We start from the raw sequence: 57,671 nt of genomic DNA, 5'->3' as shown, positions 1-57,671 counted from the left end.
CTTCTAACCCATTTACGATGCAGTATGCCAAAGAAACCACACCCCAAGCAGTATGGAATCATCCGTTGTTTCTCTCGATTAACCAGCTGCTTACCGGAATATGGACAGGATTGTTTTTAATGGCGGCGTTGTTTGCCACACTCACAGCAGTGGGCATCCTGCCGCTTGTTACAGGTATTATAGCGGCAAATATCTGGAACGTGTTTGGGGTTGTGGCGAATATTCTTCTGCCTGTACATATGCAGCGGAAATATGCGGAGAGGATGCAGCACAGAGAGGAGCCGGAAGTAGCGTGGTCCCCTGTCATTGCTTCCACACCTCCTGCTGCACCCAATGAGTATGATGTGATTGTAGTCGGCTCCGGCATTGGAGGATTAACGGCAGCCATTGAGCTGGCGCAGCGTGGGGTTAAGGTGCTTGTACTTGAGCAGCATTATCTAATTGGAGGTGCTTGCACGACCTATACTCGGCGCGGCGGGTATAAATTCGAAGCTGGCGTGGAATCAATTAGCGGCTTGGGAGCAGAAGGACCGCTTCGTCACCTGCTTGGGCGCCATGGGCTAGAAGATGAACTGGTATGGCTTAGAAATACGTATGAATTTCGGAATGGGGAAGAAACATATACAATTCCGCATGACTTTATGGAATGGCGCGATCAGATGATGGAACAATTTCCAGAAGAAAAAGAGTCCATTCATGCATTATTTGCTGAGCTTAAGGCTTGTTATGAAGAGATGTATACTGTATTTGCACCTGATCGGGTTGCTCCGTACATTCCGCAGACAATGGAAGAGATGAACGCATATGCTGAGCAGAATCCGCATTACTTACGTTGGAAGGATACTGAATGGCATGAACTGTTGGATGCGTTTGTGAGTCATCCGGTCGTATGTAAGCAATTGTCGATTCTTACCGGATATGTTGGGGATAAGGGAAGGCGTACCCCGACAAGCAGTATGATTGCACTCATGGGCTATTTTATTGTCGGAGGATATCGTCCATCAGGTGGTTCCGGTGAGCTGGCGAAGAGGCTTGCCGATAAGCTGCGGCAATATGGCAGTGATATCAAAATATCTACAGATGTGAAATCCATTATAATAGAAGAGGGAGAAGTGAAGGGGGTTCAGACCGATAAGGCAAGTTATTATGCTTCGGTCGTCATCTCCAATGCTGACCCGCGTATAACGTATGAACAGTTAGTCGGCCTTCCCAACTTGCCTCAAGCATACAGAGAAAAAGTGAAAAGGCTTGAGGCGTCTATGTCCTTATTCGTATGGAATGCAGCCATAGATCGGCCATTTTGCACGGATCGGCTGATCCATTATACGTTGCCTAAGCCGATGCGCCTCTCGGAGATAGATATCACCTTTACTGGAGCGGGCATTCACTCACCATCTTCACGCGATGCTTCTCTTGCGCCTCAGCAGAAGAGTACGGTAACGATCAATCTGATTACAAAAGCACAGGCCAGCTTATATGCATCCATGTCAGAAGAACAATACCAGGCGGTAAAGAAAGAGATCGATCAGATATGTAGTGAAATTCTGGCACAGATTGATGAAGCAGCCGCGGCTTCTATTCTATTCTCGGAAGTCGCCACACCTAAAACCGTAGCGAAGTATATGCGTACCCATGAGGGCTCGGTTTATAATGTGAAACGGCAAATAGTAGAAGGCGAAAGTATATTTCCGTATGTGAAATCCCCGGTAAAGGGATTGTATCTGGTTGGAGCCGGGGTTGGGTACGGACCGGGCATTGAAGCGGTTGTGATTAGCGGGGGAGAAGCGGCCAACCTGCTTGCACCTTACTTCGAAGCAAGAAATGAGGTACAACACACCGCATAAAGTGTCAGTCAAGAAATCGTTTGCGGAGCTCGGGTGTTGGTATCATGCACTGTTCCTTTTTGCCAAACCAGCGGTAACGGTTGCGGGCGATCCAGTTATAGACAATGTCACGCACCGGACGCGGCACCGCTATGAAAACGTAGAGCAGGGGCCAGGGACGCTGCAGCCTGCGTGCCACTTTTAGAGCGGCGCTTGATTTTGTGTACGCTTTGTTCGCTTCGATCAGCACAATGCTTTTCAGTCCATGAGAGAGAAGCCCATGCTGCTTTACGAGCGCTTGTCCAATGTCCGATTGCAGGGAGGCAAAGCGAATCGTCTCCTTCGGGTCATGCTTGATAATGAATAATACAGCATGGTTGCAGAGATTGCATACACCGTCAAACAGCAAGATGGGGTTTTCGTGTATATGTTCTTGCATCGTAAGCACCTCCCACTCTGATATATAAAGTATACCTGATTTAGCAAATAAAAAAAGCAGCAGGGAGTCCGTTACTCTCTGCTGCTTTTTGCGTTATTCGATAATTTGCAGGATATCTTCTACTGGCTTACGTTGAAGACGTGCCGGTGTCTCGGCGGGATGACCAAGCGCGATCACCATATTGATCTGCTTTTCAGAAGGAATATCGAGATATTCACGGATGCGGTGCTGGGCAAGCAGTACGGGACCTGTCATCGCACAGGTTGCTAACCCTTTGGCGTGTGCAGCCAGCATGAGATTCTGAATGGCAAGACAACTGCTCTTGATACCTTCTTCGCTCCAGAAGGAAGGCTCACTAATTGTAATCGGGTCGAAAATCCGCTCGCGGAATTTGGAATTGTAAGGTGTGGCAAGGCAGACGATAAGAGCCGGCGCTCCAGTAAAGGCGGTAGCATACGGGCCGAAGGAGCGTGCCAGCAGCCGTGCTTCTTTTTCAAGACCACGATCTTTGGCTTCATCTGCGATTTTATGCAGCTCTTCCCACGTCATGTCGGAGATTTCTTTAATTTTTCCTGTATTTAAAATTGCGATGAATTCCCATGTTTGCGAATTGGTATCGCTTGGCGCATAACGTGCGCAGTCGATGATTTCTTTTACATCTTCTACACTCACCGCTTCATTGGTGAATTTTCTCACGCTGCGGCGTCCTAACACAATCTCTTTGAACTCGGTATATTGCATATAGAATGTCACCTGCTTTTCGGATACTGTACAATCAGCCCTATTATAACACAAAGTATTAGCACCTAGTACTAAAAATAAAATTCATTTTTTCACGGTATTTTCAGATAGCCCGGATATAGTAGGGTCATACACATATTTGCCTGAAAGCGAAAAGCTGGGCGGTAGGATAGGAGGAAAAAATGAAAAGAAATGTATGGTTTAAATGGACAGTCGGTATATCGAGTGTAGCAACTTTTATAGGGCTGGTAGGAGCAACCAAGGCGATGGATGAGGGCAAACAGGCGCTGCCTGTAATTGATTCGGGATCGCAGAAGAATACAGTACAAGGGACAGAAACAGTGCAGGATACCCGTGTGATAGATGAATTTCTTGATGAGTGGAAGGAGTACAAAGAATATGACCATGATGATGACGAGGACGACGATGAGCATGAGAGAGAGGAGCATAAAAACGAAAAGAAGCGGCATTCTCGGGAAAAACTACCTGCGGCTGATCAGGTAGAGAGAAGAGGCAATGAAGCAAGGACGGTAACTTCTCATGCTTCCTAATCGAGCACATACTTTTCGAGCGATGAATACAGAGTGTTCTACAGCAGGGCTCTCATCGTCTGCTCAGCGCAGAGTAGAAGCGTGGTTTACGTATGTGGAACAGAAGGCAAGCAGATTTCGGCCGGATAGCGAGCTTATGCAGATTAATCAGTCGCAAGCTCCGCTATATTTTGTGTCTCTTCTTATTTATCAACTGCTGCAGGAAGCAGAGACATACTTTCGCCGGACAGATGGTGTCTTTTCTCCGTATCTTGGCAGGTGTATACACGCGTTGGGATATACAAAAAGCTTTGAGAATATTCCACAGGTTACGTCGGCTACGATTGTAGACCTGAATCTAAATGAAGAGAAAACGTATTGTCATACGAAACAAATTTATACGCGCAGAAACAGCAGATCTTATCCGCCCATTCAAATTGACGGAGATGCATGGATTGATCTAGGCGGTATTGCTAAAGGATGGAGTGTGCAGACAATGGGCGAGTGGCTTCAAAAAGAAGGGCAAGCAGAAGGGGTACTGAATGCAGGCGGAGATTTACTGGCATGGAGAAGCGAGGAGAGCAGGGAGCCATGGACCGTGCACCTTCTTGCCCCACATACAGGGGATAGAGCGATCGCCCGACTTGAAATGCGGAGTGGACGGACGGCTCTGGCGACCAGCAGCACACAGAAGAGGCGCTGGCGGAAAGCAACCGGTGAAGTCGTCCATCATATCATCGATCCGCGGATACATCAGTCATCCGCATCCGACATCGTGCAGGCCAGCGTACTTCTGCCGGACTTGACAGCGGCAGAAGTGTATGCGAAATGCCTGATTATTCTCGGTATGCAAAGAGGTATAACATGGCTTCGGAAGGAAAAGCCGGAGGCGGCATATATTCTCGTCAAAAAGGATGGAACCGTAGAACGCAGTGCGAATCTTGATACGTATTGTACAGAATATGAGGTGAGTAAGCATGTGGAGTGTTTTTGAATTTCTTTCTCCAATGTTATCAACATGGCATATGATTCGGGCATCCGGACTTGTGGCGTATGGATTGGTTTCAATTGCCGTTATAAGCGGGATGCTGCAAAGTCTCCGTATGGCTCCATCCGCCATAAGAGCGGACCTGGTTACGCTCCACAATACAGCAAGCTGGTTCGGTTTGCTTTTTGCAGGTGTACACGGATGGCTGCTGCTGTATGATCAGTATGTCGGATACACGGTCGTAGAGATTGCGATACCATTTATATCAGATCATGAGACGATAAAAGAAGCGATAGGGATTCTTTCATTTTATTTATTTTTCATATTGGTTCTTTCCTCAGATATCCGCAGTAAAATAGGCCAGAAAGCATGGCGTGTGGTCCACTATACTGCATTCCTAGCCTATGTGCTTTCTCTTGTACACAGTATAGCAATGGGAACGGATACAGCTATTCCATGGGTACTGGGTATCTATCTTAGTACGGCATGTATCATTTTTTGTTTGCTTGTGATGCGGATAACAAGGGGAATTGCACGGTGAATGTACTGCCTACTCCAACTTCGCTTTGGATATGAATCACGCCCTCGTGCATACGAACAATCCAGTCGGCAATGGATAAGCCCAGTCCAGTGCTTCCGTCTTCTCTTGAACGTGCTTTGTCTATACGGTAGAAGCGGTCAAAAATCCGCTTTTGTTCCTCAGGTGGAATGCCGATGCCTGTATCCCGTATGCGAATGCAAGCCATGCGTTCTTTTCCGCTACCTGCTTCGTATAATTCAAGAGAAATCTGTCCCCCTACCGGCGTATATTTACTTGCATTGTCCAGTAAAATGCAGAGAAGTTGCATGATGCGTTCTTTATCAGCATGTACTGTGAAGGTCTCCGGTGCTCTCCATTCGAAAGTTTGTTGCTTTTTTGCAAAAAGCGGTTGAAAGGAACGGACAAGCTGCTCAACCGGCAGCCGCAGGTCAAACGTTTCACGGATCAGGGATAGCGAGCCGGAATCTGCTCGGGCCAGTGTCAATAAATCACTGACCAAAGAACGCATTCGCTTGACTTCTTCTTTCATATCATCCATAACCTGCTTCGAGAAGGATGAGATGTGTTCTCGTTCTTCGCTGTCTAGCACTTCAAGTGAAGAGTGGAGAATGGTAAGCGGTGTACGGAGTTCGTGGGAAGCATCAGCCACGAATTCCCGCTGTCGGGCGAATGAACGGATGATTGGCCGCATGGCCCGTCCAGCCATGTAATACCCTAAAACAGCAGAAATAATAGCAAATAAAACGGCAGCTATACCTAGTGTAATCATCATTTGCTGCAGCGCATTTCGCAGTTGTGTTACATCTTCCCCCGCATAGACGACACCGATGAGTTGCTCGTCTCTATACAGGCTTTTGCCGGTGATGATCATATGTGTCTTGTGCCGGCCTTCTGTATGAAATTCTTCCATTCGCATGTTTTCTAAGACGGGATACCAACCGGATAAGCGGCGAAGCATCTCCTCTCTTATGGCTGGGTTGCTTTCATCTCCATCGATCAAAGCGCCTTTGCTGTTTATTACATAATAGAAAGAGCGATTCTCTGGATGATAGTCGATGGACTCGCTCTTTCTATTAGGGCGCAGAAGATCGTGCCGGTGCTCTGCTGCCTCTTTCTCTGCAAGCTGTACGATTTGGTGCTTGGCATCACGATACAGCAGGAAGGAGAACGAGAAGTAGCTTACGATGGTAAAGGCTGTCAAAAATACAAGTAACAAACCGGTGAATGATACGGTCAGGCGGGTACGCGTACGTGTAAACAAGGCTATACCTCCAGCTTGTAGCCGATACCGCGCACATTGCGAATAAGCGTGGGGCAGTTCGGACAATCAATCTTTTTACGTAGAAGACGCACGAAAGCATCGAGTGTGTTGCTTGTTACTTCTGCATCATATCCCCACACCCGGTCAAGAATCGTATCACGCGGGACCGTATATCCGTGATTGCGTGCTAATAGTTCTAACAATTGAAATTCACGGGGCGTTAGCTGAATCGTCTCCATGCCGCGCTGTATGATCCGCTGCCGACAGTCTAATGATAGCTCGCCTATCTGAATTATATCTTCGGCGATAGGAAGCTGCCTGCGTCGAAGAAGGGAACGAATGCGAGCAAAAAGCTCGGCGAAATCAAAAGGTTTTACGAGATAATCATCAGCACCGGCATCAAGTCCACATACCCGGTCATCAATCGCATCGCGTGCAGTTAAGAGAAGGATGGCACCTTGATAACCGCTTGCCCTAAGGCTGCGGCAAATCGCGACCCCATCCTTTCCCGGCATCATCCAATCCAAGATGAGCAGTTCATAGGATTCGTCCTGTGCCTGAATATAGGCTTCTTCTCCATCAGTAGCCCAATCAACGCTATATTTTTCTTTCGTAAGCATATGAGCTATTAATTTCCCTAATTTTTTATCATCTTCTGCTAATAGAATTCGCATTGCTAACTCCCCCCTACGTTTAGCATTATGTATTATTTCTACTTTAACCATCTAGGCTGAAAAAAGAATGAAGAAGACGTGTACATTCTCGCTTTTTTATCAAGGGGGCAGATAGCAGGAATAGGACAAACCCAGGCGGTCAAAGTTAGACGCCTATGCTTGCCCTATATTGATAAGGATGTTTTCTTTTACGAGGCCTTCCATGTAAAATATTGTGTCAGCAAGCGAATGGCCACTTCGATGGCCTCCTCACTCGGCTCAATCTTTGCATGATGCAGGCCGTATGGTGTGCTGACTCCAAGCCAGAAGAGGAAGCCGGGAATCTTTTCTAGAAAATAGCCAAAGTCCTCACCGGTCATGGCTGTCTTGCATTCAATCAGTTGAGCAACTTCGCTTTCCCGTACCCAATCCATAAATTCGCGGGTAAGGGTCTCCTCGTTATATACTTGACAATAATTCGAGCCATAATCAATTGCCGCTGTGCATTCAAAACCAGCTTCGGTTCCGCGAACGAGCGCTTCGATGCGCGATTTTATTTTTTCCATTGATTCCATTGACAGCGTGCGGATCGTACCTTCAAGCCGTGCGTTCTCTGCGATAATATTCTGCTTGGTGCCGCCTTCAATTTTACCGATGGTAATGACAGCGGAGTCGAGCGGATCAATATTGCGGGAGACGATACTCTGTAGCTGTGTCGCCAGATGGGCTGCCGCGATAACCATATCGTTGGCCGTATGTGGGAATGCGGCATGGCCGCCTTTTCCCTTCAAATCGATAAATAGCTCCGACGTATTGGCGAAGAGAATGCCGGGCTTTAAGGCAATGGTGCCGACCGGATATTCGGGAGCGATATGGAGGGCGAACATCGCGTCAGGCTGCCAGTCTTTGAATTCCTCGCTGGCCAGCATCGGCTGAGCACCACCAGGGCCTTCTTCTGCCGGTTGGAAAATAAAAATAAGATCATCTGTAATTTGGTGCTCCACAAAATGCGTCAAGACACCGAGCGCAATCGCCATATGCATATCGTGGCCGCACGCATGCATGAAGCCGGGGTGTGTAGAGCGGAATTCGTAGGAAGTTTCTTCTGTAATTGGAAGCCCATCCATATCTGTTCGGTATCCCCAGCGTTTCGTTGGATGAGTGCCTTTCACCTTTACGAGAATGCCGGTGCGCCATGTCCTGCTCTCAATTCTCTCCTGCGGCAATGACGCCAAGTAATCCAGCAGAAAGCGTTGGGTTTTGAATTCAGCGAATCCGGGTTCTGGGATTTTGTGCAGTTCCCGTCGGATTGCAACAAATGGCTGTGTTTGTATGCTCATATGTACTCACCTCTTCATATAAGAAAAACCGGCGCCAAAGACGGTCCATGCTTGTCCTGGCCGAGCGCCGGTTTTTCCTGTCTTCTATTATTATAGCTGACGAAGTTCTTGTTTGATTTCTGTTTTCGATTTTGTTTTCTCATCAATGGTTTTGATGACACGTGCAGGTGTACCCGCCACTACGCTATTGGCTGGCACATCTTCAATCACGACAGCACCTGCTGCGACAACGGACCCTTGTCCTACGCGCACGCCTTCGAGAATGACTGCGTTAGCGCCAACAACCACATCGTCTTCAATTACAACCGGTTGTGCGGAAGGCGGCTCGATTACGCCTGCGATGACTGCACCTGCCCCAATGTGACAATTCTTGCCGATCGTGCCCCGTCCACCTACGACTACGTTCATATCAATCATTGTACCTTCGCCGATAACTGCACCGATATTAATCGCTGCACCCATCATGATTACCGCGTTATTGCCGATCTCAACCTGATCGCGGATAATAGCACCTGGCTCGATACGTGCTTGGATATTCTTCATGTCCAGCAGAGGAATCGCAGAGTTACGTCGGTCGTTCTCTACCACATAGTCTTCGATCTTGGCCTGATTAGCTTCAAGGATTGGCTGGATTTCTTTCCAATCGCCGAACAGGACGCCGACAGTGCCGGTAATGAAGGATTGTGTATTAGCACCAAAATCGATGCCCTCGATATCACCTTTAATATGTACTTTAACCGGAGTTTTCTTTTCGCTTTTTTGGATAAATTCGATAATTTGTTGTGCGTTCATTTCATTCATAATGCTTGTCTCCTTTCCTACCCGTGTTCATACATAAAAATGCAGGGAAGTCATTCTTACTGCATTTCATTATACCATCTTGTTTTAGGTTATTAAACGGCTGTTTTGTTAGTTTTTCCTGCTTTATCTACTGTATGCTTTTATCGTTTTCTCTAATACTAAGGAAAAGGGATGCGAGGTGAGAAGTATGTATCAGCCATTTGATGTAAATTTGGCGCACCGGCTTGCTGATCAAATGATCGAATGTGCCACTAGCATGAAGGAGAAAGCACAATCACCGATTCAGATACAGCAGCATCTTGTCCGCCTGAATTCGTTAGTAAACAGTCTGTACTCCTTAACGAATGAACCGATTGTAAACGGTATGAACCCGATTAATGATGATGGAGACATCAGATAGCGTGCGCATGTAAATTTTGCAAACGTGCTGTCGGGGGTTTCCTTTTTCCTGATATTACGGTTAAAATAAACAATTGTACTGTGTTCATTAATTTGTAACTTTTGCGTGTGTCGGGAAAAAGGAGGAAAACATGAAGCCATTTACATCTTTGGGAACGAGTATTATTCTACGTCTTGAATTAGATGTACGACAAGTGAATTTTGTAGATATTGCAACTGCGGTAAGCAATGCAAACGGGGATATCGTAGCGATGGACGTAGTAGAATCGTCCAATGAAGTTGCGGTTCGTGACTATACAATTAACACGAAAAGCAAAGAAAAAGTCGAGGAAGTTATTAAAAATATTGAAGCGATTCCGAATGTGGAAATCATTACAGTATCTGACCGGACTTTTCTAAGCCATATTGGCGGTAAAATTGAAATGCGTGCGAAGCGTCCCATTCAAAACCGCGAAGATTTATCGCGTGTTTATACACCAGGCGTAGCAAATGTATGTGAAGCGATTGCAAATGATCCATACAAAGCATATAAGCTAACCATTAAACGCAATACGGTTGCTATCGTCAGTGACGGAACGGCGGTGCTTGGTTTGGGTGATATCGGACCGTATGCGGCAATGCCTGTTATGGAAGGGAAAGCGATGCTTTTCAAACAGTTTGCAAATGTCGATGGTTTCCCGATCTGCCTCGATACGAAAGATACGGATGAAATCATTGAAACAATTGTGCGCATGGCGCCTGCGTTCGGTGGAATCAACTTGGAGGATATCTCTGCACCGCGTTGCTTTGAAATTGAAAGGGCATTGCGTGAGCGTCTAGATATTCCTGTCTTTCATGATGATCAGCACGGTACAGCCGTTGTTATTCTTGCTGGGATGCTGAATTCATTAAAGATTGTCGGCAAGGATATCAAGGACTGCAAAATTGTCGTAACCGGTATGGGGGCGGCAGGCGTAGCATGCACAAAAATTCTGTTGAGCGCAGGAGCGAGGGAAGTTATCGGCGTGGACCGCGATGGTATTCTGTCTCGTTCTGTTACATATGAGAACCCGGTATGGGAAGAGATCTCTAACATAACAAATCCGGATGATGTGCAGGGACAGTTGGCTGATGCGCTCGTAGGCGCTGATATATTCGTGGGAGTATCGCGGGGGAATATCCTGACAAAAGAAATGGTGCAGACGATGGCGAAGGACCCGATTGTATTCGCAATGGCAAATCCGCAGCCGGAGATTGATCCAGAAGATGCGGCTGGTATTGTACGGGTGCTTGCAACTGGACGTTCTGACTATCCGAATCAGATTAATAACGTGCTGTGCTTCCCTGGTATTTTCCGTGGTGCATTTGATTGCCGCGCTACAGATATTAATGAAGAAATGAAGGTTGCAGCAGCGCATGCGATTGCTTCTATTATCAGTGACGAAGAGCTCAATGAGCAGTATATCATTCCGAGTGTATTCAATGATAAGATTGTAAAAAGAGTGCGGGATGCTGTCGTAGAGGCCGCAGTTGAGACAGGTGTCGCGCGTAAAGTACCGCGTGACAAACGCAAATAAAAAAACTAGGCAACATAAGCGCTTCGTTCTGCATGGAACGAAGCGCTTTATTATGGTATTTTACGTTCATCTGCTGCATATAGAGGACAGTTCTCATTCGTACAGAAGCGGCAGCCAGGAACGAATGAAATTTTTTTGAGCCAGACACTCATATCATTGTATAGCTTTGTGAACAGTGTCTGCGAAAAATCATCGTGAAGTAGTTCAACACCGTATTCGTATACGCCGGGCTTAAGCGGGTTAGAGGTACGCCAGACTATTTTACCTGTCAATGTAATGAGCTGATCCATCATCCGCGTTTGAAACTTGAGCAGTAGATTATCTGTAATGGGGAAGCGCAGAGAGGAGACGAAGCGCAGTCCATGAATGGAGACATCTTTAACACATACTTCCATCCTGCCGCTTGAGATGGGCTGGTTATTGATGACTCCGATTGAGACCTCAGAGCACAGAGGTATCACAAGAATTTTGCGTTCTTCTTTACGGCGATTAACAGCCTTCAAAAGCATCACCATCATTTATCATATTTCCTGCGCTAACAGGACTTTTATCTTATACTATTATAAACGCAAATTTGTGTTTTGGAAGAAAAAGAGGGGAGGATATGACATCGGTTATTACTTACTGTATAAGAATATGGGTCTTTATGCATATGAGGTATGGATTCTCCCTTCCTGGAGTGGGAAGGGAGGAGGGGGCTAATCCTCAATCTGTAGAATGATTTTTCCTGTATTTTGGTTGTTTTCCATATACGTATGTGCTTCTTGTACTTGTTCAAGCTCCCATACGGAATCAATAACAGGTCGTAGCCTTCCGTCAGCAAATCGTGGCATGGCAAAATCGACAAATTCTTTTGTAAGCTTAATTTTATCCTCAACAGAACGAGAGCGAAGTGCTGTGCCAATAACTTGCAGACGGCGGCTTAGAATAAGACCTAAATTGATATCTTCTGCTTTGCTGCCTCCCATTGTGCCGATAAGAATGAGTCTGCCGTCCATAGCCAGACAGGAGATATTCTGCTTCCAGTATGAGGCTCCGATAAAATCGAGAATAATATTTACACCGCGGTTCTCTGTTGCTTTCTTAACTTCTGGCTCGAACGGCCCCGCTTTATAATCAATCGCTATATCGGCACCAAGCTCGAGACAGGCTTGGCGCTTTGCTTCGCTTCCTGCCGTAATAATGGATCTGCCGCCTGCTTCACGAATCAATTGAATCGCGGCTGTACCTACACCGCTGGCTCCTGCGTGGACAAGTACGGTATGCCCTTGCTTGAAACCCCCGAGCCAGAATAAGTTCAAGTACGCAGTCAGAAATACTTCAGGAATTGCTGCCGCTTCTGTAAAAGAAAAGTGCTCTGGAATTGGCATGGCCATGTCGGCAGGAATGGTTACCTTTTCTGCATATCCACCCCCAGGCAACAGAGCGCATACGCGGTCACCAGGTTTGTATCCGGTGACATTGCATCCGACCTTCTCGACGATTCCTGCCATTTCGAGCCCCATAATTTCAGTCGCGCCTTTAGGCGGTGGATATAAGCCGCGCTTTTGAAGAAGATCGGCACGGTTTAGTGCGGTCGCTTTTACGCTAATGAGCAATTCATTTTCTTTCATCAGCGGCTCGTCTGCTTCACCGATATAGAGACGATGTGAGTCTTTTTCTACACGTACAGCTTTCATAATAACCCTCCTCAAATTAAAGTGCATTCGGCATTACATGTCTTCTATGTCTTATGGTATCTTATTTTATAAGGTAAATGAAAGGACGGAGAGGTAATGAATACATCACTAAAAGATAAACAACTGATTCATCATGAAGAAATATTGAGCCGGTTAGAAGAGGTAAGAGAGTTACGCGAGAGTGAATATGAACAGTATACGCTTGTAAAGGACAAAACAACCGGTGAGCATTATGTCCGCTATTTTCAACGCCATATAAACCTGATGGAAGGTGGAGTGGAGGAGAAGTTTGATCATTTGCTGCCGGTTGATACGGACGAGGTGCTTGCTGTTATTTTTGATGAACAGGATTACACATATCCTGAACAGTGGAAAGTAACGTATCTGCGCGGAAGCGATCAAGATCCGTATGTGTGGTTCGATCCATCGGGCTTGTCCGAGGATCTCGATGAGGATGGGAAGGGACAGGAGCTCTCTGAGATGCTGGATGCATTCAAACAGGATAAAAAATTTGACGATGATTCGATTCGAAAGCTATTTAAGGATATTGACCATATGTTTGGCGATGAATAAAAGAAGGTTCCCGCTCAGGGAACCTTCTTTTATTATTATACGTTTGCTTTTGCTTCTGCCGCCATTTGACGCAGAACTGTTTGCAGAATACCACCGTTGCGGAAGTATTTAATGTCGACAGCGCTGTCCAGACGTACGCATACATCGAATTCGAATGTAGTACCATCTTGACGAGTTGCTGTTACTTTAATTTTTTGTCCTGGTTTGATATCGTCATTCAGCTCAGGAATGTCGAATGTTTCATTACCAGTGATACCTAGCGTATCAGCGCCTGTACCATCTTCAAATTGCAGCGGAAGTACGCCCATACCTACTAAGTTGCTACGGTGAATGCGCTCGAAGCTTTCAGCAATAACAGCTTTCACGCCGAGCAGGAAGGTTCCTTTTGCTGCCCAGTCACGGGAGCTTCCGGTACCGTATTCTTTACCAGCAATGACAACAAGCGGTGTGCCGGCTTCTTGATATTTCATAGATGCATCATAAATCGGCATAACTTCACCAGTTGGCAGGTAGGTTGTTACGCCACCTTCTGTTCCTGGAGCCATTTTGTTACGAATGCGGATATTTGCGAACGTTCCGCGCATCATAACTTCATGGTTACCACGGCGAGAACCATAAGAGTTGAAGTCTTTGCGTTCTACGCCATGCTCAGACAGATAGATACCAGCAGGGCTTGTTGGAGCAATATTACCAGCAGGCGAGATATGGTCTGTTGTTACAGAGTCGCCCAATACTGCCAAGGCTTTTGCACCCATGATTTCTTCGATTTGGCCGCCTTCAGCGCCAAGGCCGGAGAAGAACGGTGGATGTGCAATGTACGTAGAAGACTCATCCCATTGATACAGTTGTCCTTCTGGGAATTCAATTTCGTTCCAGCGAGGATTTGCTGTAAATACGTTGCCGTATTCTTCTTCGAACATTTCTGGACGTACAGCAGCACTGATCGCTTCGCGAATTTCTTCGTTTGTTGGCCAGATATCTTTTAAGAATACAGGTTGGCCATCTTTATCTGTTCCGATTGGCTCTGTTGTCAGGTCAATATCTACTGTACCTGCCAGTGCATACGCAACAACAAGCGGAGGAGAAGCAAGGTAGTTTGCTTTTACCTGCGCATGTACGCGGCCTTCGAAGTTACGGTTACCGGACAGTACGGATGCTACAGTCAGATCATTATCAGCAATTGCGTTGCTTACTTCATCTGGAAGCGGACCGCTGTTACCGATACAAGTTGCACAACCATAACCAGCGATGTAGAAGCCAAGCTTCTCAAGCGGCTTTAATAGGTCTGCTTTTTCCAAGTATTGTGTAACAACACGAGAACCCGGAGTTAAGCTGGATTTTACGTAGCCAGGTTTTACAAGGCCTTTTTCTACGGCTTTTTTCGCTACAAGACCCGCACCGAGCATTACGCTTGGGTTAGATGTGTTTGTACAGCTCGTGATCGCTGCGATAACAACAGCACCTGTGCCGAATTCGGATGCAGTGCCGTTTTTATGTGTAACGGATACTTTCTTAGCGATTTGGTCATCATCAAGTCCGAATCCGCCTTTGTCAACTGGCGTACGCAGTGCATCGTTGAAAGCTTCTTTCATTGCAGTTAACTCGATGCGGTCCTGCGGACGTTTTGGACCTGCCAGTGTCGGAACAACAGAACCCAGGTCAAGCTCTAGTGTTTCGGAGAATTCAGGGTCCGGTGTAGCATCCGTACGGAAGATCCCTTGTTCTTTATAGTACGCTTCAACCAGTGCCACTTGCTCTTCGCTGCGTCCTGTGGAACGAAGGAAGGTAAGAGTTTCATCGTCAACTGGGAAGAAGCCCATTGTTGCACCATACTCAGGCGCCATATTCGCAACCGTTGCACGGTCTGCTAAGCTGATGTTGCTCAGGCCAGGGCCGAAGAACTCAACGAATTTGCCGACAACGCCTTTTTTACGCAGAATGTTTACAATAGTAAGCGCAAGGTCAGTTGCTGTCGCGCCTTCTGGAAGTGTACCAGTCAGCTTAAATCCGACAACTTCAGGTGTAACGAAGTACAGCGGTTGGCCAAGCATGCCCGCTTCTGCTTCGATACCGCCAACGCCCCAACCAACAACGCCAAGACCATTGATCATTGTTGTATGAGAATCCGTACCTACGAGAGAATCTGGGAATACTTCTATTTCCCCGTCAACTTCTTTAGTCGCTGCAACAGATGCTAAGTACTCAAGGTTTACCTGGTGAACGATACCAGTTGCCGGAGGAACAGCGCGGAAGTTGTTGAAGGCCGACTGTGCCCAGCGCAGGAAGCGGTAGCGCTCTGCGTTGCGTTCGAATTCGAGCTTCATATTATTTTCAAGTGCTTCTGGGTTACCGAAGTCATCAACCATAACAGAGTGGTCAATAACAAGGTCAACCGGAACAAGCGGATTGATACGTTCAGGGTTTCCGCCCATGTCTTTCATTGCCAGACGCATAGCTGCAAGGTCAACAACAGCAGGTACACCTGTGAAGTCTTGCAGTACGATACGAGCCGGCGTGAACGGAATTTCTTGATTTGGATCGCGCTCTTCTGTCCATGTAGCAATTTTTTTCACATGATCTTCCGTAATGGCTACACCATCGAATTGGCGTACGGCCGCTTCAAGAAGAACTTTAATAGAAAAAGGAAGTTTGGAGATTGGACCAAGTCCTTTGTCTTCTAATGCTTTAAGAGAATAGTAAGCGAATTTCTTGTCGCCTACTTGCAAAGACGAACGAACAGCAAAATTATCTTTCTTTGCCAAAGTAATGACCTCCTTCATATTTCGTGACGGTTTCGTCAGGTGAAACTGTGTTTCTCTTTCCGATAATATTATACTGGTTTTTCAGCAGAACGTACATACATTTTTAAACTTTTTTTCAAAATTAGATGATAGTTTACGAGACAAACATCAATAAGGTATAATGTCAAATATTGCAACAGGGTTTCGTTGAATGAAACTACCGTAAACAGGAAGGTGAACGGATACGATGGACGCTTCCGATAATAAAATGACCGTACGTGCGGTGGACCGGGCGCTTGATGTGCTGCTGTGTTATATTGATGAAAAAGAACTGACGCTAACGGAGATCTCCCATAAAGTCGGATTGAATAAAAGCACGGTATATCGCCTGTTAGGCTCACTCGAAAGCAAAGGATTTCTAACGCGTAATCCTGATACGGAGAAGTACCAATTGGGATTTCGGGTGTGGCAGCTCTCTGCCAATCTTCCCCAGGGGGACGACCCGGCAACCATTCTGCTGCCGGAGATGACGCGGTTAAGAGACCAGGTGGGAGAGACGATCAGTTTATATGTGCGCAATGAAAATGAACGGATTCGGGTGCAGGCGGTAGAGAGCAATGAAACGATTCGCAGAGTGGCACCGATTGGAGCGCATCTCCCGCTATCCGTAGGCGCTTCTAGCAAAGTATTGGTTGCCTATGCGCCGCATGATATACAAAAGCAGATCTTATCTGATCCGACATGGCCTTCTTCTATCGATAAAAATGCGTATATAGAGCAGTTGGAAGAAATCAGGCAGAGCGGCTATGCAACAAGTTCGGAAGAGCGTGAACAGGGAGCGGCAGCTGTATCTGTTCCGCTGTTTAACCGAAGGGGACAGCTAGTCGCGGCATTGTCCGTATCAGGCCCATCCAACCGTCTGACTTTAGAGAGGATGAAGGACAATCTGCCATATGTCATTGTGGCGGCAAAAAGAATGGGGAGCATGTTAAAATAGACAGGGCAGTCATCTGGCATGTAGTCTATATGCTTCTCAACCCTGGATGTACACTTTTTAAACAAGGAGGATCGGGATGGAACAAACATATGAATTGACTCTTACCCCTCTGCAGATGGAAGTGCTAATAGAATCAGTACGTGGATTTGTTGACAACAAGAAGCTTTTGCATGTACCTACGGCAACAGGAGAAGTCGTAGGTCTTCCGCTTACGGAAGAGGCGCTGACATGGCTGATTGAAGCATGCGGCCAGACAGAGGAGAAGCAGCATGTGATCATCCGGCTCGCGGAGGCGGCCGATGATAAGACGGAAGTGACGGTTCAGCGCGTATGTGCTGAACAGGTATATACATATGAAGTACAGCTTTCGCAGTTTGACGAACAATAGTAGGACCGGCAGAGTAAGACAAAATTTTGAAGGCAAAGAAGGTATAGGAGTATGTGGCTTTTTGCAGCCTTGATTACTGCGGTGTGTTTTGGCGTCAACAATACGATTATAAAGTGGAGCACCTCTCGCGGTTTTTCCAAGGTTAACATTCAATTTTTCTTTTATTTCATTGCATTTTTAATCATTTTAAGTGCGGGTTTACTTTCGCACACGCTGCACCCGAATCTTACCTCCATTCTGCTTGGAAGTCTGATCGGGGTCTTGAACGCGAACGGCAATATTCAGATGGCAAGAGCGTTTGAAAAAGGGCCAGCTAGCCTCACGTCACCTTTGATTGCAGCCAATGCAATCTTCCCGGTACTTGCAGCGGGCGTCATTTTTCATGAACAAATTCCTTTTCTTCACTGGATTGGTATTCTATGCATGATGGGATCGGCAATGGTCATTCAATATACGCCCGGTTCCAAAAGCAATACAAATTACTTGCCATGGCTTGGACGTGTTGCCTTCGCATTCTTTTCTTTTGGCATACTTGGAATACTAATGAAGCAGTCCTCGCAGCTACATATTAGTTCGATGGATATGCTTTTAGCCATGTATGGAGGGGGCAGCTTGTATTTGGCGATAGGATTAGGCCGGGAGCCAATTCGCCTAAAAGAAGCGAAGATCGGAAGTCTGGTAGGCGTATTGAGCGTAGTCGGCTTCAGCTGCTACTTTTATGCGCTGCAGACCGGTATTGCAAGCATCGTCTTTCCGGTAGTGAGCCTGAATTGCTTGGTCGTTATCCTGATGGGATACTACCTGTTTAAAGAAAAACTAAGACCCTATCAGGTATATGGAATATGTACGGCCCTGCTTGGGCTCGTCCTGACTAAGATATAGCATGGTAGAAGACCATCCTTTATTCATAGGGATGGTTTTTTTTGTTATAAGTTTTTGGTAATAAACCTAAATACCTGTGCTACAATTTGATAGGGTAGAAAGTTTCAGACAGAAAAGTTCAGGAAAGTAGGGTTTGCTACGTGAAAAAATTACATATTAGCTCCGTAAAACCAGGAGATAAGATAGCGAAAACGATCCTCTCAGAGACGGGTCATGTCCTGCTCGGTACAGGCCTTGAGCTTAGTCAGCGATACATTGAGCGCTTAAAAGACATGGGAATTGATACCGTATATATTGAAGATAAGCATACGGACGATATCATACCAGAGGACGTGATTGACGATACAACACGGCGCAAAGCGGTCGAAACCGTCTACAAGACAATGACAGGACTAATGGATCAACCGAAAGTAAAGGGAAGAACCTCTATACCGGATATGGGAAAGACATTCCGCGATGTATTCGGTAATATTCTAGGCGATTTGAGCGGACGAAAAGAAGTGCTGGTGAATCTGGTAAATCTACATTCACTTGATGGATATTTGTTTCATCACTCTGTAAATGTAGCGGTGCTTGCAGGAATTATCGGGCTTGCTAAGGGATATAATCGTGATCAATTGGTTGATTTGGGAGTAGGGGCTCTGCTGTTTGATATTGGAATGACGATGCTTCCCAAAGAATTATGGAACAAAAAGACCGCGCTGAATCCAGAAGAGAAGATGCGGGTGGAGAAGCATACGGAAGAAGGGTTCAACCTGTTGCGCTATCAGTATGACATCTCATTATTATCCGCACATTGTGCGCTTCAGCATCATGAGCGATATGATGGATCAGGATATCCGCGAAAATTGCAGAATAATCAAATTCATGAATATGCGCAGATAGTTGGCATGGCAGATGTGTATGATGCACTCACATCACACCGTTCGTATCGCCAGCATTATACGCCGAATGAAGCGACAGAATACTTATTTGCCGCTGGGAATTCGTTATTTAATCTTGAATTGGTGCGGTTGTTCGTCAAGCACATTGCCGTGTATCCGGTTTCATCTACTGTAGTCTTGAATACGGGACAGGTGGGTGTTGTCTCTTCTGTTGATCCAAAAGCTGTTCACAGGCCGATCGTACGCATTGTTGAAGAGAAAGATGGTACACCTGTATCTTCTCCGTATGAAGTAAATTTACAGCAGCGGACAAATATTGTAATTGTACGAACAATATAATTATCTATTGACTCTTTTCATTCATTGATCAATAATAAGAAAAATGAAAACTTATATCGTTTCTTATCAAGAGTAGGCTGAGGGACTGGCCCGATGAAGCCCGGCAACCGGTATGTACGTGTACACGGTGCCAATTCCAGCAGGATTTTTTCCTGGGAGATAAGGAGTGCGCTGATTTTTATTGAACTCAGAGACCTTCCTTCTTTCAGGGGGTCTTTTTTTATTATATATAGAAAATTGGAGTCGGAAGGGATGATAAGAATGAATGAAACAGCACTGAAGAAACTGCCAATAGAGACACAGTTAAAGCAGAAAATTCTGGTAATTGATGGAGCGATGGGTACAATGCTGCAGCAGGCGAACCTTGGCCCGGAAGATTTCGGCGGAGAGCATTATGAAGGCTGTAATGAGATACTTAATCTTACACGCCCGGATCTTATCCGCAGCATTCATGACACGTACCTGGAAGCAGGTGCAGATATTATCGAAACGAATACCTTCGGCGCTACCTCGATCGTACTTGCGGAATATGATGTGCAGGACCGTTCAAGAGAGATTAATCTAGCCGCTGCCAAGTTAGCGCGTGAAGCGGTCGATGCGTATTCAACACTTGACTGGCCTCGCTATGCGGCTGGCTCAATCGGCCCGACGACCAAGACATTATCGGTGACAGGCGGCGTAACGTTTGAAGAATTAATCGAGACGTACTATGAACAGGCACTTGCGCTGATTGAGGGCGGTGTCGATGTTCTTCTCTTAGAGACGGCACAGGATACGCTTAATGTGAAGGCTGGTGGGATTGGAATTCAGCATGCATTCGAAGCGGCCGGACGCAAGGTACCGGTGATGATCTCCGGTACGATTGAGCCGATGGGTACGACGCTTGCTGGTCAGAATATCGAAGCATTCTATATTTCATTAGAGCATCTTCAACCGGTTTCAGTCGGATTAAACTGTGCGACAGGACCCGAGTTCATGCGCGATCATATTCGTACACTGTCCGGCATGGCGAGCTGTGCAGTTAGCTGTTATCCGAATGCCGGTCTGCCGGATGAAGACGGACACTATCATGAATCGCCGCAGGCACTGGCGGCCAAACTGGCCGGATTCGCCGAACAAGGCTGGATTAATGTGGCGGGCGGCTGCTGCGGTACAACGCCGGACCATATCCGCGCCATTGCCGAAGCGCTTCAAGCGTATAAACCGCGTGTTGCACAGGGTCTGCACACTCATGCCGTATCCGGCATCGAACCGGTCTATCTTGAGGAGGATAACCGCCCATTGATGGTCGGAGAGCGTACGAACGTTATCGGCTCAAAGAAATTCCGTGATTTGATTAAGGAAGGCAAGTATGAAGAGGCCTCAGAGGTTGCGCGTGCTCAGGTAAAGAAGGGCGCCCATGTGATTGATATTTGTCTTGCAGACCCGGATCGGGATGAAGTGGAGGATATGGAATCCTTTCTGAAGTTTGTTGTACGCAAAGTAAAAGTACCGCTGATGATTGACTCTACCGATCCGAATGTCATCGCGTTAGCATTGAAGTATTCACAAGGTAAAGCGATCATTAATTCCATTAATCTAGAGGACGGAGAAGAACGCTTCGCTGAGGTAGCACCGCTTTTGCGGAAGTTCGGCGGGGCCGTAGTTGTTGGCACGATTGATGAGAAGGGGATGGCGGTAACGAAAGAGAGAAAGCTTGAGGTGGCGGCACGTTCTTATGATCTGCTGGTAGGGAAGTACGGTCTTTCTCCACGTGACCTGATTTTTGATCCGCTGGTATTTCCCGTAGGAACAGGGGATGAGGCGTATATTGGTTCAGCCAAAGAGACGGTAGAGGGCATTCGCCTGATCAAAGAAAAGCTGCCGGAGTGCCAGACCATTCTAGGTGTGAGTAACGTATCGTTCGGATTGCCCCCGGCAGGACGGGAGGTGCTGAATGCTGTGTACTTATATCACTGCACCAAAGCCGGCCTCGATTATGCGATTGTAAATACGGAGAAGCTGCAGCGCTTCGCTTCGATTTCAGATGAAGAGCGAAGGCTTTCCGAAACGCTGTTGTTTGAGACAACGGATGAGGCGTTGGCGACATTTACCGCCTTTTACCGGGAGAAAAAAATAGAGAAAAACGAAGAAGTATCGAACCTCACACTAGAAGAAAGGCTTGCCCGTTATGTTGTTGAAGGAACGAAGGAAGGGTTACTTCCAGATCTTGAAGAGGCACTTGGTATATATGCGCCGCTTGACATTATCAATGGGCCGCTGATGAATGGTATGGATGAGGTAGGACGCTTGTTCAATGATAATCAATTGATCGTTGCCGAAGTATTGCAGAGCGCTGAAGTCATGAAAGCATCCGTTGCCTACCTAGAACCGCATATGGAGAAGACAGAATCATCGGCTAAAGGAGTGGTGATGCTTGCCACCGTAAAAGGTGATGTGCATGACATCGGGAAAAACCTGGTCGAAATTATTCTGGGCAACAACGGCTATAAGATCATTAATCTCGGCATCAAAGTTCCGCCAGAGCAGTTGATTGAGGCCTGTCGCAAGGAAATGCCGGACATTATTGGTCTATCCGGCTTACTCGTTAAATCGGCGCAGCAGATGATCACAACGGCGCAGGATTTGAAAGTAGCCGGTATTGAAGTTCCGATTCTTGTTGGCGGTGCTGCATTGACCCGTAAGTTTACCGAGAATCGAATTGCGCCCGAATATGAAGGGCTCGTGCTGTATTCCAAAGATGCGATGAACGGTCTTGAGATGGCTAACAAGCTGGTTAATCCGGAAAAACGGGCGGAAATAGAAGAAGAGTTGAAGAAAGCAAAAGAAGTGAAGCAGGTTGCTGTTGCCGTTGAAGTAGTCAAAGCTACTGAAGAGACAGGTGTTCTTCCGCGCTCATCGGTTAGCACAGATGTTCCGGTCTTTTTGCCGCCGGATCTAGAGCGGCACGTGCTGCGTGATTATCCGCTGGCTCATCTGCAGCCATATGTAAACCTGCGTATGCTTCTCGGCAAGCACCTTGGTATACGCGGCAATGTCGATGCATTGCTTGCACAGCAAGATAAGAAGACGACAGAGCTAAAAGAAGTTGTGGATGAGCTGCTGGCAGAGGCGAAGGACACGGGTCTGTTGACTGCACATGGCATATACCGCTTCTTCCCGGCTCAGTCCAGAGGAAATGATATTTATATCTATGATCCAAAAGATCACAGCAAGATTCGTCAGACATTTTCGTTTCCGCGACAGAAAGAAGCGCCGTATCTTTGTCTGGCCGACTTTGTCAAACCGGTGGAGAGCGGTGTAATGGATTATGTTGCCTTTCTTGTCGTTACCGCAGGTCATGGGGTACGTGAGAAGGCGGAGGAGTGGAAGGAAGCAGGAGACTATCTTCGTTCCCATGTACTGCAAGCGCTGGCGCTGGAGTTGGCCGAAGCGTTTGCGGAGCGTGTCCACCATATCTTGCGTGATACATGGGGATTCCCGGACCCGGCAGAGATGACGATGCTTGAACGTTTTGGGGCTCGTTATCAAGGGATACGGGTATCATTTGGCTACCCCGCCTGCCCGAATCTTGAAGATCAGGAATTGTTGTTTGATCTGTTGAAGCCGGATGACATCGGCGTGCAGCTGACCGAGGGCTGCATGATGGAACCGGAAGCTTCCGTCTCAGCTATGGTATTCTCCCATCCGGAAGCGAGATATTTCAATGTCGGCCAATAGAGGAAGGGAGGAGTAGCCATGCCAAAGGAAAATTTGAAGACATACCTTAACGACCACCTGTTGATTGGAGACGGTGCCATGGCAACATGGCTGTATCAGCTTGGTGTGCCGATCGGTGTCTGTTATGAGGAGCTGAATTTGTCGAATCCAGAGATCATAGGCACGGTACATCGTGCTTATTATGATGCCGGTGCTCGCTTCATTCAGACGAATACGTACGGGGCGCATCGCGATGCGCTCTCCCGCCATGGGCTGCAGGAAAAAGTAGCAAGAATCAATCAAGCTGCGGTACGTGTCGCCAGGGAAGCGGTCGGCGATGATGCCTATGTGGTCGGCGGCATCGGTTCGATTAATGGAGGAAGAGTACGGAATAGCGAAGAGATCGGCACATATGGAGAGCAATATGAGGAGCAGGCTTCTGCCCTGCTTGCAGGCGGAGTGGATGCGATTCTTTTGGAAACCTTTCTTGATGTGGATGAACTGCTGCTGGCGCTTGATGCGATCCGCCCCTTAACAGATCTTCCCATCATTACGCAATTGGCAACGATTGAAGTCGGGCGTACCAGGGATGGCCATACGCTGACCCGGGCGTTTGCTGCGCTTACGAAAGCGGGAGCCGATGTGGTTGGATTGAACTGCCGAATGGGTCCGGCCGAGGTTCTGCGCTCGATTGAGAATGCAGTAATTCCGACTGATACTCCGCTGTCCGTATTCCCAAATGCAGGCCGGCTTGCGATGTCGGATGGGGAATATTCTTATGCTTCGGTTCCTCAATATTTTGGTGAGAGCGCGCTTCGGTTCCGCGCACAGGGCGCACGATTGATCGGCGGCTGCTGTGGTACGACCCCGGAACATATTCGCATGATGGCACAAGTGCTTGCGGAGCGCGAGCCGCTTCCACGCATCAACCCTGTAATTACAGTGGAACAAGAAGAGATGACACCGATTCGTGTCGCTTCACCTGCCCCTCCGGTAGGAATTGTGGATACCGTAAGACAGCGGCATACTGTTATCGTAGAATTAGATCCACCACGCGATCTTGATACGGACAAATTCCTAAAAGGTACAGAAGCGTTGCGGGATGCCGGTGCGGACGCGATTACTCTCGCTGATAATTCTCTCGCTACGACACGTATGAGCAATATGGCGCTCGGCTCGCTCATGAAAGCCAAATTCGGTGCCGAGCCGCTGCTTCATATCGCTTGTCGTGACCGCAACCTAATCGGGCAGCAGTCGCATCTTATGGGTCTGCATGCGCTAGGCATTAATCAAGTGCTTGTCATTACGGGCGACCCGGCGCGATTTGGCGACTTGCCCGGTTCAAGCTCGGTATTTGATGTCTCTTCATTTGACCTGATCCGGATGGTGAAACAGTTGAATGCAGGCTATTCCTTTTCTGGTAAGCCGCTTAAGCAGCAGGCGAATTTTGTTGTCGGCGCTGCGTTCAATCCGCATGTACGACAATTCGACGCTGCGGTGCGCCGTCTAGAGAAGAAGGTGGAAGCAGGCGCGGACTATATTATGACACAGCCGGTATATGATCGAGAGATGATTGAGCGTATTCATGAAGGTACGAAGCATCTTGATATACCGATTTTCATAGGGATTATGCCGCTGACGAGTTCGAGAAATGCGGAATTCCTTCATAATGAGGTGCCTGGCATCAAGTTATCGGATGAAGCGCGTGAGAGAATGCGTCAGCATGAGCCGGGCGTAGAAGCGCGTAGGGAAGGGGTTGCACTCGCCAAGGAATTGGTGGACATGGCAATGGAATACTTCAACGGGATATATTTGATTACACCTTTTTTCTATTATGAGATGACAGCAGAGTTGACCCGGCATATCCATCAGCGTTCATCTGTTATGTCCTAGACTGCGAAGAAGAATAAAAATCCGGCTTCAGTGCGAAGTCGGATTTTTTATGTGCCTCATGAGCTTACCAAAAGGATACGGCCGCTCTTTCGGATGGGATTTCATGCTGCTGAGTGTCACCCCCGCCAGTATGATAGCTCCACCTAGCAACGAGAAGAACGTCGGTGTTTCATTGAGCCATATCCATGCGATCAGAAAAGCAAAAAAAGGTGTGAGATAGAGAGAACTGGTCGCCTCGGATGCTCCGGTCTGCGATGTTACAAAGGCCAAGGCCAAATACGCAAGTACTGTAGGGAAAATCCCTAAATATACGACGCTGAATGTAACTTCTGCCGGTGCCTGCATAATAGCAGAGCCGAGTCCAGGCAGGAAAAAAAGCATAAAAAGTGTACCGGCCCAGATCGTATAGGTCGTAAAAGCAAAGACACCGTATTTTTCTAAATAAGGTTTTTGGAATACGAAATACACACTCTCTGCAAGCGCTGCCAAAAGAATGAATGCCGTACCGTATCCTGCGTTCCAAGCCGCCTTGCTGCCCAAAGAAATACAGACCACTCCTGCAAAGCTTATAAAGCCGCCCGCCCAACCTCTAGCTCCGAATCGCTCTCGAAAGAATAGCATAGCAAGAAGGGCTGCAAAAATGGGTGTCGTCGAGACGAAGAGGCTGGCTGCCCCTGCGCTCACTGTCTGCTCTCCGTAGTTAAGAGCTGTATGGTATACGGCAAAGCCCAGCCCCCCTAATACCAGGATAGCAGGAACATCCCTTACTTCCGGCAAGCGTATACGTAAGAGTAAAGACAGCAGAATAAGCAAAGCAGAACCGATAAGCAATCGTAGAAGAGAGAGATGTTCTGGAGTATACGATTCAAGCCCGATTCGAATGCCGGGAAAAGCGGAAGCCCAAAAAAAGATGCAGAGACCGTGTGCAAAAACGATGCGAACCTTCAGTGAACTGCCCATAGCGCCCCTTCCTTTCTCATTTGAAAACCAACCAGTAAGCCAACGATGCTGTCCTTCTTTTCATAGTAGACAATGCTTGGTAAAATGTCCTCAACCAGTTAGATAAAGAATAACCCAACCAATTTCAGCTATAGAGAAGGGAAGAGGGCGGCGTGGACAAATCTGATCATCATGCAGGGAGTGTGCCTAAATACCGGCAAATCGTAGAGTACAGCAAGAAAAAAATCAGCAATGGAGAATGGCCTGTCGGGAGCAAAATACCGAGTCAGCGTACGCTGGCCAAAATATTCGGAGTAAATCGAAGTACGGTAATTACAGCATTGGACGAATTAATGGCTGACGGGTTAGTCGAAGGAAGGATCGGAGTAGGAACGATTGTGGTAAACAATACATGGACGCTTCTCGCTACCAATCCTCCACCGGATTGGGATAGGTACGTACGATCCGGTGTGCATAAGCCAAGTCAGGCGACAGTTCAGGAAATCAACAAAGACGAATCCAATCCAAATCTGATTCAGCTTAGCAAAGGCGAGTTATCCCCAGAGATTTTTCCATTGGAGACAATGAAGCACATTGTGCGGCAAGTGTCAGAGAAACTTGATGCATTCGGTTATGAAGAGCCGAAGGGATATTTGCCGCTGCGTCAAGCGGTAAGCGAGTACATAAAAACATTTGGTATCCAAGCTTCGTCTTCTTCCATCTTGATTGTATCAGGAGCGCTGCAGGCCTTGCAGTTAATCTCTGTGGGTCTTTTGCACAGAGGCTCTGCCGTGCTGCTTGAGAAGCCGTCCTATCTTTACTCACTGCATGTTTTTCAGTCAGCAGGCATGCATTTTACAGGTCTGGCGATGGATGGGGAGGGGCTTTTGCCACAAGCCGTTTCGGAGTGGGGAAGACAGGATAGCGGTGCCATTCTGTATACCATTCCTACCTTTCACAATCCTACCGGCATGATGATGTCAAAAAGGAGGCGCGAAGAGCTTCTTGCTGTATGTGAAGAAGAGAGGCTTCCAATTATTGAAGATGATATTTATCGTGAACTGTGGATTGATGAACCGGCGCCCCCACCGCTCAAAGCCTTCGATCGGCACGGACATGTACTGTATGTCGGGAGCTTATCGAAAACACTAAGTCCGGGTCTGCGGATTGGTTGGATTGTTGGACCTGAGCCTGTTATCGAGCGATTATCTGATATAAAGATGCAGACCGATTACGGTTCAGCTTCATTATCGCAGCGGGTGGCAACCGAGTGGATGGCAAGCGGGATGTACGGGCGGCATGTGGCGTTTGTAAGAGATCAGCTTGCCATTCGGCGTCGAACGGCGCTTCATGCGCTTGAGATTCATATGAAAGACATAGCGGAATGGGAGAATCCGCGAGGGGGTTTTTTGATTTGGCTTAGAATAAAGCCGAAGCTTTCTATGAAAGAATTGTTTACTAAATCGCTGCGTGAAGGCGTGCTGCTTAACCCGGGCAGCATTTACGCACAGGATACAGAACAATATGTTCGCCTCTCCTATGCGTATGCCTCGCCGATAGAGTTTGAACAAGGTGTCGTAAGAGTAAGTCGGATCATTCGGCAACTATCAGCCTGTCATTAAGATAATAATGCAGCAAGATGCTTGGCGTTCGGTATGCCGACACCCTCTTTCGTATTATTAAAGTAAATATATGCCCTCTCTACACCGGACTCCGTAATCAGAGCCGCCAGTGTCTCGATATCTTCTTCTGGATAGCGGGTTGCATAGTTCTCCCCGTGGAGGCGGCAGTATATAAAATCTCCTGTTCTGATCAGCTTCGTATTCACCCGGCGTTCAGATACGTGACACATGGCAACATGATGTGCGCGCAGCAGATTAATCGTTTCTTCATTTTCCCAACTGGTATGGCGAAATTCGATGACGTTGTCTTTCTCTTTTGGAAGTGACAGAACGAATGCTTTAAGTATGCCATAGGTTTTGGCGCTGCAACGAAATGAAGGTGGCAGTTGAAATAAGTGCGCCCCGGCTTTCTCGTGCAGTCCGTTGGAGGCCTGATAGAATCTTGTCAGGTCTTCCTGTACGTTCTGCAGTCGGGCATCATGGGTAATCGCTTGTGGCGCTTTTAATGTAAACGTAAAGTCTTCAGGCGATGTCTCATACCATTTTTGGATCGTGGACGCTTTCGGAAGATAGTAAAAAGACGTATTAACTTCGACAGAAGAAAACTGGGAGGAGTAATACGAAAAAAAGTCAGTTTGCGGAAGCCCTTCAGGATAGAATACTTCCTTCCATTCTTTGTAGCTCCAACCGGACATACCGATAACATAGCGCATATGCATATCCTCTCTCCTTTCTTGCTAACAAGCTACCCCTCTTCTCATTTGTCTAATCGTAATAAGTAGAAAGACGGTTCGCTGGCTGCGGACCGTCTTTCGTATGCGTTTATTTAATGGACGTTTGGGCAAGTTCCTTCCAATATTCACAAATGGTAATAAGGCCCTTATCGAAGTTTTCAAGATGGAAGTGCTCATTCGGTGCATGGAAATTCTCACCTGGCAGGCCAAATCCCATCAGTACGATCGGCAGCTGCAACAGCCGGCCGAAGCCTTCGACGATAGGAATCGAGCCGCCCATACGAGTCAGCGCTGGTGTCGCTTCGTACGCCTTCTCATAAGCGCGCATCGCTACTTGAATCACAGGATGATCGTACGGTGTCTCGAACGGACGACCTGTATCCATGCGGGTGAACTGCACCTGAACTCCTGCCGGTGTATGTTTGTGGACATGTGCCTCGATCAAATCTTGAATTTCTTTCGGGTCCTGTTCACCAACCAGGCGGCAGGATAGCTTGGCGTGTGCCTCAGATGGTAGTACGGTTTTAATGCCTTCACCTTGAAATCCACCGTATATTCCATTGATTTCAAGCGTTGGACGCGACCATGTGCGCTCTAAGAAGCTGTACCCTTCCTCGCCGTACAGCTCGCCTACATTCAACTCTTTTTTCAACGCTTCCTCATCATAATTCAGATCATGAAACGCCTGCCGCTCTTCATCAGCCAGCGGCTTTACTTTATCGTAGAAGCCGTCCACAGCTACTTTGCCACTTTCGTCATGCATAGAAGCGATGATAGAGGCGAGAGCATGCAGCGGATTGGCAACGCCTCCGCCATAAATGCCAGAGTGCAGGTCTCCGTTTGCTGCCTTCACGTCAATTTGCATGGCAGCAAGTCCGCGCAACCCATAGCAAATGGCTGGTTTTCCTTTCTCAAGCATCGGAGTATCGGAGATGACAAGGACATCGGCCGCAAGCAATTCTTTGTTTTTTTCTACGAATGGCTCAAGCGTCGGACTGCCGATTTCCTCTTCACCTTCAATGCAGAATTTCACATTGACCGGAAGTTTTCCTTCCGTTTGCAGCAATGCTTGGAGCGCCTTAATATGCATGAAGACTTGTCCTTTATCATCGGTTGCTCCGCGCGCATAAATCTTACCGTCGCGAATGTCTGCTTCAAAGGGCGGTGTCTGCCATAGCTCAAGCGGATCGACAGGCTGTACATCATAATGGCCGTAAATAAGCACGGTTGTATCGTTGTCCGCGTGAAGCCAATCAGCATAAACGATTGGATTTCCTTCTGTCGGCATCATTTTGACATTTTCAAGCCCAGCCGCTTGAAGTGCATCGACAAGCCACTCTGCCGCTCGTTGTATATCTGTCTTATGGGCAGAAAGAGCGCTTATGCTTGGGATTCCAAGAAAGTCCTTCATCTCTTGTAAATGGGTGTCGCGGTGTGTAGTGAGGTAGGTCCTGTAGGCTGTATCCATACCGATTCATCCTTTCCTGTATAAAAATTACTTTTCGTATCCTTCTTTAATCAGCTTAGTACATAAAAGCGAATTTTTCAAAGCATGTAAGCGGATCGGAAGAGGAATCCTATAGGTACCATTATGATGACAAAACGACTGCAAGCTGTAGTGTGTAAAGTCCGAAAATAGGAGGTTCTGACAATGAACGTACGTCTCGGTTATGTTGCTATGAGTGTGCATGTGGTTAATGCGTCCCCGTCCCAGACCATGACAGCCAAACAATTTGCACTGATTTCTGACAGGGAGGCGGGCTTGCGTAAGCTTGAGCGGATTGCAGAAGAAAATCTCCACAACTGTATGCGCCTTCTTTATCATAACAGAGCATATGATATTACGTTTTTTCGCCTCTCTTCGAGGTTGATTCCATTGGTCGGACATGAGCTGACTGAGGGATGGGAGTATCGCTCCCACCTTGCTAAAGCTTTTCGCGAGCTGGGTGATGTAGCTATTAAAGACGGTGTACGTCTGGACTTCCATCCGGATCATTATGTTGTGCTTAATACACCCCGCAGGCAAACATTGGACGCGTCGCTTGCCGCACTCGATCACTATGTGTGGATGCTCAAGGCACTTGGAATAAGCCCTGTTCATCGCTGTGTCCTGCATGTAGGCGGGGCCTATAAGAACAAGGAAAAAGCCATCCAACAATTTATCAAGAATTGGTCGCAGGTTCCAGAAGAGACGAGGCAATGTATTCTGCTTGAAAACGACGATAAAGCATTTACAGCAAAAGATACGGTAGAGCTATGCGAGACGCTTGGCATTCCCATGGTGCTCGATCTTCATCATCACCGCTGCAATTATGAAGAAGAAGAGAACGAGGTATATGCTCTGCTTCCGCGTATTATCGATACATGGCGCACGTCATCCCTGCCGCCTAAAATGCATATTTCCAGCCCCCGAAGCAAAGAGGATTTCCGGGCTCATGCTGACTATATCGACCCGGAAGATTTGTTTCCGTTTTTGCGCAGAATAGCTGCCTATACCGATCAGCTTGATGTGATGATCGAAGCTAAGCGAAAGGACGATGCGCTTCTGAGTTTGATGGAGTGGGTAGGGAGTAGAGGAGGGCAGGAAGGGATTCGTATGATTGATCAGGCGAGTTTTCAAATCAAATAAAAACAGTCTGGGTTTTTACTAATACGCCGATTCACCATATAATAGTGGTAAGGCGGCAAACAAAATAAGCGGGTAGATATGATGCGAGGTGATAGGCATTGATCGTGGGCAAAGTCATTATCGTAGAAGGAAAGACAGATAAGAAGCGTCTCGAGAAAATCATTGCAGAGCCGGTAGAGATCATCTGTACCCATGGAACGCTTAGTTCGGATAAGCTAGATGGTATTTATCAGCAGACAGGCGCATCGGAAGTATACATCTTCGTTGATGAGGATGCGCCGGGTAAGAAGCTGCGCGCTCAACTGCGGAATGAGTTTCCGAATGCGTACCACTTATATACTCGCAGAAGCTATACGGAGATCGCACGTACTCCATATGAGCATTTGTTAAAAATTCTTCGTGACGCCCATTTTGAAGTGAATGAGGCTGTCATTTTGTAAAAGAAAAAAGGAGTAGTGGACACACGAATGATAGAACAGATACAAAATCGAATCAGTCAGCGTTCCTTTAATTTGTTCGGGTTTGCTCCACTTATGCGGGCGGCGGTAATGATTCCGCTGGTGGAGAGGGAAGGTGAGCTTCATGTGCTCTTTGAGGTCAGGGCGCAGACATTGAAACGACAGCCCGGGGAGATCTGCTTCCCAGGCGGTAAAATCGATCAGACTGACGAAAGTGAGCAGGCGGCTGCTGTGCGGGAGACATGTGAAGAGCTGGGGCTTGCAGAAGAAGATGTTGCCGTAATTGAGAGTCTGGGAATTATGATTCCCCCGTATTCCTCCTCAATCTATTCGTTTGTCGGAAAGATTCATGACTACAAAAGAGTGAAGCCAAATCAGGATGAAGTAGAGGAAGTATTTTATGTGCCGCTTGATTTTTTTCTAAAAAAAGAGCCGGATGTTCATTATATCAGCATGGCAATGAAGCCTGATGAGGACTTCCCTTTTGATTTGATTCCCCAAGGGAAAGATTACAAATGGCGCAGTACAAAAATCCCTGAATTTTTTTATCAATATGAAGGAAAAATCATCTGGGGTTTAACAGCACGCATTCTCTATGAATTTGTTACATTGGTGAAATAATAGAAAAAATAAACGGAAGATGTGTCAAATATATGAAATTTGGGTAAAAGTAAAGACAAAAATCTGTCTTTGCTTTTTTCTTTTCTATCAAGGCTTCTCCCCATTTCCATACATAAAATTACCGCATACTGCATATGTTCAAAACACTATACAAACTAGATGAAAATTGATAACATTTATATGGTATTTACCATGTGGATGTTATTTCTTATATTCAAATTTCATTTGTTCTGTTGGCCTGTAGAACAAATGATAGAAGAAAGGAGTGTAGTGCGTGGATTTTAGTTGGTTATTTCCCCCGGCCATCAATGATATGGCGAGGCAGGTCGATTCCTTGTTCTGGTTTATCGCATCAATTGCTCTATTCATCTTTGTCTTGGTTGAAATGCTCCTGTTTATCTTTTTGATTCGCTATAGGAGAAAAAGACCGGACAAACAAGGAATTGCGTTGCACGGGAACACAAAAATGGAAATCATATGGACGCTTATTCCTGCATTGATTTTGGTTGCCATTGGCGTGTTTGGTTCACAGATGACATACGCAATTCAGACCCCACCTAAAGATGTGTACACAATCAATGTTACCGGTTACAAATGGCGTTGGGACTTCGAATATCCGGAAGGTTTTAAGACGACGAATAAGTTGGTCATTCCGGAAGATAAAAATGTCCTATTCAAAATTACATCCGGTGATATTATTCACAGTTTTTGGATTCCGGCGATGCGATTAAAGCAGGACGCGGTGCCTGGACGTCAGACACAGTTTTGGTCCGGTCCTACCAAAAAAGGCGAATACCCCATTGTATGCGCTGAGTATTGCGGGACCATGCACTCCATGATGTTAGCAAAACTTAACGTGGTAAGTACAGATGAATTTACTAAATTTGTGCAATCCGGTGGAAAAGCCGGTGGTAGCGCAGAAGGTGGTGCGGGTGGCGAAGGCCAAGCGCTCGCAGAACAAAAGGGCTGCCTAAGCTGTCATGCTACCGATCAAAATAAGCTTGTCGGACCCGGATGGGGCGGCATGTTTGGCAAAGATGTACAGCTGACTGATGGCAGCACAGTAAAGTATGATGAAAAGTATATTGTAGAATCCATTATGGACCCTGCAGCGAAAACTCCTCAAGGATATTCACCAATGCCGCCGCAGCAGGTAACAGAACAAGAAGCGAAGGCGATTGCTGAATACATCAAAACCTTAAAGTAGGGAGGAGCGAAACGCATGGGAGCTACTGCCACTGTCGAAACGAGAAAGCCATCCTTTGTTAGGGATTGGCTGCTTACCGTTGACCATAAGAAAATCGGAATCATGTACGGCATTGCTTGCCTGCTTTTCTTCTTTCTAGGAGGAGCAGCGGCACTCGTGATTCGTACTGAGCTATTGACGCCAGGAATGCCTGACGTGGTGCCTTCAGCCGATACATTCAACCAGATGTTCACCATGCACGGCTCGATCATGATCTTTTTGTTCATGATCCCTATGCTCACAGCGGCATTCGGAAACTATCTTGTTCCGATTATGATCGGTGCACATGATATGGCGTTCCCGCGCATGAACAATCTAGCCTTTTGGCTGTTCGTTCTTGGCGGTCTGGTATTTTTGAGCAGCTTTTATTTCGGAATGCCGGATATTGGGTGGACAGCATATCCGCCTTATAGCATCGAGTCCCAGGGTCTAGGCTTAGATATCTGGGTATTGGGGGTTCACATTTTAGGTATTTCCTCCATTCTTGGTGCGATAAACATAATTGTAACAGTGTTTAACATGCGCGCGCCTGGTATGACATTTAACCGTCTACCGCTTTACGTATGGTCCTCGCTGATTACATCGTTTATTCAGCTTTTTGGTACGCCGGCGCTGGCTGGCGCAATCACGACCCTGCTGTTTGACCGCCACTTCGGTACGCATTTCTACGATGCGTCTGCGGGCGGCGACCCGATGCTATACCAGCATCTTTTCTGGTTTTATTCTCATCCGGCGGTATATATTATGGTACTTCCGGCGATGGGAATTGTCTCTGAGATCATTCCGGTATTTGCAAGAAAGCCGATTTTCGGGTATCATGCGATTGCCTACTCTTCCATTGCGATTGGATTTTTAGGTTTTCTGGTTTGGGCACATCACATGTTTGTGGCAGGGATGCCGCTGGCAACAGGGATTCCTTTTATGGTCACTTCGATGATCATTGCGGTTCCCTCAGCCATCAAAATTTTTAACTGGCTTGCCACATTATGGCGAGGCTCTAACTGGTTTACTACACCGATGCTGTTTGTAACGCTCGGTTTTATGGGTCTGTTCACCATTGGGGGCCTTGGTGGAATCTTTCTTGGCACAGTACCGGTCGACATTCATATGCATGATACGTACTTTGTTATCGCTCACTTCCACTATGTATTATTCGGCGGAAGCATGATGGCGGTACTGGCCGGTATCTTTTATTGGTTCCCTAAAATTACCGGACGTATGTATAATGAAAGGCTTGGCAAAATCGTGTTTTGGATGTATTTTATCGGTACGAACCTTACGTTTTTCCCGATGCATTACATCGGCATGATGGGGATGCCGCGCAGGGTATTCCAATATGATCCTGCTAACGGAATGCAGATTGCCAACCAAATCGCAACATATGGCTCCTATCTTGTAGGCGCAGCAGCAATTATGATGGTGGTTACAATTATCGTTTCTTTAAGAACTGGCGCAAAAGCTCCAGCCAACCCATGGGGAGCGCAAACGCTTGAGTGGACGGTGTCTTCACCGCCGCCTGAACATAACTTTATCGAAATGCCGTATGTAACCGCTCCGCCGTACGAATTCGGCGAAGCAGAGGAAAAATATACGCCCAAAAAATCCTTTGGCGCGTAGAGAAGAGGTGTAACAATGGGATATCGCTTACCTTTCGTAACGACTATCGCCACCTTTTTGCTGTTGATTGCCGGAGCCCTTGTTGTAGGATTTGATGCCGGTCTAGCTTGTTCTGACTGGCCGTTGTGCAACGGGCAGATTATCCCGCCTATGGAAGGCAAAGTCATCATAGAATATACGCATCGCATGTTATCTACCGGAGTGGGATTCCTCATGCTGGCCAATCTGTATATAGCGTGGCGCAAACGAAAGGAAAGCCCCATTGTGTTGAAGCTGGTTTTGTTCTCCTTTATCCTGCTGTTATTCGTTGCCGTACTTGGCGGCATTAACGTATTGAAAAAGCTGCCGCCAGGATTTACGGCCATGGATACAAGCTTCGCCATTCTCCTATTCTCCACATTTGTGGTGCTGGTAGGAATTACGCTTGCGAATGTGCGAAAGAAGCAGGGAGAGTTTTTGGAGGACAGACAGGTTCGCGCCCTGTTCAAGCCGGCCCTGATCGCCGCGATAGCTGTATATATTGAGTATGTGCTTGGCGCCTTCATTAAACACAGTGACGCTGGGCAGGTGTGGGTCAATGGCAATGTATCTATGCTTAATAGTATTATTTCTACGCCTGCCATTGCCACGACACTCATGTATGTACATGTGTTCGCTACGCTGCTGATCGTCTTCTCATCGCTGTGGTTGTACTTCTACGCACGTCTGCGCAATGTGATGAAAAAACAGGCGCTTGTGCTTGTCATTCTGCTTGCGCTGCAGCCTGTTACCGGTTTTATTACGGTCATCGCAAATCTTTCTGTGATCACGAATGTGATTCATATGGCAATTGCTGCGCTCATGATGGCTCTGTCAGTGTTCATGGCTGTAGAAGGAAAGCTTGGAGCAAATCTGCTCCGTACAAGCGACAAGGATGGAAAAGCGGTAACTAGCAGCAAACAATCTGTCGCAAATCTTGGCTAACGATATTATATTCAGGGGGGTCTTGAAATGGGTACACCTATTTCTGAAAAAGATGTATATGAAAATCCGGCCAGCCGTGTCATGGAACCAGGTCCGCTTTCCGAAGCGAAACCGAAGGGCGACTGGCGTGATTATGTATCTGTAACAAAGCTTGGTATTGTCGTCTCTAACCTTATGTCATTGTTTGCTGGTGTATGGCTGGCAGCGGATGGTCCGCTTCCGGTTGGAACGGTTCTGTTGGCAATGCTTGGTTCAGCGCTTGTCATTATGTCTGGAACATGCTTGAACAACTATATTGACCGTGATCTCGATCAATTGATGTCAAGAACAAAGACAAGAGCCTTGCCAGAGGGCCGATTAAATCCACAAACCGTCATGATTATGGGCTTTGTCTTTGGAATTATGGGTACGGTCATGCTGCTGTTGATTAATACAATAACAGCGGTTCTCGGTCTTGTCGGTTTGGTATTCTATGTAGTGGTATACACGATGTGGACGAAGCGTACGACGACGTTAAATACGCTTGTCGGTGCTGTATCAGGTGCGATGCCTCCAATGATGGGGTATGCAGCGATTTCCGGCACGGTTGATACGACGGCATGGGTACTGTTCGGTATTTTGTTCATCTGGCAGTGTCCGCATTTCCTGGCGCTTGCTATGCGTCGTGCAGATGACTATCGTGCAGCAGGGTTCCAAATGCTTCCCGCTGTTCGTGGCTTTGAGGTAACAAAACGCCACATCCTTCGCTATACAGCAGCACTTGTGCTTGTCTCTATTATGCTGTATGCATTAGGTGAGGTAGGCATGGTATATCTGATTGGTATGTCAATTCTAGGCATTGGCTATGTCATTATTAACATGACAGGATTCTTTGCAAAAGATGACATCAAGTTTGCGCGTAAGTCATTTGTATATTCGCTCGTATATTTGATGATGTTTACAATATTGATTTTGGTTGACCGTATCTAAATCTAAGCTTTATCGAAACGGGATCGAGGAGGTAGAGGCATGGCTGTACATGCGGAAGAGGAGCGCGTCCCGAAGAAAGGCATCAAAGATAACGGCTTGTTGGGCGTATGGCTCGGATTGATTTCCTTTACGTTTACGTTTGCCGTGTTTATTGTGTCAAATGTATATTTGCGCGGATGGTCGCCTGACGTATTTAACGTTACGCTTCCTGCAAACGTGCAGGACATGGTAAATTATAATGTTCTCCTGTTGATAGCACTGGGTGTTTTTTCGCTGGCAGGGGGAATCAGCTATAAGAAGCGCAAAGATGGCATTGCGTTTGCTCTACTTGCGTTGGCAATGATTGCAGCTATTGGGTATGTCATTATTGACTGGTCTTTGATTCAGAGTTACCGGGCGCTTGGCCCAGCGGCTTGGACTGCGTATGTGATTATCCAATCCATTATGGAAATTCTCGTGCTTATTTGCATCGTGCTCTACCTCCGTGCGATATACTTCAAGATGCGAAATAACGAACGAGCACTAAACCGCTTCATTCCTGGGGCTACGGCTGTTTGGATGTATACGGTGATTATGGGATTGTTCGTGTTCATCCAATGTGACTTAATAGAAATCGGACAGTTTACTGAGTGGTGTGGGCTGAAGCTCTCGCAGCTTGGTAAGTGATAACGGGGAGGGAACAGTATGGGCATCATTCTTTATGCGCTGGGATATATCGTGTTTCCGTTTGTCCTGTTCTTTATCTTCATGTATCTTTCCAAGCTGACGACAAGAGAATAGGAACACGTAGGAGGATGTGGGGGCTATGGCTTCGTTTGCAAGGCGCTACTGGTTTACTACACTAGCGGGTATATTAATTGCAGCGGTTCTTCTCACGATTGCGTACCAGCTATGGTGGGGAAGCAGCAAGCTTCCTGTGCTTGACCGAGCCCCTTCCTTTACGCTGTCTAATATGGACGGGAAGCCGGTGTCGCTGCGTGATTCGGACGGCAAGGTTCGCCTTGTATCTTTTCACTATACGTATTGTCCGGATGTATGTCAGGCAACGAACCTGAATTTAATCCGGGTGCAGCAGAAGCTAAAAGAGCAGGGGAGTCTGGGCGAACAGGCATTGATTATGACGATCACATTTGATCCAAAACGGGATACTTTCGAGGTGCTGAAGAAGTATACGGAAGCGCGGGGCATTAAGCCGGAGGGTTGGAGTTTCCTGCGTGGTACAGAAGCACAGACCAAGCAAGTATTGGATGGATTCAAGGTGTTTGCAGAGGATTCGGGAAACGGTATCTTCGTGCATTCGAATGAACTGTTTCTTGTCGATGGAAACCAGAATATCCGTGCCATCTATAAGATGGGGACCGAGATGGATAACGAGAAGATTGTACAGGATATCAATAACTTGTTGGATGATTAGCCAAAAAAACCTCTTATCGGATGAACGATAGGAGGTTTTTTTGGCTATACAGAGAAGAGAAAGAAGTGGAACAAAGGAAGGAAGTGCAAAGATGCTGTGGATTGAATACCATTTACTATTCCCTCGTGAGACCGATGCGGAATCTGTGATGTATTTGCTTGGTGAGATGGGATTTGCGAATAGTTGGGTTGATGAGCCGGTAGAGGTCATCAAGATTCCTGATGGATACGATTATGCGATAAAAGATACAGAGATGACGATTATTACGTATGAATCCGTTGATGAGAAAGCCGATATGGCAGAAGAGGCGGAGATGTCGCTCGCTTCACTTCGCCACACATTGGCTCCATTCGGTCTGCGTGAGAGCGATTGGAAGGAACCTGAACTGATGCATGCCGATGATTGGAAAGCGCATTTTGATGTGGAAGAAGTCTCTGAGGAATTGGTGCTAATTCCAGTATGGAAAAAGGAAGAAACAAAGGGATTGTATTCGCACCCTTACCAATTGATCTTTGAACCAGGTGGAGCTTTTGGTACCGGAAAGCATGGGACAACGCAAAATTGCTTGCGTTTTATTGAAGAGATTGATGTACAGGGGGAAAATGTGCTGGATATTGGTGCCGGCTCTGGTATCTTATCGATCTACTGTGAGATGCGTGGAGCTGCCTCTGTGCTTGCGGTCGATATCAATCCCTCCTCGCCCTCTGAGATTGAGTACTTGGCTTCATTAAATAATGTAAAGACTCCGGAGGTATACATTGGAGACGGCAAGCATCTGCTTGGAGAGTCGCTTTATGATGTGATCGTAATCAACATTGGCGGAGAGGAGGCTATCCGTCAGGTTGGAACCTGTATGCACCTGATTAAGCCAGGAGGCAGGCTAATCGTCTCCGGCATTGTGGAGTGGGCGGAAGCAGACGTGTGCCGCGCATACGAAAAGGAAGGGTGTATCCTTGAGAAGCGGCAGAGCAGTGAAGAATGGCTAACGCTTCTGTTCAAAGCAGGTGATGAGGAAAGCTAATCCGTGCAACAAATAAAAAGGAGACGGCAAGGCTAACGTCTCCTTTTCTGTCGCGTACTTAGGATGATTGTGAAGGTGATTGAGGGATTAGGCCATGCAGTTTCTCTAATTCCTCATTGGTGGCAAAGCGGCAGCCACCGACGATAGGAGTACGGCGTAGGCGGATGGAAAGCAATTGGAGAAGAGGGATAAGCTCAGTGTATACGCCTTCATCTAGCGTGAATGTAACACCATATTCATATAAGTCTCCCTCCCGAGGCACTTTGCGCACGACATAACCGGGGAGCTGTAGTGTATTGTTAAGAATTTGCGTCTCGAATTCAAGGATGACTTCAGGTGTAGCGGGAAGCTTGACATTGGAGACAAATTTCAGTCCACCAGGGCTTATATCTTCGATTAATACCTGCGCTTTTCCCGCTTCGACGGCATTATCTTTGATGCGGATAATGGTAACATCGGAACTGAGCGGATGAGGAAGCGGTAAGCGAAAGAATTGCCGCCGATTCTGTTCTTCCAAAAGGGATCACATCCTATTCAACAATTTCTTGACCAATCAAGCTGGGCCATGCTATATTTTTTGTACATTGATTTACAATTTTATGTTTCTTTGTTAGAGATACTCCTATTTTACCACCAAAATAGGAAAATTGTTTATTGTTTTTTCGCATGCGGATGTGGCGGAATCGGCAGACGCGCTAGATTCAGGTTCTAGTGATAGCAATATCATGGGGGTTCAAGTCCCTTCATCCGCATCACATGTACCGTGTACATTCTATACATATTGCCGTTATAAGTCGCTGCGTTAGCGGCTTTTTTTCATACAATTGATTGTTACAGCTAAAGGAGGAGTCGGATGGAGGCATTTGAAGAATTCTCTGATTTGATGGAACTTGCCGATATGATTACGGAACGGGTGGATAATCCGATTACGATTGAAGATCTGAACCATCACGTCATTGCGTACAGTACGCACGGTGATACGACAGATCCGGTACGTATCCAAACCATCATGAAGCGAAAGGTGCCTGATGAAGTGTTAATCCGCTTTTGGAAGGATGGAATTATTCAAGCGCTTATGCATAGTGATGAGCCTGTACGGGTTCCTGCCGTGAAAGAGGTGGGATTAAATAATCGGGTAGCGGTCTCGATTCGGCGCGGTCAAGAAGTATTCGGATATATCTGGGTCCAGGAAGCGGTTCGTCCGCTTAGCGAGGAGGATCTTGATGTTTTGAAAAGAGCGGCCCGCCTTGCACTCCCCAGGCTTCTGCACCGCAAGGACCGGCATGCCAAGCAGGAAGAGAAGCGTGATCAGTTCTTTTGGCAGCTCCTATCGCGCAGTACGAATGAAGTGCTTGATATTGAAAAAACAGCGCTGCAGTTGCGGCTGCAGATGCCGCCTGTTATGGTAATGCTTGTACTTGAAGCAAGCTGTCCTCAGGAAATGTGGAACAATATGCGCAAAGAACTGGCTTACCTGCTTGGGAATCTGGGGGAGTTTTTCCCGTTTCGCTATTTGCCTCTTTGGACATTTGATGACCGGCAGCTCCTTGTACTTGCGGGACTTGATGAATGGGAGCGGGAGAAGGCGGGGGAGGCAAGCCGTGCATTTATTCATCAGTTACGCAAGCGCCTGACTCGTCGCTTTGGAAGTGAGAAGATTGTCGCTGCATATGGTGAGCCGGTTACAGATCCCACAGAAATCTGGCTTAGCTACCAGCAGGCCTTAGAGGTTATGCAGATAAAAAAAGTGTTGCCAAATGAATTGAAAACGGTTGAGGGTTATCAGGAACTTGGAATCTATCGTTTGTTTCCAAAGCTTAAGCAGTGGAATCGACAGGCAAAATACCATAACCCTAAACTTGCTCTCCTTATCTCATATGATAAGGAAAACCAGGGCAATCTGCTTGAGACGCTTGAAGTATTTCTCGATAATACGGGAAAGGTCAATCAAACAGCCCGCACGCTGCATATCCATCCTAATACACTTGCTTATCGTTTGAAACGAATTTGCGAAGTAGGCGACATTGATTTAAACAATCCAAGTGATAGGGTAATGCTCTTTCTTGATATAAAGCTGCTTAAATATTATTCATAAAAGAATTCTTTCTTTGTAAAGGATTCTTTTTTCTTTTCAGGAAAACCTACACCATATAAAGAATCTACGGTTTCTGAAAGATACACTTGTGGAAATCCACAAATAAAAACAAGGAATTTTAAGCATTCAGACAAAGAAAAATTCATAAAAAAGCCATAAAATATAAAACAAACAGATAGGCACACATGTGCACATGGATAGATGGCGGGTTCCTTAACGAATTATAAGGAGGTTTATAACAATGATTATTGGTGTACCGAAAGAAATAAAAAATAATGAGAACCGTGTAGCGATGACGCCTGCGAGTGTAGCCTCACTCGTACAAGCTGGTCATCAAGTGCTTGTAGAAAATGAAGCGGGAATAGGAAGCGGTTTCACAAACGATGAATATACAAAAGAAGGGGCAAAGATTGTCGCCACGGCTAAAGAAGCGTGGGCAGCCGATATGGTCATGAAGGTAAAAGAGCCATTGGCTGAAGAGTTCCAGTATTTTCGTGAGGGCCTTGTGCTTTTCACCTACCTTCACTTAGCTCCTGAACCGGAGTTAACCAAAGCGCTTGTAGAGAAAAAGGTAACTGCGATCGCATATGAGACAATCCAGCTTGATAACGGTGCTTTGCCGCTGCTTACACCGATGAGTGAAGTAGCTGGACGTATGTCCATTCAGATCGGCGCACAATTCCTTGAAAAGTCCAAAGGCGGCAAGGGTGTACTGCTTGCAGGCGTGCCAGGCGTGGAAGCTGGACGTGTAACGATCGTTGGCGGTGGAATCGTAGGAACGAATGCAGCGAAAATTGCACTCGGCATGGGCGCAAAAGTAACGCTTCTTGACATCAATCCGGATCGCTTGCGTCAATTGGACGATCAGTTCCAGGGTCGTATCCAGACGCTCATGTCTAATCCATACAATATCGCAAACGCTGTGAAAGAAGCGGATCTGCTTGTAGGCGCCGTGTTAATCCCTGGCGCGCGCGCACCGCGCCTTGTAACAGAAGAAATGGTCAAGACAATGGACCCAGGTTCTGTCATCGTAGACGTAGCGATTGACCAGGGTGGTTCGATTGAGACGATCGACCGTATTACGACACATAGCGAACCAACGTATGTAAAGCATGGTGTCGTCCATTATGCGGTGGCCAATATGCCAGGAGCTGTAGCTCGTACATCGACTATGGCGCTGACCAATGTAACAATTCCCTATGCGTTGCAAATCGCATCCAAAGGCTTCGTAAAAGCGTCGCTTGAGAACCGTGCGTTAGCGCGCGGCATCAATGTAGTGGATGGCAAAGTAACGTATAAAGCGGTTGCTGATTCGCTTGATTACACATATGTTGATATTCATGACGTACTAAATGGCGGAACGGTAGCTGTATAGTATAAAGAAGAGCGCCTGTTATATGATAGGCGCTCTTTCTTGCTTCTTAGCGTATAGCTATGGATGATTATACGTCAAACGTTTCACAAGCTGTGCCTTCTTCATGCTTTACATCCATGCCAAAGATATCGATATGATTCGCTACACAGCGGTCTCCTCGGCCCCAATATTCACAAGAATCGACCGTACATCCGACCGCTACTTCCGGTGTCGTCTCAAAGTGTGAGGAGGCTTTAGAAGTTGGTGCATCGTCATCACGTCTCAGCTCGAATGTTTCACATTTCGTCTCATCAATCGTGGAGGCTTCTCGTCCACCTTCCGTGTTTTTGACAACAATCTTGTCCGCGCTGCATAGGTTGCCTTCAGCCCAATAGTTGCAATACTCGGCAGTACAAGTCACGTTTGTCATGTATGTCCCTCCTTTTCTTTTTTTTACCACCTGATTTCTGATGGAAAACCACTTGATTCAGATACTTGTTTTTTATAAAATAATATTTGTTGTTAGCTCCTATAGTTAAACGGTATAACAGATCACTCGTAATGATCAGTTCGTGGTTCGATTCCGCGTGGGAGCATCAAGCTAAAACCCTTGGTATTACAGGGTTTTTCGAAGGTAAGAGTCGTCTTAGTAGGCGGCTCTTTTTTCTATTTGTGTGCCAGAGTGTCCTTGATTTATCATCCGAATGAAGCTGCAGAAGTAAAAATCGGACCTAGACCATCAGAGGCAACAGGAACAGCTCGTTTAAAGCCACGGACAGATGGAGCAAATGCCTGGGGAGCTGACCACTTGCTTTTATTCCATATCAATGCAGGCGGTGCAACCGGATATGAAACCCATGTATATGAGAAATGCAGCGCCGAATTACTGCGTGTTGCTCAAATCATCCATGCAGAAGTAGCAGGCGTATTCAAAGCGCAGGGCCTTCCAGATCGAGGTATTAAAAAGACGAACCTACACATGACACGCGAATCAAAAATGCCTGCAGCGCTCCTTGAGTTCGGCTTCATCGACAATGGAAAAGATGCTGCTCTTCTGAAAGATCAGGTATTTCTTCAAAAGGTGGCCGAGGCGGCAGCTAGAGGAGTTGCTAAAGCCTATAGGTTAAAAAGAAAAGTTGGAGTAGAGAAGCCAACTGCGCCACAACCACAGCTTAAGGAGGAACCGAAAATGAAGGTAGACGATGCAAATAAGATCATCCGTGTTCTGCAGGACAAATGGAATGTAGTTACCTGACCAGATGAGAAGAAGGAAATTGGCCGGCTTGCAGATGAGGTACGTGCGGCAGCTGGTATGAAGAAGATGAACAATTAACGGAAATGGACTTCTTATCAAATATTACTCTTCATCTTGCGCTGGCGCTTGTGCTGCCACTTTTGATTTTGGGCAGACACCTTACTACAAAGATTGGATGATGATATGGGCGCTCTTTGGCGTCGGAATCCTTTGTGGGATTGTAGCGATCGGCCCCAATTTGGAAGGTGTTGTGAATGGAATTATCGCTGCTCATCAAATATGGAAGCAAACAACAGAAAAGAAATAGCAATTGTGGAAAACACCCAAATAATATAAATTAGAATTAAATGAATTTAGTAACTTTTATATAGGAGTGTAAACGTTGAAAAAATATATGTATGCAGGAATTTTACTTGGAGCTATGGTTTTAGCGGGGTGTAGTGCAAATTATAAATCAGAAGAACAAATACAAGTAACAGAAAAGGTAACGCAAGATGTAACGCAAGATGTAACTAATAGACAAGAACCGGAAGTAAGAGATTCACCTAATACCGACAAAGAAGGAGTTCTTCGAGTAACTCCTTTGGAATTAACTCAAGAACAAAAAGAAGATTATTACAAGCAATATGTTGAAATTGTAGAGAAGGTAAATTCAGATTATGACAAAGACCTAGAACTTATCCCATTAGAAGAATTTAAACCAGAAGAATGGGTAACACCAGAAGATTTCGAACAAATTGCAACAGATAGGGCTACTATAGAATTTACCTCTAAAGCTTTTGGTGGTGACCCTGTCGAGTAAGGGATTCCTGACTTTTTGTTGGAGGTGTTATGAAAGACATATAGACGTAGTATATAAAATAAGATAGCGGACACAGCCAAAAGCCTTCCGGATGAGCGGGGGGTTACTTTATTATTTTGGAAGCAACATGTAAATGATAAAAAGCTTCTGCTCCAAATGCTAACTATAAAGATGGATATAACGACAATTCATTACTTTTCATTATATAAATCAAGGGCCAAGATTTTTACAGGTTTTATCTAAAAAACATTGACATAAGTATCACTATTACTTCTTCAAGTATGGAAGCAAACAAATAGAAAAGAAAAATATAATCAGAATTTCTGTTAGGCATTGAACCAGCTCCAGACACTAGCCTTCATTCTATAGAGCAAATAGGATGAGTGCTGGATACAGTCAGCTATCTGTGCATCAGAGTTAGTGTGGTAAGTGGATACCGTGGTACAAAGAGGAACCCACCGGCTTATTTTATTAAAAGTCAAGAAAATGTTTAAAATCATTTATAATTAAGTAACTAAATAAAATGTCACACATTTTATAAGCCAAAAGAGAGGATAGATGAACAGGGTGAAAATGCCTGTATTCATCTATCCTTTATTGTACAACAAACGACCTCATTTACTACAACAATGGTATTGGTTGTTCTTCAACTAACGTCTCCGATTGTTGAAGAAACAATTATGATTTATTTATTTCCAAACGCCAATTGTTACAATGCATGAAATTACCTGGTGGGTACTCAAATTCGCAATCTGATATTAATGAAAAGTTGAGCTTTCGACAAATGGCATTTGAAGCAGAATTTTCAACCGAAGGGAAAGCGTGTATGTATTGGTATTTCCCTTCCTTAATTGCTTCATTAATTGCTAGTTTAACGGCGTGTGTTGCTATCCCTTTCCCCTGAAATTCTGGTAGTATGCTCCATCCAATTTCATAAACACATTCATTATTCCAAGTTGATTGCCAATATACAACTGAACCAACCGCTTCAAAATCAGGACTTAGGGTAATGCTAAATACTTTTCCCTTTTCACCAAGTTCAAGATACCTTTTATGACGCTTTAGAACCTGTTCATTACTTTCAGACCCTCCGAGATGTTCCATCATTTCTGGTGCGTTTAATTTAACAAGTAGATCAAGGTCTTTGTCTTCCCAAATGTTAATTTGTATTTGTCGTTCTTCAATTTGTTTTGAAATAACGTCCATCTCCTTAAATTTATTATTCTTTATCCTACTACTCATAATTAAACTCCTTATTACACAATCCTGCTTCGTTAGTTGAAGAAGGGAGGGTGATACTTATTGTGAATCACCTACTTAAATTTTTCAAAATGATTCGTTACCCACTTTGAATTATTTTCAGCAAAGTATTGTTCTGCGAGGATCAGACGTTGTGCCAGTTCCTTTTTTGATAACTTCATGTATTTCCTATGTATATTTTCTATAAATTCTGTGTTTTGTCAAGAAAGAAGTAAAAGACAAGGGGTATCCGCCTTCTGTCCGCGAGATTGGAGAAGCAGTCGGATTGTCTTCTGCTTCAACAGTACGTGATCATTTAGCACATTTGGAGAAGAAAGGGTTAATTCGACGCGATCCAACCAAGCCAAGGGCTATAGAAATTCTTGATGGCGACTATGTGATTGTTCGTCAGCAGCCGACAGCCAATAACAGAGACATTGTTGTCGCGATGACAGCAGAAGATGAAGCGACCGTGAAGACTTTCTATAAGGAGAGAAATCACATTCGCATGCAGCCCGAAAAACCGACTATGGGTCCGATCCTGCTGCCAGCTGTTACGATTCTCAGTAAGGTCATTAGGGGGTATCGGAACATTCATTGAGAAAATGACCAATAAAAAAAGATACCCGGCTGAGCGCCGGGTTTTTGTGTGCCAAATGTGTTCTAGATTTCCGTTTTATTTGAGTTCTTCAGGAACTTCAGGTGCATGTAAGAATGTCAGTGAGTTTGGCGTAATAATCAAAGTAGCGAGTACAGAGAATGCCGTTGCAACATAATAAAAGAGTTTCCGTTTCATTTTTTATCACCTCCTTTACAACCAACGGTTTAATTGATGTATTGCTTTAACTCCTATAGGCGTAATAGTGAACGCCTGTGCAAATATTCCAATTGAAAAAGCAGAGGAAAAGCTCATTTCCAGATATGTACTAAGAAAACCGAAGCCTATCCATATAAAAGTGCCTACTTTGAAGATGTGTGCATATTGTAAAGATTTTCGAGACTGATGAGGTTCTAAGTAAAAGGGAAACTTGATAACAATGAGCAGGCTGCATACAAGAAGCGCATACGAAGTTTGAGGGGAGATAAGTATGTAACTAAGTCCCACCAGCATGACAGTAGAGCTAAGTGTACAGCCCCACCCTGTCTTTACATGGGCTCCTCCAATCATCATTCGCAAAACTCCAAAGGAAATAGCCAATATAAATACTTCATAGACTTGTCCTAACATAACAGAAACAACAAGTAGAACGACGGTCGTTATAAAAACACTAAGAAACCCCTGAATGCCAAATTTGAGGACAGCTACGGAAGCAGGGTGGTTATCTGTATGTTCTTTTATATAAATGGCTATTCTCTCTGCTAGCTTTTCCATTTCAATACCTCGAAAAATAGAATGTAAGGATTGTTTGTTCATCTTCTTTATGAACATCGGCTTTCCCGTTATATATTCGTATGAATTCTAGAATGTCAGGTTTGATGCTGTGTGGCACGTTAGCTTGTAATACGAATTTGACGTGTTCAGAATGTGTAGCATCCACACAAAAATGTATAGAGCCTAATTTCTCTCCTTTTTTAAAATCGGTAATAAATCCATCAATGATACGCGCTAAAATACGATTAAGATTGTATCCACTAATAAAAGCTGGAGGTAAATAATAGCCATAGGAAGTTACTTGCAAATGTACTCCTGCTACCCTACAAACATGCCACTCTTTTTGCAGAAAGCTTGACAACATAGGCTCAGATATTTCGATTGTCTCCATTAAAAACTCTTTCTCAGTAAGTAAATCGGAAAGATACTGTTTATAAAGGGTAGGATCTTGATAATGTGCTAGTCGCTGCAAAACTTTAAGGTGTGCTTTATACTCGCGAATGCTATGTTTAATTTCACTAGAATAAGTGGTTATGGTTTCTAAATAATGTTTATCTTCTTCAATTTTTGCATGTTTCTGAGACAGAATTATATTTCTGATGATGAGGAATAGGATTAAGAAAAGACCGAATGTTCCTAAAATTAGAGGGATACTTTGAAGTATATGGGTGTTCAAAGAAAAGAATACGGTTATAGTCTGAATCACCATAATAAGACCTACAAGTGAGAAGAGACTAACGAATATATTTATTTGTCTACTTAGCCGAGTATTTTCAGCTTGTTCTAAGCTGACCTGCCACTCAAATTTTTTAGTGAAATAGCTGGCCGCCATCATCATTAGAAATGTTATTGCATAAATAAGAATTTGATGATTAAAATGATTTGTTATTTGCGTAAGAGACTGGTTTGTAGTGACAATAAGCATAATAAGTATAACGACTTGGATTGTTGAGTTCGTTATATAACCTACAGAAATGACTGTAATAGCCGGAAATGGTTTGATTTTTAAAACTACGACGGTGAGGACATAACTAATCATCATCCCTATAAATACAGAGTACGGCACATTTATAGCCTCATATTGCCTAATAAAATGTGTTGCAATGGTAAGAATAAGGCAGATAAGCAGAATAGCGATGATTCGTGCACGTATTGCATACTTAAAGAGAGCTAATGGGAAGATCAAAAAAGATAGTTTCTCTAAAAAAGAGAAGAAGAGTCCGAATAAAATTTCAGTGTTCATAACGTAACGGAAATTACTATATAATTAGTAAATTCCTTCAAAATCACCCCTAAACCTAGTATATCAGACTCATAATAATAAAAAAAACGATTTTCTAATTTTTCCTAGGGAATAAAATCCTATTATGGAAGATAAACCGGGTAATTAATCAATATCTATATGTGAAACAATAGACTTCTTAGCTAGTCTTATTGTTTAATCAAGCATAGATGTTGGAGGAATTACGATGTATTTTTGGAAAGTAGACGCCTTAGCACAAGAACTGAAAGAGAAAAGATTATCCCAAAAAGAAAAGATGAAGTATTTATTGATATATGTTTTGTTAGCTGTTATCAAGTCTTTATTGTTGGTCTATATGCCCCAAGAGTTTAGTGTTTTTACTGTTATTGATCATCTTTTTTACTTTGGGATCACGGTGTGGGGGGTCATTGCGTGCTATAAGGCCAATGCAAAAGGTGATAACGAGGAATTTATAGACAGGTTTATTTGTTTGAGCTGGCCTATTTTTATTCGTTGTGTTGCTATTTCAATTGGTATTTATTTTGTCTATATGACAGTAGGCTATATCGTTTTTGGTGAGGCCTTTGATAGGTTCGCTGAGCAATGGAATATTGTGGATTCTGTTATTGTAAATGGTATTTTGTTTCTTAGTTATTTGTGGACTCGTCGATATATAGTGAAAGTTTCTGGTGCAAGTCATTAATAGGCTGACTTAATAAGGAAGGCTAAAACTTTTGGAAACAGAAGGTTTAGCCTTCCTCACTTTTATCGTAACGATTCCTTATCAACTTTTTTCAATCCTTTAAAAACTAGCTGGTAGGAGTGGTCAATCATACCGAGAATTTCTTCCGACGGAATACTATCATCCACTTCGATGGTGTTCCAATGACGTTTATTTAGATGATAGCCAGGCTTAATAGCGGAGTACTGTTCACGTAAAATCTCACAGGCTTCCGGCTCGCATTTTAGACTGATATGGAGGACGCCGTCTTTGTCGGATAGAAGTGCAAACATTTTTCCGCATATCTTGATTACATGTTTATCCTCGCCAAACGGAAAATCTTCGAAGGCTCCCTTTTTCTTCAGACAATAAGCGCGTACAGTATGCAGCTCCATAATTCTCTTCCTGCCTCTCTCCTTACTGACACATCAAATCCTTATGTTTGCTATATCATTTAAGAAAAGTATCGTATAAAAGGGTCATTTTGTAGTTCAACATAGGAATTCAAGGCATAGTGAATGATATAGATGGCAGCGACAAATAGAACCATAGAAAAAATGGTTGTGAGAGCGGCGGATTTTTTTATGGCCAAATAAAATAATCCGCCGCTTATTATGAGAATGATGATGCCCACAATACCTATAATAATAAAAACCAGTGAAAACATGCCCAGCATGATCGTAATCCTCCTATGCTAACTATGGTTTTTATCCTATTATTATGATAACAGAAGATGGAAAGTTTTTGCGGATGTTTGTATGGATTGTACTTTAGAGATAGGGAGGAAAGAGATATGAGGAAATCGGGGAAGCTAAAGTATCTTGTAACAGGGTTTATAGCCGGAGGCATTTTTTGTTCTGGGGTCGTATATGCGGCCAGTTCCATTAAGGTAGATTTTCTGCCGTTAAAATACTATTTTGATGGTGTGCAGAAGAAGACAGCCAAGCCGGGGTTTATCTACAACGGTACTACCTATGTGCCTCTTCGTTTTATGGCGGATTCGCTGGGAAAGGAAGTGCTGTATAATCCAAAAACAAAAGCTATCTACGTAACATCTCCTACAGGAGGGCCTACCGATTTACCGATACAGCCGGGCGATTATAGTCAAAAGAAAATCGCATCCGTGCTCTCCAGTGATTCTTCGTTTTATGGTGAATACACTGAAGCGGGGACAAATAAGAGATGGACATTTAAAATTAGCTTTTTTGATTTTAACAATCAGACCGGCAGCTTTAACGGAAAAATGGAGTTTGTAAATACTGATGATATTATCGCTTTGCAGGGAGAGGTCATCAACAACAAAATCACATTTAAAGAGACGAAGTTCGTCCATAATAGCGGTTCCTTGTCGCTTGGCGGAGATTATGTGTTAAGCTTGAAGGATAATCAGCTTAAAGGAACTCGGGAATATAAGGCGAAAAAGGGAAATGTCTGGATTGAAGTCGAATAAATACGCTGACTGGATAGAAAGTCGCTTCATGGGCGGCTTTTTTGTTTGGTCGGAAGGAGGAAGAACAGACAATGAAAAGAAGGCTCTGTATTACCCCATGTGGGGCAGTTAAGATATGGGATAAGCATCCGGAATTAGGAGCAGTTCCAGCGTATGATGCATACATCAGTCCATTTGGCTCGGCATGTCATGCATACGCGAAGACCTTTTTCGATCATTGGGTTATTCTTTCGGCCAAGCATGGCTTTTTGCGTCCAACAGACCTTGTACCAGGCAATTATGATCTGGCATTTGACTCTAAAAGTCAGGATATTATCACGATAGAAGCATTAAAGCGACAAGTAGAGGAGAAAGAGCTTAGGCGCTTCGATGAGATTGTTATCGTGGCAGGAAAAAAACACACGAAGGTAATCCGGGCTGTATTCGGTGATCATTGCACGTACCGTTTTCCGCTGCAGGGCTGCAAAGGGATTGGCTATATGCTGCAACGACTTAATAAAGCAATAAAAGAAAAGAAGGAAATAGAGTAAAAAGGTACGATACTCTCCTATTGAAGGATAGGAGAATTTTTTATACAATAAAACTTATTAAATTAATAGGAATAATAAACTTTACAGTAATCAGTTGCATATAGTGTAGAAAAAAGAGGAGGATAAACAATGTCAGAGCGTGAAGTACAGTTTAATCATGTTTTTGAACAGTGGGCAGACCAATATGACCATACGGTATCTGATACAGAAGGTGAATATGCGGAAGTGTTTGAAGGGTATGAAGCCATTCTTGATCAAGTCGCAGCGGAGTTAACCTCTCTTCGGGGAAAGCGCGTACTAGAGATTGGAGTCGGTACTGGGAATTTGACAGAGCGTCTTTTGCTGCAAGGATGGGATGTATGTGGGGTAGATCCCTCGCCCGACATGCGTGAGATTGCCCGTCACAAATTACCGCGGTTTACGGTAGAGGATGGACACTTCCTCTCTATTCCAGAAGCGATGGGTCAACTCGATGGAATCGTCAGCACGTATGCGCTGCATCATCTGACAGATGAGCAAAAGGCGCGCGCCATTCGACAGCTCGCAGAACGATTGCGTGATAATGGGATTATTGTGTTCGCCGATACGGCATACGCGGATGAAGAGGCGAAACAAATCATCCACACGCGAGCGAGAGAACAGCGTGCATTCGCCCTGCTTGAAGATCTGCAAACTGAATATTACACGCTCGTTCCTGTGCTGCGCCGCATGTTTGAAGAAGCGGGACTTGTCTTTTTCGCCCGTCAGCTAAATCGATATGTATGGTTGTTTACGGGTAGAAAACCTGCTCAATAAGGGAGTAGGTTTTTCCTTTGCTATGTTTCAAACAGGTAGAATCGTGGAAAAGTATCTGTATAATGTGACTATTTTAGCCACCCCTTACATAAATAAGCGCAAAGTCCCTCGTATGCTGTCGTTTTTTGCGTTACATTTAGAAAAAAGGATACGCTATAACAAGTCAATAATCATAGGTGGAGCAAATGTTCGTTGTTACGTTAGACCTGCTCGCACGATTTTACATAATAGGAGAAATATGAAATGGATTCGTTCTGGGGTTATATAGGAATGTTTATACTTTCATTCGTCGGATTGGGAATTTTTTATCGCAATACGCTGCGAAATGGACTGGTATCAATTTATATATTATTTTTTGCATTTGTAACGTATAGCATTGTTTGCGATATGTACTTTCGTCTGCCACAGGACCCTCATCTTCTGGCATTCTATCTCGCTCAGGCGTGGTTCGCATTCGTCTATATGCGAACGCAAAGAAAAAGAAAGCATCAACCTGCATCTGCTCCTCAGCGGTCACCGCTTCCGGTTTCTGCCCGCGTGGAGGAGGCACAGGCTTCGATTGCACAGTAAATCAAGGAGCGGAGAGAAAAGAATTCTCTCCGCTCCTTTGTGTATTGGCTCCTATAGAAACTCTGATGTATTTTTTTGAGGTGGAACCTGTAACACAACAAGTAGTTTTTTCTTTTGGAAATGAAGGTATAAGACAAAGCAGAGCAGAATCAGACCGATCGTCACGATGGATGCAGGAGCAGAGACGCCGGCCTTGGTTGCTCCTGTATAAATACCCATTCCCAAAAGCATCATCGTATTATTTACAAAGTTTTGTACAGCGACCGCTTTTCCTGTTCCCCCAAGCTTATGTCCCTCATCTTGAATCACCGTATTCATTGGTACGATGAATGCGCCGCCCATAAAGCCGATAGCCATGAGTACAGCAATGATCAGATAGAGATTCGATAAGAACACAGAAGAGATAATAAGCAGTGCCATCATTAGGCCATATATATAAGAACGATAGAATTTATGTGCCGGTATCAGATACGGTGTGGCAAGTGAGCCGATGATAATACCAACACCGGTAATTGCTACGAGCATGGATATTTTATCGAGCGAAGTAATGCCGAGCACTAATGGAATCCAGGCAATGAACGCAAAGCGAAGCACCGTAGACGACATCCAAAAAGAGCAGGTTCCCACAAGGGAGAAGCGGCATTTTCTGCTTGAAAAGAATCGCTTTGTATCGGAGATGAAATCTTGCAAAGCCCGATTATAGCGGATCGATTGATTGCCTGGCATCCGCGGGATTGCAAAGGTTCCGACAAGTGAAACAATGTACAGTCCAATGCAGACAGTCATTGCCCAGAATAGGGAATATTCGGCTAAGATACCGCCTGCGACCGATCCGGCAAGAATTGCAAAAATCGTATATCCTTCGATCTTACCGTTTGCTTTAAGCAGTGCTTCCTCATTCGGTGTAAGCTCCGGTAGAATTCCATACTTAGCGGGACTATAGGTAACGGCACCGATACCGACAATAAGGTAGCTAAGCACAGGAGAGACTCCGAGCATAAGAAGAGAAATACCGCCCGCTTTGATAATGTTACCGATGAGAAGCACCCATGATTTAGGGTTTCGGTCAGCAAAAAGACCTACGAACGGGGCGCATAGGACGTATGCTAGTAGGAATGCAGATTGCACCAGGCCAATATAAAATCCTGGGTATCCTTCTTGACGCATAATAGCTAGTACGATGAAAATAATCATATTATCTGCAAATGCCGAGATAAACTGGGTCCAATACAGGGCAGTAAGCGGTGCGATGCGCATGTTTTCTTCCTTTCTTAGGACTCGGCCCATTGTTTTATCGTTACGTAGTCGACCTTACCGCTACCGAGCAGGGGCAGTTGTTTCATACATACAATTTTAGATGGCAATAGTAACGGCAAGAAGCCGTTCTCCTGCAGGTACTCTTTGAGCCGGTGAATTGCAGCAGTAGAGCAGGTCGTATAAAGAATAATTTTTTCCCCTTTTCTTGCATCGGGTATACTAACAGCCGCCATCTCGTCGCTTTTGAAGCAGCGACCCGCCAACTGTTCAACAAGGTTAAGCGAGACCATCTCACCCGCGATTTTCGCAAATCTCTTTAAACGAGCGATGATATGAATATATCCATCCGTATCTACATCAACCACATCACCGCAATCGTACCATTCTTCGCTCGGGATGAAGCCCTTCTCATGCAGCAAATAACCTTTCATCACATTCGGCCCTTTTACGAGCAGGTTGCCTCCTTTTTCAATCCCTTCAATCGGCTCAATCTTGTATTCAATAGCAGGAAGGAATTGGCCCACTGTACCTCTGCGGTAGAAGTGGGGTGTATTTAATGCAAGCACCGGCGCTGTCTCCGTCGTACCATATCCTTCAAAGACACGAATGCCGAATTTATCGATCCATAGATCGCGCACTTCGTCCTTTAGCTTCTCCGCACCTGCGAACACATAGCGGATCGAATAAAAGTCATAGGGATGCGCATATTTTCCATAACCTCCAAGGAACGTAGAGGTCCCGAACAGAATCGTAATATCCCTATCGTATGCGATCTCAGGAATCAGCTTGTAATGCAGGGGTGTAGGATAGAGATATACGGACACTCCGGTTAACAGCGGCAGGAATGTTCCGATGGTTAAGCCGAAGGAGTGAAACATAGGTAGGGCGTTTAGAATTTTATCCTTCGGTGTTACATCGATAACGCTCGTAATCTGCATGACATTGGCATATAAGTTGGCGTGGCTCAGTACGACACCTTTTGGTTTATTCTCTGACCCGGACGTGAACAGGATCAGTTCATTCGGCCCGGGCTTTGCTTTTTTCTTAGCGATGAAGTCCGATACGGCCTGTACTCTATCCTGTGGTCCGATCGATTGTTTTACATCTTCAAGGTAAATGAAACGGACCTTGTCTTTAAGGTCGGCGAGCTGTGGTGCAAGTTTTCCTTTCGCAATGAATTCATGAGAAGTGAGTACGGTGCGGATATTCGCAGTCTCCGCACATTCGGCCAGTGTCTGTCTGCCCATCGTAAAGTTAAGAATAACAGGCGTCTTCCCACGCTGAAAGAGAGCAAGCAGCGTCGCTACATGGCCGACTGAATTGGGTAGGAATACGCCAATATTTTGCTCCGTGCCTAACAAGGCCGAAAACTTACTTGCTAGAGCATACGAGGCGATCAGCAGCTTTTTATAGTTTACACTCTGTCCCGGATCTTCACAGATTGGTGTATTATAGCCATTGATTTTTGCTTGGGCTACTACTTCATCGAACAGATTGGCCTGTGCTTTGTGTCGGCTGATGAAAAGCTCACGCTGCATGACCTGTAGAATTTGATACGCGGTTTGCTCTTTTTGCAAACGTAAGGGCAACTCTGAGTCAGCCTGTATGCGGTAAGGCTCCCCGATACGGACCTTAATCTCAGGAAACATCTTGGTATTCATTTTGTCCTGCAGGTAAGAAAGCTTGGAGCGTTCAGGACCTTCAAGAGTAATAGGATAAATACGCGCGCCTGTCTTTAGAGCAATATACCCCATGCCGCTATATATCTTCATCAATCCGCCAGTGCGGGTAATGCGCCCTTCTGGAAAAATGACCAATGGTGTACCCTGTTGGACAAGACGAATCATCTGCCGGACAGAGAGCGGGTTCATGGGATCAACCGTAATGTGGCGTCTGAGTTTTAGCAGAGAAGCGAACTGCTTGGCAACCTCTGTATTGACAACGAAGCAGACATCGGTCGGAAGATTCATCGCTAATACAGCCGCATCAAGAAGGGAGATGTGGTTGGGTGTAAGCAGTGTTGGTTGAGTGAAATCTACTGTATCTAATCCGGTAATGGATACACGGAACAATCCATTTGTCATCATGCGCAGCAGCGGATCGGCAATGGCCATGGTTTCTCCTCACTTCCTATTTTTTAGAAGATTATATCAAACCCCAGATTCTTCCTACAATTACTTTTATGAGAAGGGTCGGAAGTTGTAGATTTTTATATTTTTTTGTAGGTAAAATAGCATGAACAAAATGAACAAAATAATTACAAAATGAACAAAAATTGTGTTTTTTTATTTTAGGAAATAAGATAATATTCAGAAATGAAAACGCTTCATGTAACAATAAAAGGGAAAATATACATGAAGTTTACAAAAAGAAAGGTAAGAGGGGGAAGGAAGTTGAAAAAGGCATTAGCAGTAGTTATGACGCTTATGATGATGGTCCTGCTTGCCGCATGTGGCGGCGGTGGAGAAAAGAAAGCAGCTGACGCTAAACCGGCAGCAGGTGGAGAAGAGAAAAAAGACACCATCATTATTAAGTTCTCGCACGTTACTTCGGCTGACAGTGTAAAAGGAAAAGCATCGCAAAAATTCGCTGATCTGGCAGCGGAAAAAACAGGCGGGAAAGTGAAGGTTGAAGTATATCCGTCTTCGCAATTATACGGTGACAAGGAAGAACTCGATGCGCTTGTGTCTGGTAACGTTCACATGATCGCACCATCCGTTACAAAAATGGTAAAGCTTGATCCGCGTTGGCAGTATGTGGACATGCCATTCCTATTCAAAGATCGTGAACATGCGATGAAGTTCTTCCAGAGCGATTTGGCAAAGCAATTATTGAACGGGGAGCAACTCGTTGGCAACGATATTATGGGTCTGGCTTTCTGGGAAAACGGATTCAAACAGTTCACAAATAACAAAAAACCATTGAAAACACCGGCTGACTTCAAAGGTCTGAAGTTCCGTGCACAGGCAGGTAAAGTATTAGAAGGTCAGTTCAAAGCGCTGGGTGCAGGTTCGGCTACGATCCCGTTCGGTGAGACGTATGCGGCGCTGCAGCAGGGTACGGTTGATGGCCAAGAGAACACATTTAATAACATGGATACGCAAAAGTATCAAGAAGTACAAAAATATATGACAGTAAGTAATCATGGACGTCTTGATTATGCCATCTTCGTAAACAAACCATTCTGGGATGGAATGCCGGAAGATGTACGCACGAAGGTAGAAGAAGCGCTGAAAGAAGCAACGGAATATGAATGGAAGCTGGCTGGTGAGGATAACGACAAAAGCTTTGCAAACCTGAAAAACTCAGGAAAAATGGAAGTGACGGAGCTGACAGATGCAGAGCGTGCTGAATTAGAAAAAGCGTTGCAACCTGTTTATAAAGAGTTTGAAAGTGTTATTACACCAGAGCTTATTAACGGAATTAAAAATATGAAATAGAGCTAATGATTGAAGAGGCACTATATCGTTAGTGTCTCTTTTTCTTCTATGAAGGAGGAGATGAGATGAAGGGGCTAAAGAAGGCGTGGGCGCTGCTGGAGGATATTGCGGCTGGCAGCTTTTTATCCGTCGGAATTGCGCTGATCTTTTACGGCGTACTGATGCGTT

57 protein-coding genes, 2 tRNA genes and 1 riboswitch (1 of these 60 running past the window's edge) are annotated in these 57,671 nt (G+C 45.4%); of the genes, 37 read left to right on the top strand and 22 right to left on the bottom strand.

Going from position 1 to position 57,671, the window contains the following annotated elements:
• Positions 1-1,844 carry the 3' portion of a phytoene desaturase family protein gene (locus AB3351_RS20365; RefSeq protein WP_371149001.1) on the top strand. Its footprint begins 283 nt before the window's first position, so only the last 1,844 of its 2,127 coding nucleotides appear in the window; the start codon falls outside the window, past its left edge; its stop codon occupies positions 1,842-1,844.
• A gap of 4 nt (positions 1,845-1,848) precedes the next feature.
• On the opposite strand, the gene AB3351_RS20360 is transcribed toward AB3351_RS20365, so the two are convergent.
• Together AB3351_RS20360 and AB3351_RS20355 are read right to left on the bottom strand one after the other, a co-directional pair.
• A complete protein-coding gene (locus tag AB3351_RS20360; RefSeq protein WP_371149000.1) occupies positions 1,849-2,262 on the bottom strand; it encodes a thiol-disulfide oxidoreductase DCC family protein in 414 nt (137 codons plus the stop codon).
• 93 nt (positions 2,263-2,355) lie between these two features.
• Positions 2,356-3,003, bottom strand: a complete 648-nt coding sequence (locus tag AB3351_RS20355; RefSeq protein ID WP_371148999.1) for a nitroreductase family protein — start codon at positions 3,001-3,003, stop codon at positions 2,356-2,358.
• A gap of 182 nt (positions 3,004-3,185) precedes the next feature.
• On the opposite strand from AB3351_RS20355, the gene AB3351_RS20350 reads away from it, so the two are divergent.
• Genes AB3351_RS20350 through AB3351_RS20340 form a run of 3 tightly spaced genes read left to right on the top strand, consistent with a single transcriptional unit; the run spans position 3,186 to position 5,062 of the window.
• Positions 3,186-3,554, top strand: coding sequence for a hypothetical protein (locus tag AB3351_RS20350; RefSeq protein ID WP_371148998.1), 369 nt, complete (start codon positions 3,186-3,188; stop codon positions 3,552-3,554).
• Positions 3,544-4,527, top strand: a complete 984-nt coding sequence (locus AB3351_RS20345; protein WP_371148997.1) for an FAD:protein FMN transferase — start codon at positions 3,544-3,546, stop codon at positions 4,525-4,527. Before AB3351_RS20350 ends, AB3351_RS20345 begins: the two co-directional genes overlap by 11 nt.
• Positions 4,511-5,062: a ferric reductase-like transmembrane domain-containing protein gene (locus AB3351_RS20340; RefSeq protein ID WP_371148996.1), complete on the top strand. Its 552-nt coding sequence runs from the start codon at positions 4,511-4,513 to the stop codon at positions 5,060-5,062. The genes AB3351_RS20345 and AB3351_RS20340 overlap by 17 nt, the downstream gene beginning before the upstream one ends.
• Here AB3351_RS20340 and AB3351_RS20335 read toward each other — a convergent pair.
• The 4 genes from AB3351_RS20335 to dapD form a co-directional block, all read right to left on the bottom strand.
• Positions 5,013-6,323 (bottom strand): sensor histidine kinase, encoded by a 1,311-nt coding sequence (locus AB3351_RS20335; RefSeq protein WP_371148995.1) that lies wholly within the window; start codon positions 6,321-6,323, stop codon positions 5,013-5,015. The genes AB3351_RS20340 and AB3351_RS20335 overlap by 50 nt on opposite strands.
• Positions 6,324-6,325: 2 nt before the next feature.
• A complete protein-coding gene (locus tag AB3351_RS20330; protein WP_371148994.1) occupies positions 6,326-6,997 on the bottom strand; it encodes a response regulator transcription factor in 672 nt (223 codons plus the stop codon).
• A gap of 188 nt (positions 6,998-7,185) precedes the next feature.
• Positions 7,186-8,316, bottom strand: coding sequence for an N-acetyldiaminopimelate deacetylase (locus AB3351_RS20325; protein ID WP_371148993.1), 1,131 nt, complete (start codon positions 8,314-8,316; stop codon positions 7,186-7,188).
• Positions 8,317-8,406: 90 nt separating this feature from the next.
• Positions 8,407-9,117: a 2,3,4,5-tetrahydropyridine-2,6-dicarboxylate N-acetyltransferase gene (gene dapD, locus AB3351_RS20320; protein ID WP_371148992.1), complete on the bottom strand. Its 711-nt coding sequence runs from the start codon at positions 9,115-9,117 to the stop codon at positions 8,407-8,409.
• A gap of 187 nt (positions 9,118-9,304) precedes the next feature.
• Between dapD and AB3351_RS20315 the strand changes: the two genes are divergently transcribed.
• Positions 9,305-9,517, top strand: coding sequence for a hypothetical protein (locus AB3351_RS20315; protein WP_371148991.1), 213 nt, complete (start codon positions 9,305-9,307; stop codon positions 9,515-9,517).
• Between the two features lie 130 nt (positions 9,518-9,647).
• Complete coding sequence (locus AB3351_RS20310; RefSeq protein ID WP_371148990.1) at positions 9,648-11,072, top strand: NAD-dependent malic enzyme; 1,425 nt, start codon at positions 9,648-9,650, stop codon at positions 11,070-11,072.
• Positions 11,073-11,122: 50 nt separating this feature from the next.
• On the opposite strand, the gene AB3351_RS20305 is transcribed toward AB3351_RS20310, so the two are convergent.
• Complete coding sequence (locus tag AB3351_RS20305; protein ID WP_371148989.1) at positions 11,123-11,590, bottom strand: PilZ domain-containing protein; 468 nt, start codon at positions 11,588-11,590, stop codon at positions 11,123-11,125.
• 180 nt (positions 11,591-11,770) lie between these two features.
• A complete protein-coding gene (locus tag AB3351_RS20300; RefSeq protein WP_371148988.1) occupies positions 11,771-12,751 on the bottom strand; it encodes an NAD(P)H-quinone oxidoreductase in 981 nt (326 codons plus the stop codon).
• Positions 12,752-12,847: 96 nt separating this feature from the next.
• On the opposite strand from AB3351_RS20300, the gene AB3351_RS20295 reads away from it, so the two are divergent.
• Positions 12,848-13,324 (top strand): hypothetical protein, encoded by a 477-nt coding sequence (locus AB3351_RS20295; RefSeq protein WP_371148987.1) that lies wholly within the window; start codon positions 12,848-12,850, stop codon positions 13,322-13,324.
• Positions 13,325-13,359: 35 nt separating this feature from the next.
• Here the strand turns inward: AB3351_RS20295 and acnA are convergent, their stop codons facing one another.
• Entirely contained in the window at positions 13,360-16,086 is a 2,727-nt protein-coding gene (gene acnA / locus AB3351_RS20290; protein ID WP_371148986.1) for an aconitate hydratase AcnA, read from the bottom strand.
• Positions 16,087-16,312: 226 nt separating this feature from the next.
• Here acnA and AB3351_RS20285 point away from each other — a divergent pair, with 226 nt between their 5' ends.
• The 6 genes from AB3351_RS20285 (at position 16,313) to AB3351_RS20260 (ending at position 25,147) form a co-directional block, all read left to right on the top strand.
• Complete coding sequence (locus AB3351_RS20285; protein WP_371148985.1) at positions 16,313-17,062, top strand: IclR family transcriptional regulator; 750 nt, start codon at positions 16,313-16,315, stop codon at positions 17,060-17,062.
• Positions 17,063-17,138: 76 nt separating this feature from the next.
• Entirely contained in the window at positions 17,139-17,450 is a 312-nt protein-coding gene (locus tag AB3351_RS20280) for a hypothetical protein (RefSeq protein ID WP_371148984.1), read from the top strand.
• A gap of 51 nt (positions 17,451-17,501) precedes the next feature.
• Positions 17,502-18,332 (top strand): EamA family transporter, encoded by an 831-nt coding sequence (locus AB3351_RS20275; RefSeq protein WP_371148983.1) that lies wholly within the window; start codon positions 17,502-17,504, stop codon positions 18,330-18,332.
• 140 nt (positions 18,333-18,472) lie between these two features.
• Complete coding sequence (locus AB3351_RS20270; RefSeq protein ID WP_371148982.1) at positions 18,473-19,555, top strand: HD-GYP domain-containing protein; 1,083 nt, start codon at positions 18,473-18,475, stop codon at positions 19,553-19,555.
• Between the two features lie 60 nt (positions 19,556-19,615).
• Positions 19,616-19,721, top strand: a riboswitch (SAM riboswitch).
• Between the two features lie 95 nt (positions 19,722-19,816).
• Complete coding sequence (gene metH, locus AB3351_RS20265; protein WP_371148981.1) at positions 19,817-23,275, top strand: methionine synthase; 3,459 nt, start codon at positions 19,817-19,819, stop codon at positions 23,273-23,275.
• A gap of 18 nt (positions 23,276-23,293) precedes the next feature.
• On the top strand, positions 23,294-25,147 hold the full coding sequence (locus AB3351_RS20260; RefSeq protein ID WP_371148980.1) for a bifunctional homocysteine S-methyltransferase/methylenetetrahydrofolate reductase: 1,854 nt from the start codon (positions 23,294-23,296) through the stop codon (positions 25,145-25,147).
• A gap of 27 nt (positions 25,148-25,174) precedes the next feature.
• On the opposite strand, the gene AB3351_RS20255 is transcribed toward AB3351_RS20260, so the two are convergent.
• Positions 25,175-26,107, bottom strand: coding sequence for a DMT family transporter (locus tag AB3351_RS20255; protein WP_371148979.1), 933 nt, complete (start codon positions 26,105-26,107; stop codon positions 25,175-25,177).
• A 152-nt stretch (positions 26,108-26,259) separates the two neighbouring features.
• On the opposite strand from AB3351_RS20255, the gene AB3351_RS20250 reads away from it, so the two are divergent.
• Positions 26,260-27,708 carry an aminotransferase-like domain-containing protein gene (locus AB3351_RS20250; RefSeq protein ID WP_371148978.1) on the top strand — a complete coding sequence of 483 codons (1,449 nt, stop codon included), beginning with the start codon at positions 26,260-26,262 and terminating at the stop codon, positions 27,706-27,708.
• Here the strand turns inward: AB3351_RS20250 and AB3351_RS20245 are convergent.
• Together AB3351_RS20245 and AB3351_RS20240 are read right to left on the bottom strand one after the other, a co-directional pair.
• Positions 27,705-28,427 carry a DUF72 domain-containing protein gene (locus AB3351_RS20245; RefSeq protein WP_371148977.1) on the bottom strand — a complete coding sequence of 241 codons (723 nt, stop codon included), beginning with the start codon at positions 28,425-28,427 and terminating at the stop codon, positions 27,705-27,707. The genes AB3351_RS20250 and AB3351_RS20245 overlap by 4 nt on opposite strands.
• A gap of 103 nt (positions 28,428-28,530) precedes the next feature.
• Complete coding sequence (locus AB3351_RS20240) at positions 28,531-29,910, bottom strand: dipeptidase (RefSeq protein ID WP_371148976.1); 1,380 nt, start codon at positions 29,908-29,910, stop codon at positions 28,531-28,533.
• Between the two features lie 183 nt (positions 29,911-30,093).
• Here AB3351_RS20240 and uvsE point away from each other — a divergent pair, with 183 nt between their 5' ends.
• From uvsE to AB3351_RS20190, 10 genes are all read left to right on the top strand, one after another.
• On the top strand, positions 30,094-31,071 hold the full coding sequence (gene uvsE / locus AB3351_RS20235) for a UV DNA damage repair endonuclease UvsE (protein WP_371148975.1): 978 nt from the start codon (positions 30,094-30,096) through the stop codon (positions 31,069-31,071).
• Between the two features lie 98 nt (positions 31,072-31,169).
• Positions 31,170-31,511, top strand: coding sequence for a toprim domain-containing protein (locus AB3351_RS20230; protein ID WP_458306043.1), 342 nt, complete (start codon positions 31,170-31,172; stop codon positions 31,509-31,511).
• A 27-nt stretch (positions 31,512-31,538) separates the two neighbouring features.
• Positions 31,539-32,150, top strand: a complete 612-nt coding sequence (locus AB3351_RS20225) for an NUDIX hydrolase (protein ID WP_371148974.1) — start codon at positions 31,539-31,541, stop codon at positions 32,148-32,150.
• Between the two features lie 274 nt (positions 32,151-32,424).
• The gene (gene coxB, locus AB3351_RS20220; RefSeq protein WP_371148973.1) at positions 32,425-33,357 is read left to right on the top strand and encodes a cytochrome c oxidase subunit II; all 933 of its coding nucleotides are present in this window, start codon (positions 32,425-32,427) and stop codon (positions 33,355-33,357) included.
• Positions 33,358-33,372: 15 nt separating this feature from the next.
• Entirely contained in the window at positions 33,373-35,013 is a 1,641-nt protein-coding gene (gene ctaD / locus AB3351_RS20215; protein WP_371148972.1) for a cytochrome c oxidase subunit I, read from the top strand.
• 15 nt (positions 35,014-35,028) lie between these two features.
• On the top strand, positions 35,029-35,976 hold the full coding sequence (locus tag AB3351_RS20210) for a COX15/CtaA family protein (RefSeq protein WP_371148971.1): 948 nt from the start codon (positions 35,029-35,031) through the stop codon (positions 35,974-35,976).
• 27 nt (positions 35,977-36,003) lie between these two features.
• On the top strand, positions 36,004-36,945 hold the full coding sequence (gene cyoE, locus AB3351_RS20205) for a heme o synthase (protein WP_371148970.1): 942 nt from the start codon (positions 36,004-36,006) through the stop codon (positions 36,943-36,945).
• Between the two features lie 39 nt (positions 36,946-36,984).
• Complete coding sequence (locus tag AB3351_RS20200) at positions 36,985-37,611, top strand: hypothetical protein (protein WP_371148969.1); 627 nt, start codon at positions 36,985-36,987, stop codon at positions 37,609-37,611.
• A gap of 139 nt (positions 37,612-37,750) precedes the next feature.
• Positions 37,751-38,359: an SCO family protein gene (locus tag AB3351_RS20195; RefSeq protein ID WP_371148968.1), complete on the top strand. Its 609-nt coding sequence runs from the start codon at positions 37,751-37,753 to the stop codon at positions 38,357-38,359.
• Between the two features lie 40 nt (positions 38,360-38,399).
• Positions 38,400-39,380 (top strand): 50S ribosomal protein L11 methyltransferase, encoded by a 981-nt coding sequence (locus AB3351_RS20190; RefSeq protein ID WP_371148967.1) that lies wholly within the window; start codon positions 38,400-38,402, stop codon positions 39,378-39,380.
• A gap of 58 nt (positions 39,381-39,438) precedes the next feature.
• On the opposite strand, the gene AB3351_RS20185 is transcribed toward AB3351_RS20190, so the two are convergent.
• Entirely contained in the window at positions 39,439-39,897 is a 459-nt protein-coding gene (locus AB3351_RS20185; RefSeq protein WP_371148966.1) for a PilZ domain-containing protein, read from the bottom strand.
• Positions 39,898-40,048: 151 nt separating this feature from the next.
• Between AB3351_RS20185 and AB3351_RS20180 the strand changes: the two genes are divergently transcribed.
• The 3 genes from AB3351_RS20180 to ald all read left to right on the top strand — a co-directional run bounded on the left by AB3351_RS20180 (position 40,049) and on the right by ald (position 42,850).
• Positions 40,049-40,132 (top strand) — tRNA-Leu (locus tag AB3351_RS20180).
• 101 nt (positions 40,133-40,233) lie between these two features.
• Positions 40,234-41,475 (top strand): PucR family transcriptional regulator, encoded by a 1,242-nt coding sequence (locus AB3351_RS20175; protein WP_371148965.1) that lies wholly within the window; start codon positions 40,234-40,236, stop codon positions 41,473-41,475.
• Between the two features lie 241 nt (positions 41,476-41,716).
• Positions 41,717-42,850, top strand: coding sequence for an alanine dehydrogenase (gene ald / locus AB3351_RS20170; protein ID WP_371148964.1), 1,134 nt, complete (start codon positions 41,717-41,719; stop codon positions 42,848-42,850).
• Positions 42,851-42,917: 67 nt separating this feature from the next.
• Here the strand turns inward: ald and AB3351_RS20165 are convergent, their stop codons facing one another.
• Positions 42,918-43,259, bottom strand: a complete 342-nt coding sequence (locus AB3351_RS20165; RefSeq protein ID WP_371148963.1) for a DUF1540 domain-containing protein — start codon at positions 43,257-43,259, stop codon at positions 42,918-42,920.
• A gap of 95 nt (positions 43,260-43,354) precedes the next feature.
• On the opposite strand from AB3351_RS20165, the gene AB3351_RS20160 reads away from it, so the two are divergent.
• The 3 genes from AB3351_RS20160 (at position 43,355) to AB3351_RS20150 (ending at position 44,886) form a co-directional block, all read left to right on the top strand.
• Positions 43,355-43,425, top strand: a tRNA-Thr gene (locus AB3351_RS20160).
• A 74-nt stretch (positions 43,426-43,499) separates the two neighbouring features.
• Positions 43,500-44,084, top strand: coding sequence for an N-acetylmuramoyl-L-alanine amidase (locus AB3351_RS20155; protein ID WP_371148962.1), 585 nt, complete (start codon positions 43,500-43,502; stop codon positions 44,082-44,084).
• 382 nt (positions 44,085-44,466) lie between these two features.
• Positions 44,467-44,886: a putative periplasmic lipoprotein gene (locus AB3351_RS20150; RefSeq protein WP_371148961.1), complete on the top strand. Its 420-nt coding sequence runs from the start codon at positions 44,467-44,469 to the stop codon at positions 44,884-44,886.
• Between the two features lie 678 nt (positions 44,887-45,564).
• On the opposite strand, the gene AB3351_RS20145 is transcribed toward AB3351_RS20150, so the two are convergent.
• A complete protein-coding gene (locus AB3351_RS20145; RefSeq protein ID WP_371148960.1) occupies positions 45,565-46,128 on the bottom strand; it encodes a GNAT family N-acetyltransferase in 564 nt (187 codons plus the stop codon).
• 205 nt (positions 46,129-46,333) lie between these two features.
• Here AB3351_RS20145 and AB3351_RS20140 point away from each other — a divergent pair, with 205 nt between their 5' ends.
• Positions 46,334-46,726 carry a LexA family protein gene (locus AB3351_RS20140; RefSeq protein WP_371149037.1) on the top strand — a complete coding sequence of 131 codons (393 nt, stop codon included), beginning with the start codon at positions 46,334-46,336 and terminating at the stop codon, positions 46,724-46,726.
• A 75-nt stretch (positions 46,727-46,801) separates the two neighbouring features.
• On the opposite strand, the gene AB3351_RS20135 is transcribed toward AB3351_RS20140, so the two are convergent.
• Genes AB3351_RS20135 through AB3351_RS20125 form a run of 3 tightly spaced genes read right to left on the bottom strand, consistent with a single transcriptional unit; the run spans position 46,802 to position 48,563 of the window.
• A complete protein-coding gene (locus AB3351_RS20135; protein ID WP_371148959.1) occupies positions 46,802-46,921 on the bottom strand; it encodes a cyclic lactone autoinducer peptide in 120 nt (39 codons plus the stop codon).
• Between the two features lie 15 nt (positions 46,922-46,936).
• Entirely contained in the window at positions 46,937-47,497 is a 561-nt protein-coding gene (locus tag AB3351_RS20130; RefSeq protein WP_371148958.1) for an accessory gene regulator ArgB-like protein, read from the bottom strand.
• A 1-nt stretch (position 47,498) separates the two neighbouring features.
• Entirely contained in the window at positions 47,499-48,563 is a 1,065-nt protein-coding gene (locus AB3351_RS20125; protein WP_371148957.1) for a hypothetical protein, read from the bottom strand.
• A 403-nt stretch (positions 48,564-48,966) separates the two neighbouring features.
• Between AB3351_RS20125 and AB3351_RS20120 the strand changes: the two genes are divergently transcribed.
• Positions 48,967-49,443: a hypothetical protein gene (locus AB3351_RS20120; protein ID WP_371148956.1), complete on the top strand. Its 477-nt coding sequence runs from the start codon at positions 48,967-48,969 to the stop codon at positions 49,441-49,443.
• A 62-nt stretch (positions 49,444-49,505) separates the two neighbouring features.
• Here AB3351_RS20120 and AB3351_RS20115 read toward each other — a convergent pair whose 3' ends face one another.
• Together AB3351_RS20115 and AB3351_RS20110 are read right to left on the bottom strand one after the other, a co-directional pair.
• Positions 49,506-49,856 (bottom strand): MmcQ/YjbR family DNA-binding protein, encoded by a 351-nt coding sequence (locus tag AB3351_RS20115; RefSeq protein WP_371148955.1) that lies wholly within the window; start codon positions 49,854-49,856, stop codon positions 49,506-49,508.
• A gap of 59 nt (positions 49,857-49,915) precedes the next feature.
• A complete protein-coding gene (locus AB3351_RS20110; RefSeq protein ID WP_371148954.1) occupies positions 49,916-50,137 on the bottom strand; it encodes a hypothetical protein in 222 nt (73 codons plus the stop codon).
• Positions 50,138-50,254: 117 nt separating this feature from the next.
• On the opposite strand from AB3351_RS20110, the gene AB3351_RS20105 reads away from it, so the two are divergent.
• The 4 genes from AB3351_RS20105 (at position 50,255) to AB3351_RS20090 (ending at position 52,806) form a co-directional block, all read left to right on the top strand.
• The gene (locus tag AB3351_RS20105; protein WP_371148953.1) at positions 50,255-50,911 is read left to right on the top strand and encodes a stalk domain-containing protein; all 657 of its coding nucleotides are present in this window, start codon (positions 50,255-50,257) and stop codon (positions 50,909-50,911) included.
• 71 nt (positions 50,912-50,982) lie between these two features.
• Entirely contained in the window at positions 50,983-51,441 is a 459-nt protein-coding gene (locus AB3351_RS20100; RefSeq protein ID WP_371148952.1) for a DUF6884 domain-containing protein, read from the top strand.
• Positions 51,442-51,570: 129 nt separating this feature from the next.
• Positions 51,571-52,236, top strand: coding sequence for a class I SAM-dependent methyltransferase (locus AB3351_RS20095; protein ID WP_371148951.1), 666 nt, complete (start codon positions 51,571-51,573; stop codon positions 52,234-52,236).
• 243 nt (positions 52,237-52,479) lie between these two features.
• Entirely contained in the window at positions 52,480-52,806 is a 327-nt protein-coding gene (locus AB3351_RS20090) for a hypothetical protein (protein WP_371148950.1), read from the top strand.
• A 51-nt stretch (positions 52,807-52,857) separates the two neighbouring features.
• Here the strand turns inward: AB3351_RS20090 and lplT are convergent, their stop codons facing one another.
• Positions 52,858-54,063 carry a lysophospholipid transporter LplT gene (lplT, locus tag AB3351_RS20085; RefSeq protein WP_371148949.1) on the bottom strand — a complete coding sequence of 402 codons (1,206 nt, stop codon included), beginning with the start codon at positions 54,061-54,063 and terminating at the stop codon, positions 52,858-52,860.
• A 14-nt stretch (positions 54,064-54,077) separates the two neighbouring features.
• A complete protein-coding gene (locus AB3351_RS20080; RefSeq protein WP_371148948.1) occupies positions 54,078-56,177 on the bottom strand; it encodes an AMP-binding protein in 2,100 nt (699 codons plus the stop codon).
• Between the two features lie 279 nt (positions 56,178-56,456).
• On the opposite strand from AB3351_RS20080, the gene AB3351_RS20075 reads away from it, so the two are divergent.
• Positions 56,457-57,503 (top strand): TRAP transporter substrate-binding protein, encoded by a 1,047-nt coding sequence (locus AB3351_RS20075; protein WP_371148947.1) that lies wholly within the window; start codon positions 56,457-56,459, stop codon positions 57,501-57,503.
• Positions 57,504-57,671: the final 168 nt, after the last annotated feature.

Origin of the sequence: Aneurinibacillus sp. REN35 (assembly GCF_041379945.2) — a bacterium.
Taxonomy (GTDB): Bacteria; Bacillota; Bacilli; order Aneurinibacillales; family Aneurinibacillaceae; genus Aneurinibacillus.
The sequence above is the reverse complement of the archived record's forward strand: the minus strand, read 5'-3'. Positions and strand labels throughout refer to the sequence as shown.

Coding starts and splice junctions, on each gene's coding strand:
- AB3351_RS20360 (WP_371149000.1), bottom strand. CDS start 2,262: ATGCAAGAACATATACACGAAAACCCCATCTTGCTGTTTGACGGTGTA.
- AB3351_RS20355 (WP_371148999.1), bottom strand. CDS start 3,003: ATGCAATATACCGAGTTCAAAGAGATTGTGTTAGGACGCCGCAGCGTG.
- AB3351_RS20350 (WP_371148998.1), top strand. CDS start 3,186: ATGAAAAGAAATGTATGGTTTAAATGGACAGTCGGTATATCGAGTGTA.
- AB3351_RS20345 (WP_371148997.1), top strand. CDS start 3,544: ATGCTTCCTAATCGAGCACATACTTTTCGAGCGATGAATACAGAGTGT.
- AB3351_RS20340 (WP_371148996.1), top strand. CDS start 4,511: ATGTGGAGTGTTTTTGAATTTCTTTCTCCAATGTTATCAACATGGCAT.
- AB3351_RS20330 (WP_371148994.1), bottom strand. CDS start 6,997: ATGCGAATTCTATTAGCAGAAGATGATAAAAAATTAGGGAAATTAATA.
- AB3351_RS20325 (WP_371148993.1), bottom strand. CDS start 8,316: ATGAGCATACAAACACAGCCATTTGTTGCAATCCGACGGGAACTGCAC.
- dapD (WP_371148992.1), bottom strand. CDS start 9,117: ATGAATGAAATGAACGCACAACAAATTATCGAATTTATCCAAAAAAGC.
- AB3351_RS20315 (WP_371148991.1), top strand. CDS start 9,305: ATGTATCAGCCATTTGATGTAAATTTGGCGCACCGGCTTGCTGATCAA.
- AB3351_RS20310 (WP_371148990.1), top strand. CDS start 9,648: ATGAAGCCATTTACATCTTTGGGAACGAGTATTATTCTACGTCTTGAA.
- AB3351_RS20305 (WP_371148989.1), bottom strand. CDS start 11,590: ATGATGGTGATGCTTTTGAAGGCTGTTAATCGCCGTAAAGAAGAACGC.
- AB3351_RS20300 (WP_371148988.1), bottom strand. CDS start 12,751: ATGAAAGCTGTACGTGTAGAAAAAGACTCACATCGTCTCTATATCGGT.
- AB3351_RS20295 (WP_371148987.1), top strand. CDS start 12,848: ATGAATACATCACTAAAAGATAAACAACTGATTCATCATGAAGAAATA.
- AB3351_RS20285 (WP_371148985.1), top strand. CDS start 16,313: ATGGACGCTTCCGATAATAAAATGACCGTACGTGCGGTGGACCGGGCG.
- AB3351_RS20280 (WP_371148984.1), top strand. CDS start 17,139: ATGGAACAAACATATGAATTGACTCTTACCCCTCTGCAGATGGAAGTG.
- AB3351_RS20275 (WP_371148983.1), top strand. CDS start 17,502: ATGTGGCTTTTTGCAGCCTTGATTACTGCGGTGTGTTTTGGCGTCAAC.
- metH (WP_371148981.1), top strand. CDS start 19,817: ATGAATGAAACAGCACTGAAGAAACTGCCAATAGAGACACAGTTAAAG.
- AB3351_RS20260 (WP_371148980.1), top strand. CDS start 23,294: ATGCCAAAGGAAAATTTGAAGACATACCTTAACGACCACCTGTTGATT.
- AB3351_RS20255 (WP_371148979.1), bottom strand. CDS start 26,107: ATGGGCAGTTCACTGAAGGTTCGCATCGTTTTTGCACACGGTCTCTGC.
- AB3351_RS20245 (WP_371148977.1), bottom strand. CDS start 28,427: ATGCATATGCGCTATGTTATCGGTATGTCCGGTTGGAGCTACAAAGAA.
- AB3351_RS20240 (WP_371148976.1), bottom strand. CDS start 29,910: ATGGATACAGCCTACAGGACCTACCTCACTACACACCGCGACACCCAT.
- uvsE (WP_371148975.1), top strand. CDS start 30,094: ATGAACGTACGTCTCGGTTATGTTGCTATGAGTGTGCATGTGGTTAAT.
- AB3351_RS20225 (WP_371148974.1), top strand. CDS start 31,539: ATGATAGAACAGATACAAAATCGAATCAGTCAGCGTTCCTTTAATTTG.
- ctaD (WP_371148972.1), top strand. CDS start 33,373: ATGGGAGCTACTGCCACTGTCGAAACGAGAAAGCCATCCTTTGTTAGG.
- AB3351_RS20210 (WP_371148971.1), top strand. CDS start 35,029: ATGGGATATCGCTTACCTTTCGTAACGACTATCGCCACCTTTTTGCTG.
- cyoE (WP_371148970.1), top strand. CDS start 36,004: ATGGGTACACCTATTTCTGAAAAAGATGTATATGAAAATCCGGCCAGC.
- AB3351_RS20200 (WP_371148969.1), top strand. CDS start 36,985: ATGGCTGTACATGCGGAAGAGGAGCGCGTCCCGAAGAAAGGCATCAAA.
- AB3351_RS20195 (WP_371148968.1), top strand. CDS start 37,751: ATGGCTTCGTTTGCAAGGCGCTACTGGTTTACTACACTAGCGGGTATA.
- AB3351_RS20175 (WP_371148965.1), top strand. CDS start 40,234: ATGGAGGCATTTGAAGAATTCTCTGATTTGATGGAACTTGCCGATATG.
- ald (WP_371148964.1), top strand. CDS start 41,717: ATGATTATTGGTGTACCGAAAGAAATAAAAAATAATGAGAACCGTGTA.
- AB3351_RS20165 (WP_371148963.1), bottom strand. CDS start 43,259: ATGACAAACGTGACTTGTACTGCCGAGTATTGCAACTATTGGGCTGAA.
- AB3351_RS20145 (WP_371148960.1), bottom strand. CDS start 46,128: ATGAGTAGTAGGATAAAGAATAATAAATTTAAGGAGATGGACGTTATT.
- AB3351_RS20135 (WP_371148959.1), bottom strand. CDS start 46,921: ATGAAACGGAAACTCTTTTATTATGTTGCAACGGCATTCTCTGTACTC.
- AB3351_RS20130 (WP_371148958.1), bottom strand. CDS start 47,497: ATGGAAAAGCTAGCAGAGAGAATAGCCATTTATATAAAAGAACATACA.
- AB3351_RS20120 (WP_371148956.1), top strand. CDS start 48,967: ATGTATTTTTGGAAAGTAGACGCCTTAGCACAAGAACTGAAAGAGAAA.
- AB3351_RS20115 (WP_371148955.1), bottom strand. CDS start 49,856: ATGGAGCTGCATACTGTACGCGCTTATTGTCTGAAGAAAAAGGGAGCC.
- AB3351_RS20110 (WP_371148954.1), bottom strand. CDS start 50,137: ATGCTGGGCATGTTTTCACTGGTTTTTATTATTATAGGTATTGTGGGC.
- AB3351_RS20105 (WP_371148953.1), top strand. CDS start 50,255: ATGAGGAAATCGGGGAAGCTAAAGTATCTTGTAACAGGGTTTATAGCC.
- AB3351_RS20100 (WP_371148952.1), top strand. CDS start 50,983: ATGAAAAGAAGGCTCTGTATTACCCCATGTGGGGCAGTTAAGATATGG.
- AB3351_RS20095 (WP_371148951.1), top strand. CDS start 51,571: ATGTCAGAGCGTGAAGTACAGTTTAATCATGTTTTTGAACAGTGGGCA.
- AB3351_RS20090 (WP_371148950.1), top strand. CDS start 52,480: ATGGATTCGTTCTGGGGTTATATAGGAATGTTTATACTTTCATTCGTC.
- lplT (WP_371148949.1), bottom strand. CDS start 54,063: ATGCGCATCGCACCGCTTACTGCCCTGTATTGGACCCAGTTTATCTCG.
- AB3351_RS20080 (WP_371148948.1), bottom strand. CDS start 56,177: ATGGCCATTGCCGATCCGCTGCTGCGCATGATGACAAATGGATTGTTC.